General features: G+C 63.7%; 53 protein-coding genes and 3 pseudogenes (2 of these 56 only partly in view). 38 read left to right on the top strand and 18 right to left on the bottom strand.

The genetic code is table 11. The features are described 5' to 3' along the window. The 4 genes in view from ACX36O_RS01635 to ACX36O_RS01620 are tightly spaced (at most 27 nt apart) and all read left to right on the top strand, a layout consistent with a single transcriptional unit that may run on beyond the window. Positions 1-1,013 carry the 3' portion of a polysaccharide biosynthesis protein gene (locus ACX36O_RS01635; RefSeq protein WP_488359971.1) on the top strand. It extends 34 nt beyond the left edge of the window, so 1,013 of the gene's 1,047 nt are visible here — the last part of the coding sequence; its start codon lies off the left edge, out of view; its stop codon occupies positions 1,011-1,013. Positions 1,014-1,017: 4 nt separating this feature from the next. Then, positions 1,018-2,145 (top strand): UDP-2-acetamido-2,6-beta-L-arabino-hexul-4-ose reductase, encoded by a 1,128-nt coding sequence (wbjC, locus tag ACX36O_RS01630; protein WP_488359970.1) that lies wholly within the window; start codon positions 1,018-1,020, stop codon positions 2,143-2,145. 27 nt (positions 2,146-2,172) lie between these two features. After that, the gene (gene wecB, locus ACX36O_RS01625; RefSeq protein ID WP_488359969.1) at positions 2,173-3,309 is read left to right on the top strand and encodes a non-hydrolyzing UDP-N-acetylglucosamine 2-epimerase; all 1,137 of its coding nucleotides are present in this window, start codon (positions 2,173-2,175) and stop codon (positions 3,307-3,309) included. Positions 3,310-3,320: 11 nt separating this feature from the next. Then, positions 3,321-4,511 (top strand): glycosyltransferase family 4 protein, encoded by a 1,191-nt coding sequence (locus ACX36O_RS01620; protein WP_488359968.1) that lies wholly within the window; start codon positions 3,321-3,323, stop codon positions 4,509-4,511. A 144-nt stretch (positions 4,512-4,655) separates the two neighbouring features. On the opposite strand, the gene ACX36O_RS01615 is transcribed toward ACX36O_RS01620, so the two are convergent. Both ACX36O_RS01615 and galU read right to left on the bottom strand, forming a co-directional pair. Next, on the bottom strand, positions 4,656-5,879 hold the full coding sequence (locus tag ACX36O_RS01615; RefSeq protein WP_488359967.1) for a sugar transferase: 1,224 nt from the start codon (positions 5,877-5,879) through the stop codon (positions 4,656-4,658). 39 nt (positions 5,880-5,918) lie between these two features. Then, on the bottom strand, positions 5,919-6,788 hold the full coding sequence (gene galU, locus ACX36O_RS01610) for a UTP--glucose-1-phosphate uridylyltransferase GalU (RefSeq protein ID WP_488359966.1): 870 nt from the start codon (positions 6,786-6,788) through the stop codon (positions 5,919-5,921). Positions 6,789-6,978: 190 nt separating this feature from the next. Between galU and ACX36O_RS01605 the strand changes: the two genes are divergently transcribed. After that, positions 6,979-8,310, top strand: coding sequence for a nucleotide sugar dehydrogenase (locus ACX36O_RS01605; RefSeq protein ID WP_488359965.1), 1,332 nt, complete (start codon positions 6,979-6,981; stop codon positions 8,308-8,310). Here ACX36O_RS01605 and rfbC read toward each other — a convergent pair. The 5 genes from rfbC to argB are packed head-to-tail and all read right to left on the bottom strand — an operon-like array spanning position 8,307 to position 12,683. Next, a complete protein-coding gene (rfbC, locus tag ACX36O_RS01600; protein ID WP_488359964.1) occupies positions 8,307-8,852 on the bottom strand; it encodes a dTDP-4-dehydrorhamnose 3,5-epimerase in 546 nt (181 codons plus the stop codon). The genes ACX36O_RS01605 and rfbC overlap by 4 nt on opposite strands. Then, on the bottom strand, positions 8,849-9,736 hold the full coding sequence (gene rfbA / locus ACX36O_RS01595; protein WP_488359963.1) for a glucose-1-phosphate thymidylyltransferase RfbA: 888 nt from the start codon (positions 9,734-9,736) through the stop codon (positions 8,849-8,851). The genes rfbC and rfbA overlap by 4 nt, the downstream gene beginning before the upstream one ends. Before the next feature lie 11 nt (positions 9,737-9,747). After that, the gene (gene rfbD / locus ACX36O_RS01590) at positions 9,748-10,674 is read right to left on the bottom strand and encodes a dTDP-4-dehydrorhamnose reductase (RefSeq protein WP_488359962.1); all 927 of its coding nucleotides are present in this window, start codon (positions 10,672-10,674) and stop codon (positions 9,748-9,750) included. Continuing rightward, the gene (rfbB, locus tag ACX36O_RS01585; protein WP_488359961.1) at positions 10,671-11,747 is read right to left on the bottom strand and encodes a dTDP-glucose 4,6-dehydratase; all 1,077 of its coding nucleotides are present in this window, start codon (positions 11,745-11,747) and stop codon (positions 10,671-10,673) included. Before rfbB ends, rfbD begins: the two co-directional genes overlap by 4 nt. A gap of 45 nt (positions 11,748-11,792) precedes the next feature. Beyond that, positions 11,793-12,683 carry an acetylglutamate kinase gene (gene argB / locus ACX36O_RS01580; RefSeq protein ID WP_213362537.1) on the bottom strand — a complete coding sequence of 297 codons (891 nt, stop codon included), beginning with the start codon at positions 12,681-12,683 and terminating at the stop codon, positions 11,793-11,795. Between the two features lie 137 nt (positions 12,684-12,820). Between argB and ACX36O_RS01575 the strand changes: the two genes are divergently transcribed. From ACX36O_RS01575 to ACX36O_RS01505, 15 genes are all read left to right on the top strand, one after another. Next, complete coding sequence (locus ACX36O_RS01575; RefSeq protein WP_488359960.1) at positions 12,821-13,777, top strand: Gfo/Idh/MocA family protein; 957 nt, start codon at positions 12,821-12,823, stop codon at positions 13,775-13,777. Positions 13,778-13,911: 134 nt separating this feature from the next. Continuing rightward, a complete protein-coding gene (locus ACX36O_RS01570; RefSeq protein ID WP_488359959.1) occupies positions 13,912-14,976 on the top strand; it encodes a helix-turn-helix domain-containing protein in 1,065 nt (354 codons plus the stop codon). Beyond that, positions 14,960-15,451 carry a PIN domain-containing protein gene (locus ACX36O_RS01565; RefSeq protein ID WP_488359958.1) on the top strand — a complete coding sequence of 164 codons (492 nt, stop codon included), beginning with the start codon at positions 14,960-14,962 and terminating at the stop codon, positions 15,449-15,451. Before ACX36O_RS01570 ends, ACX36O_RS01565 begins: the two co-directional genes overlap by 17 nt. Positions 15,452-15,457: 6 nt before the next feature. Continuing rightward, complete coding sequence (locus ACX36O_RS01560) at positions 15,458-16,051, top strand: acyltransferase (protein WP_488359957.1); 594 nt, start codon at positions 15,458-15,460, stop codon at positions 16,049-16,051. Positions 16,052-16,113: 62 nt separating this feature from the next. Then, positions 16,114-16,314: a hypothetical protein gene (locus ACX36O_RS01555; protein WP_213362531.1), complete on the top strand. Its 201-nt coding sequence runs from the start codon at positions 16,114-16,116 to the stop codon at positions 16,312-16,314. Beyond that, positions 16,311-16,901 (top strand): ATPase, encoded by a 591-nt coding sequence (locus ACX36O_RS01550; RefSeq protein WP_488359956.1) that lies wholly within the window; start codon positions 16,311-16,313, stop codon positions 16,899-16,901. Before ACX36O_RS01555 ends, ACX36O_RS01550 begins: the two co-directional genes overlap by 4 nt. 24 nt (positions 16,902-16,925) lie before the next feature. Then, the gene (locus ACX36O_RS01545; RefSeq protein ID WP_488359955.1) at positions 16,926-18,020 is read left to right on the top strand and encodes a DegT/DnrJ/EryC1/StrS family aminotransferase; all 1,095 of its coding nucleotides are present in this window, start codon (positions 16,926-16,928) and stop codon (positions 18,018-18,020) included. 82 nt (positions 18,021-18,102) lie between these two features. After that, positions 18,103-19,455 (top strand): lipopolysaccharide biosynthesis protein, encoded by a 1,353-nt coding sequence (locus tag ACX36O_RS01540; RefSeq protein ID WP_488359954.1) that lies wholly within the window; start codon positions 18,103-18,105, stop codon positions 19,453-19,455. A 137-nt stretch (positions 19,456-19,592) separates the two neighbouring features. Next, a complete protein-coding gene (locus tag ACX36O_RS01535) occupies positions 19,593-20,216 on the top strand; it encodes an acyltransferase (RefSeq protein ID WP_213362527.1) in 624 nt (207 codons plus the stop codon). 202 nt (positions 20,217-20,418) lie between these two features. Continuing rightward, positions 20,419-21,555, top strand: coding sequence for a glycosyltransferase (locus tag ACX36O_RS01530; RefSeq protein WP_213362526.1), 1,137 nt, complete (start codon positions 20,419-20,421; stop codon positions 21,553-21,555). After that, positions 21,552-22,799 (top strand): glycosyltransferase family 4 protein, encoded by a 1,248-nt coding sequence (locus tag ACX36O_RS01525; protein WP_488359953.1) that lies wholly within the window; start codon positions 21,552-21,554, stop codon positions 22,797-22,799. The genes ACX36O_RS01530 and ACX36O_RS01525 overlap by 4 nt, the downstream gene beginning before the upstream one ends. Positions 22,800-22,896: 97 nt before the next feature. Further along, on the top strand, positions 22,897-24,054 hold the full coding sequence (locus ACX36O_RS01520; RefSeq protein WP_488359952.1) for a DegT/DnrJ/EryC1/StrS family aminotransferase: 1,158 nt from the start codon (positions 22,897-22,899) through the stop codon (positions 24,052-24,054). Positions 24,055-24,083: 29 nt separating this feature from the next. Continuing rightward, the gene (locus ACX36O_RS01515; protein WP_488359951.1) at positions 24,084-24,686 is read left to right on the top strand and encodes a sugar transferase; all 603 of its coding nucleotides are present in this window, start codon (positions 24,084-24,086) and stop codon (positions 24,684-24,686) included. 12 nt (positions 24,687-24,698) lie between these two features. Beyond that, positions 24,699-26,714 carry a polysaccharide biosynthesis protein gene (locus tag ACX36O_RS01510; protein ID WP_488359950.1) on the top strand — a complete coding sequence of 672 codons (2,016 nt, stop codon included), beginning with the start codon at positions 24,699-24,701 and terminating at the stop codon, positions 26,712-26,714. 75 nt (positions 26,715-26,789) lie between these two features. After that, a complete protein-coding gene (locus ACX36O_RS01505) occupies positions 26,790-27,044 on the top strand; it encodes an acyl-CoA-binding protein (RefSeq protein ID WP_213362523.1) in 255 nt (84 codons plus the stop codon). A gap of 67 nt (positions 27,045-27,111) precedes the next feature. Here ACX36O_RS01505 and ACX36O_RS01500 read toward each other — a convergent pair whose 3' ends face one another. Next, positions 27,112-27,663, bottom strand: a complete 552-nt coding sequence (locus tag ACX36O_RS01500) for a low molecular weight protein-tyrosine-phosphatase (RefSeq protein WP_371686334.1) — start codon at positions 27,661-27,663, stop codon at positions 27,112-27,114. 189 nt (positions 27,664-27,852) lie between these two features. Between ACX36O_RS01500 and ACX36O_RS01495 the strand changes: the two genes are divergently transcribed. Next, positions 27,853-29,073: a M20 aminoacylase family protein gene (locus ACX36O_RS01495; RefSeq protein ID WP_488359949.1), complete on the top strand. Its 1,221-nt coding sequence runs from the start codon at positions 27,853-27,855 to the stop codon at positions 29,071-29,073. 4 nt (positions 29,074-29,077) lie between these two features. Here the strand turns inward: ACX36O_RS01495 and ACX36O_RS01490 are convergent, their stop codons facing one another. Beyond that, positions 29,078-29,920 (bottom strand): aldo/keto reductase, encoded by an 843-nt coding sequence (locus ACX36O_RS01490; RefSeq protein ID WP_488359948.1) that lies wholly within the window; start codon positions 29,918-29,920, stop codon positions 29,078-29,080. Positions 29,921-30,214: 294 nt separating this feature from the next. Then, positions 30,215-30,979 (bottom strand): annotated as a pseudogene (locus ACX36O_RS01485) (type III pantothenate kinase); the annotation flags it as partial. 129 nt (positions 30,980-31,108) lie between these two features. On the opposite strand from ACX36O_RS01485, the gene lysM reads away from it, so the two are divergent. The 7 genes from lysM (at position 31,109) to ACX36O_RS01450 (ending at position 37,062) form a co-directional block, all read left to right on the top strand. Beyond that, entirely contained in the window at positions 31,109-31,600 is a 492-nt protein-coding gene (lysM, locus tag ACX36O_RS01480) for a peptidoglycan-binding protein LysM (RefSeq protein WP_213362518.1), read from the top strand. A 280-nt stretch (positions 31,601-31,880) separates the two neighbouring features. Continuing rightward, positions 31,881-33,386, top strand: a complete 1,506-nt coding sequence (locus ACX36O_RS01475) for an AMP nucleosidase (protein ID WP_371686319.1) — start codon at positions 31,881-31,883, stop codon at positions 33,384-33,386. Then, positions 33,383-34,321 (top strand): ATP-binding cassette domain-containing protein, encoded by a 939-nt coding sequence (locus ACX36O_RS01470; RefSeq protein ID WP_488359947.1) that lies wholly within the window; start codon positions 33,383-33,385, stop codon positions 34,319-34,321. Before ACX36O_RS01475 ends, ACX36O_RS01470 begins: the two co-directional genes overlap by 4 nt. A 3-nt stretch (positions 34,322-34,324) precedes the next feature. After that, positions 34,325-35,161: an ABC transporter permease gene (locus ACX36O_RS01465; protein ID WP_213362513.1), complete on the top strand. Its 837-nt coding sequence runs from the start codon at positions 34,325-34,327 to the stop codon at positions 35,159-35,161. Between the two features lie 114 nt (positions 35,162-35,275). Continuing rightward, positions 35,276-35,488, top strand: coding sequence for a hypothetical protein (locus ACX36O_RS01460; protein ID WP_213362512.1), 213 nt, complete (start codon positions 35,276-35,278; stop codon positions 35,486-35,488). Positions 35,489-35,502: 14 nt separating this feature from the next. After that, entirely contained in the window at positions 35,503-36,048 is a 546-nt protein-coding gene (locus ACX36O_RS01455) for a hemerythrin domain-containing protein (protein ID WP_213362511.1), read from the top strand. A gap of 150 nt (positions 36,049-36,198) precedes the next feature. Beyond that, complete coding sequence (locus ACX36O_RS01450; RefSeq protein ID WP_371686317.1) at positions 36,199-37,062, top strand: 3-hydroxybutyryl-CoA dehydrogenase; 864 nt, start codon at positions 36,199-36,201, stop codon at positions 37,060-37,062. Positions 37,063-37,268: 206 nt separating this feature from the next. Here the strand turns inward: ACX36O_RS01450 and ACX36O_RS01445 are convergent, their stop codons facing one another. From ACX36O_RS01445 to htpG, 4 genes are all read right to left on the bottom strand, one after another. Then, complete coding sequence (locus tag ACX36O_RS01445; RefSeq protein ID WP_213362509.1) at positions 37,269-37,712, bottom strand: hypothetical protein; 444 nt, start codon at positions 37,710-37,712, stop codon at positions 37,269-37,271. Between the two features lie 208 nt (positions 37,713-37,920). Continuing rightward, a complete protein-coding gene (ribD, locus tag ACX36O_RS01440) occupies positions 37,921-39,066 on the bottom strand; it encodes a bifunctional diaminohydroxyphosphoribosylaminopyrimidine deaminase/5-amino-6-(5-phosphoribosylamino)uracil reductase RibD (protein WP_250131090.1) in 1,146 nt (381 codons plus the stop codon). After that, entirely contained in the window at positions 39,041-39,655 is a 615-nt protein-coding gene (locus ACX36O_RS01435; protein WP_213362508.1) for an O-methyltransferase, read from the bottom strand. Before ACX36O_RS01435 ends, ribD begins: the two co-directional genes overlap by 26 nt. A gap of 164 nt (positions 39,656-39,819) precedes the next feature. After that, complete coding sequence (gene htpG, locus ACX36O_RS01430; RefSeq protein WP_213362507.1) at positions 39,820-41,880, bottom strand: molecular chaperone HtpG; 2,061 nt, start codon at positions 41,878-41,880, stop codon at positions 39,820-39,822. Positions 41,881-42,110: 230 nt separating this feature from the next. Here htpG and ACX36O_RS01425 point away from each other — a divergent pair, with 230 nt between their 5' ends. Next, on the top strand, positions 42,111-42,932 hold the full coding sequence (locus ACX36O_RS01425; protein WP_250131089.1) for a M48 family metallopeptidase: 822 nt from the start codon (positions 42,111-42,113) through the stop codon (positions 42,930-42,932). Positions 42,933-42,942: 10 nt separating this feature from the next. Here ACX36O_RS01425 and ACX36O_RS01420 read toward each other — a convergent pair whose 3' ends face one another. Then, the gene (locus ACX36O_RS01420) at positions 42,943-43,344 is read right to left on the bottom strand and encodes a type II toxin-antitoxin system MqsA family antitoxin (RefSeq protein ID WP_213362505.1); all 402 of its coding nucleotides are present in this window, start codon (positions 43,342-43,344) and stop codon (positions 42,943-42,945) included. A 2-nt stretch (positions 43,345-43,346) separates the two neighbouring features. Next, on the bottom strand, positions 43,347-43,643 hold the full coding sequence (locus ACX36O_RS01415; protein WP_213362504.1) for a type II toxin-antitoxin system MqsR family toxin: 297 nt from the start codon (positions 43,641-43,643) through the stop codon (positions 43,347-43,349). Between the two features lie 233 nt (positions 43,644-43,876). On the opposite strand from ACX36O_RS01415, the gene recQ reads away from it, so the two are divergent. From recQ to ubiD, 8 genes and pseudogenes are all read left to right on the top strand, one after another. Continuing rightward, positions 43,877-45,733: a DNA helicase RecQ gene (gene recQ, locus ACX36O_RS01410; protein ID WP_488359946.1), complete on the top strand. Its 1,857-nt coding sequence runs from the start codon at positions 43,877-43,879 to the stop codon at positions 45,731-45,733. Positions 45,734-45,932: 199 nt separating this feature from the next. Next, positions 45,933-46,214: a DUF2249 domain-containing protein gene (locus tag ACX36O_RS01405; protein ID WP_213362502.1), complete on the top strand. Its 282-nt coding sequence runs from the start codon at positions 45,933-45,935 to the stop codon at positions 46,212-46,214. 15 nt (positions 46,215-46,229) lie between these two features. Further along, positions 46,230-47,285 (top strand): ubiquinone anaerobic biosynthesis protein UbiU, encoded by a 1,056-nt coding sequence (gene ubiU / locus ACX36O_RS01400; protein ID WP_434087727.1) that lies wholly within the window; start codon positions 46,230-46,232, stop codon positions 47,283-47,285. Positions 47,286-47,358: 73 nt separating this feature from the next. After that, a complete protein-coding gene (gene ubiV / locus ACX36O_RS01395; RefSeq protein WP_488360224.1) occupies positions 47,359-48,255 on the top strand; it encodes a ubiquinone anaerobic biosynthesis protein UbiV in 897 nt (298 codons plus the stop codon). A gap of 28 nt (positions 48,256-48,283) precedes the next feature. Further along, positions 48,284-48,808, top strand: coding sequence for a ubiquinone anaerobic biosynthesis accessory factor UbiT (gene ubiT, locus ACX36O_RS01390; protein WP_213362501.1), 525 nt, complete (start codon positions 48,284-48,286; stop codon positions 48,806-48,808). A gap of 36 nt (positions 48,809-48,844) precedes the next feature. Further along, positions 48,845-49,163, top strand: a pseudogene (locus ACX36O_RS01385) (putative zinc-binding protein); the annotation flags it as partial. Between the two features lie 228 nt (positions 49,164-49,391). Beyond that, positions 49,392-49,961, top strand: a pseudogene (locus tag ACX36O_RS01380) (UbiX family flavin prenyltransferase); the annotation flags it as partial. Positions 49,962-50,150: 189 nt separating this feature from the next. Continuing rightward, positions 50,151-51,635, top strand: a complete 1,485-nt coding sequence (gene ubiD / locus ACX36O_RS01375; protein ID WP_371698682.1) for a 4-hydroxy-3-polyprenylbenzoate decarboxylase — start codon at positions 50,151-50,153, stop codon at positions 51,633-51,635. Between the two features lie 45 nt (positions 51,636-51,680). Here ubiD and ACX36O_RS01370 read toward each other — a convergent pair whose 3' ends face one another. Further along, positions 51,681-52,490, bottom strand: coding sequence for a pseudouridine synthase (locus tag ACX36O_RS01370; RefSeq protein WP_250131088.1), 810 nt, complete (start codon positions 52,488-52,490; stop codon positions 51,681-51,683). Positions 52,491-53,296: 806 nt separating this feature from the next. After that, complete coding sequence (locus tag ACX36O_RS01365) at positions 53,297-54,019, bottom strand: Crp/Fnr family transcriptional regulator (RefSeq protein WP_371686814.1); 723 nt, start codon at positions 54,017-54,019, stop codon at positions 53,297-53,299. A 263-nt stretch (positions 54,020-54,282) separates the two neighbouring features. Between ACX36O_RS01365 and ACX36O_RS01360 the strand changes: the two genes are divergently transcribed. Beyond that, on the top strand, positions 54,283-55,804 hold the 5' portion of the coding sequence (locus ACX36O_RS01360; RefSeq protein WP_371686815.1) for an AMP-dependent synthetase/ligase. 413 nt of this gene lie beyond the right edge of the window; only the first 1,522 of its 1,935 coding nucleotides appear in the window; the start codon lies at positions 54,283-54,285; the stop codon falls past the right edge of the window.

Below are 55,804 nucleotides of genomic sequence, written 5' to 3'. Positions count from 1 at the left end.
GCGGAACTGGTTCGTTCGGCAATGCCGTCCTCAAGAAATTTTTGCCTACAGAGATCAATGAAATTCGTATCTTCAGCCGCGATGAGAAAAAACAAGACGACATGCGCAAGCGCTACAACAGCGCCAAGCTCAAGTTCTACATCGGCGATGTGCGTGACGAACGCAGTGTCCAGGCAGCCATGCGGGGCGTAGACTACGTTTTTCATGCCGCTGCATTGAAGCAAGTACCCTCCTGCGAGTTTCATCCTATGCAGGCGGTTCGCACCAACGTGCTCGGCACCGAAAACGTACTGGAAGCCGCTATTCAGGCCGGCGTAAAACGCGTTGTTTGCCTGAGCACTGACAAGGCCGTCTATCCCATCAACGCCATGGGGATCAGCAAGGCCATGATGGAAAAGGTCATGGTCGCAGCCAGTCGCAACCTGGAAGGCACCGGTACGATCATCTGCGGTACGCGATACGGCAACGTGATGGCCTCGCGCGGCTCAGTTATTCCTCTGTTCGTGGATCAGGTATTCAGCGGCAATCCCATCACAATCACCGATCCCAGCATGACCCGCTTCATGATGACGCTAGCCGATGCGGTAGATCTTGTGCTGTATGCGTTCGAACACGGCAATAATGGCGACATTTTTGTGCAAAAGGCCCCCGCTGCAACAGTAGAAATCTTGGCCAAGGCTATTTTGGACGTCATGAACAAGCCAGATCACCCGGTGAAGGTCATGGGCACACGGCATGGCGAAAAGCTGTATGAAGCACTTCTCAGTCGAGAGGAAATGGCGTGCGCCGTGGACATGGGCGACTACTATCGCGTTCCACCCGACGGGCGCGACCTGAACTACGCCAAGTTCGTCGAGCAAGGCGATCAAAAACTGACGCGCGCCGAGCACGAAGAAGATTACAACTCCCACAACACCCAGCGTCTCGATGTCGAAGGGATGAAGCAGTTGCTGCTCAAGCTCGACTTCATGCAGCGCATTGCGCGCGGTGAGCACGCCGTAGCAGAGGAGTAACCGTATGAAGGTGCTTATCACGGGGGCCAATGGCTTTGTGGGCAAGAACCTCCAACTACACTTGGCCGAACGCAAGGATGTGGAGTTCGTGTGCTTTACCCGCGCGAATGACGCAGCCGAGCTGCCTGCGTTGCTGCAGCAGGTTGATTTCGTGTTTCACTTGGCCGGGGTCAACCGCCCCCAAAATCCGGCCGATTTCACCACTGGAAATGCCGACCTCACGCATGCGCTGGCTCAGGCCATCGCATCTGTAGCTGAAGCAACTGGCAGGAAGATTCCGGTGATCTACACTTCCTCGATCCAGGCCGCCCGCGACAATCCCTATGGCCAAAGCAAACACCAAGCCGAACAGGCATTGCAGGCAGTCGCTAGCAGCCACCGGGTGCCGGTACACATCTTTCGTCTGCCCAACGTCTTTGGCAAGTGGTGCAAGCCCAACTACAACTCTGCAGTGGCTACTTTTTGCCATAACATCGCGCGAGACTTGCCAATTCAGGTCAACGACCCAGCTGCCACTATCACGCTGGTGTATGTGGATGACGTGATCGAGCGCTTTATCCAACTGATGGATGGCGCAGACGGCGCTTTCGATGCAGAAGGCTTTGCTGCCGTGGCGCCGCAATATACCGCTACCGTGGGTGAGCTCGCGCGCTTGATTCAGGCCTTCAAAGACAGCCGTAACACACTGCTCACCGAGCGCGTTGGCACCGGCTTGGTGCGCGCCTTGTATGCCACCTATGTGAGCTATTTGCCGGTGGAGTCTTTCACCTACGCAGTGCCACAACACGGAGATCCCCGAGGTGTGTTTGTAGAAATGCTCAAGACGCAAGACAGCGGGCAATTCTCGTTTTTTACGGCTCACCCTGGCATTACGCGTGGTGGACATTACCACCACACCAAGACCGAAAAATTTCTGGTCATCAAGGGGCAGGCACGTTTCAAGTTCCGCCATATGCAGACTGGTGAAAGACACGAACTATGCACCAGCGGCGACAAGGCCGAAATCGTGGAAACCGTACCGGGCTGGACGCATGACATCACAAACATTGGCTCCGACGAAATGATCGTGATGCTGTGGGCTAACGAGATTTTTGATCGTCAGCGCCCTGATACCTATGCTTGTCCCCTGTAACGTCTAACCTTATAAACACCCTATTCCATGCAAAAACTGAAAGTCATGACTGTGGTCGGTACCCGGCCCGAGATCATTCGTCTTTCCCGCGTCATGGCCGCGCTGGATCAGCACTGCGACCATGTGCTGGTCCATACCGGCCAGAACTACGACTACGAACTCAACCAGGTGTTCTTTGACGACCTGGGAGTACGCAAGCCCGATTTTTTCCTGAACAGCGCGGAAGGCAGTACCGGTGCAGCCAACACGATTGGGAACCTGATCACCGCCGTGGATGCCTTGCTCGCGCAGGTTCAGCCCGAAGCCATGCTGGTGCTAGGGGACACCAACAGCTGTTTGTCGGTGATTCCTGCCAAACGGCGTAAAGTGCCGATTTTCCACATGGAGGCCGGCAACCGCTGTTTTGACCAGCGCGTGCCTGAGGAGACCAACCGCCGCATTGTGGACCACACGGCCGACATCAACCTCACCTACAGCACGATTGCTCGCGACTACCTGCTGCGCGAAGGGCTGCCACCGGATCAGGTAATCAAGACCGGCAGCCCGATGTATGAAGTGCTGCACCACTACATGCCACAAATACAGGCCTCGGATGCGCTTTCTCGCCTGCAGCTCACGGAAGGTGGGTACTTCGTGGTCAGCGCCCACCGCGAGGAAAACATCGAATCCGATCGCAGCTTTTCCAAGCTGGTGGAAGTGCTCAACGCTGTGGCTGAAGACTACGGATTGCCGGTTGTGGTATCCACGCACCCGCGTACACAAAAGCGCGTGGATGCGACTGGTGCCAAGTTTCACCCGCTGGTGCGTCTGCTAAAGCCCCTGGGGTTTCATGACTACGTCAACCTGCAAATGCAGGCAAAAGCGGTGCTGTCTGATAGCGGCACAATCAACGAAGAATCCTCCATCCTCAACTTCCCGGCGCTGAACCTCCGCGAGGCGCACGAACGGCCCGAAGGCATGGAAGAGGCAGCGGTGATGATGGTTGGCTTGGAAGTCGATCGCGTTCGCCAAGGTCTGGCCATTCTGCAAGGCCAATTACGTGGCACGGAACGCAATCTGCGCTTGGTAGCCGATTACTGCATGCCTAATGTAAGCGATAAAGTGGTGCGCATAATTCATAGTTATACCGACTATGTGAAGCGCGTGGTCTGGAAGCAATATTGACGGTACGCCGGATGAAAATTGCACTGATTGCAGACTCTTTTCCGCCGTTGCGCAACTCCGCAGCCGTGCAACTTCGCGATTTGTCACGCGAATTTGCTCGGCAGGGACACTCACTCACCATCATGCTCCCAACCCCAAGCTTGGATAGCCCTTGGCTCTTGGAACACGTCGACGGCGCGCAGGTGTTGCGCCTGCGCGCGCCGCAGACAAAGGACATCGGCTACGTTCGTCGCACAATTGGCGAATTCCTGATGCCTTATTTCATGCGGCGCAATCTGTACAAGAGTCCACTGGCACAGCAAGTATGGGATGGTGTTGTGTGGTATGCACCTTCCATCTTCCATGGCCCATTGGTCAACACCTTAAAGACGGCTAGCCGCTGCAAGACTTACCTCATCATTCGCGATATTTTCCCCGAATGGGCGGTTGACATGGGTTTGATGGGCAGGGGTCTTCCGTATCGCTTTTTTGATGCGGTAGCGCGATACCAATATTCTGTGGCTGACGTAATCGGGGTGCAAACACCTGGCAACTTAGCCTATTTTGATCAATGGAAGCAAGGCGCCGGGCGCACATTGGAAGTACTGCAAAACTGGTTGGACAAGCCTGCGGAAACTCCATGCACCATCAGGGTGGATCAAACGCCTTTGGCAGGACGCAAAGTCTTTGTGTATGCTGGCAATATGGGAGTGGCCCAAGGCATGAGCATCCTGCTCGATCTGGCCGGCAAGCTACAGAAGCGCGAGGACGTGGGCTTTCTTTTCGTGGGGCGCGGCAGTGATGTGCAACGACTACGCGCTGAAGCTCAGTCGCGCAACTTGGACAATGTGGTGTTTTTTGACGAGATCCACCCCGATGAAATCCCCAATCTCTACGCACAGTGTAGTGTCGGCATCGTTGCGCTAGACCCAAGGCACAAATCCCACAACATTCCCGGAAAATTTCTCACGTATATGCAAAGCGGCCTCCCCGTGCTTGCCAACGTCAACACCGGGAACGATTTGGCTCAAATGATACGCAGCGAACAAGTAGGCCAAGTTTGCGAAAGCAACCAAATCGATGAATTGCACACCTTAGCTGAGGTTGCGCTTCGACAAGTAGAAACAGATGCTGAGATTTCTAATCGTTGTCGTCGATTATTTGAGCAACACTTTTCTGCGACGCAAGCTGTAAGACAGATTGCTGCAGGATTGTCAACTTGACTGTTTACCCCCCTGCTGGTTTCATCTCTCGGTTAGGCCAATTCAAGAGTGCTCATAGCTAAAAGCCTCTCCCAAAGAGTGATGCCCTGTTCCAGCCATACATCGCCATTCAAGCCATACGCATCGTTATCGTCTTTCTATTGGCTAACGCGCGCCAAAGCCCGTGAGCATGGTATGAATCGTTTTCAGAACGATTAAAAAATCCAAGCCAAACGAGAAGTTTTTTATATAATAAAAATCGTGCTCGATTTTAACCTGCGTTTCATCCACTCCTGTGGCATACCCATGGGTAACCTGCGCCCACCCTGTGATTCCGGGTTTAACAATGTGCCGATACTGATAAAATGGCACCTTCCCCTCTAGCTCATCTGCGAACTTCTTGAACTCCGCACGGGGACCGATCAAACTCATTTGGCCGCAAATTACGTTCCAGAACTGCGGCAATTCATCAATGCGTAGCTTGCGAATCACCTTTCCCACCGATGTGACACGCGCATCATTCACAGTGGTAGTCTGATGACTATTTGCAGACTTGCACTCAGTCATGCTGCGGAACTTGTACATTTTGAAGGGCTCGCCGCGATAGCCCACGCGCACCTGATTATAAAAAACATCGCCCCCATCGCCCAGCTTGATCAAGAGCGCGGTGATGAGCATGATGGGAATAACAACAGGCAACGAAACGATGATCAGTGCCACTTCAAGCAGATACTTGACCACCATATAGGTGGATGACGGCAACAGCGAACCAAGGTCATTTTCGTACATGTGGCGGATGCGCACACGCCCCGTCAATGACTCTTCCACATGCCGCAAGTTATACACAGGGATATGTTTAAGCGTACACTCCGCAAGAAATTTTTGCCATTCTGTACTTAGTGCAGGCGCATGCAGATCGGCCACCACAGCATCTATCGCTTTGAGAGGTAAAACAGGGTGCTCCAATCGCTCCCATTGGGCATAGGGAATTTTATGCGCATCTTCAGCGCGCCCAATCGGCACGTATGCCAGCGACAGAACTTTTCGGCCCTCGTTGTACCAATAATCCAAATGAACGAATAAAAAGCAAAAAACAAAGCTAACCGTCAAGTAAACCACGGAATAGGGCCAGCGAAACAGCAATACCAGCATGGCAGACATCCCGTACCAGCTCACAACCACCGGCAGCAGGGTCCCCCAGGTTCTGTTCCCCGGAAATCGGGACAGACTACGCACAGAATACAAAACCCCGGCACTACAGAGCAATGCGATTACAGCGCTTACCAGCAACGTGTTTTCTGAAATAGGCACCTGAATGCCAAAAAGCAAAATGGCCGGCAGTATCACACTCGCCAGCCACAACACCAAATAGCGAAAAATTATCTTCATTGTTAACGAGATATCGTCAGTAAATTTTTTGCTACCGGGTCAACGTGCCGTATTCAACCATTCGGTAAATCTATCTCCTACTTCTGCGTGCTGCTGCGCCAAATCTACGGTTGCCTGTAAAAAACCCAGCTTGCTCCCACAGTCGTAGCGCATTCCCTCATATCGAAACGCAAAAATCTTTTCTCTGCGCAGCATCGATGCTATGGCGTCGGTCAGCTGGATTTCCCCTCCCACGCCCTGCTGCTGGTTGGCCAGCTCATCAAAAATTCCAGGAGTGAGAATATAGCGCCCCGCCACAGCCAGCGTACTGGGGGCATCTTCGGGGCTGGGCTTTTCCACAATCCCGCTCACATCCACCAATCTGTCGTTGAGGGCAGTGCCAGACACAATGCCGTAGCGGCGCGTTTCCTCCCGCGGAACATCCTGCACAGCCAAGATGCTCGCGCGCCACTCTTCGTACTGGCGCACCATTTGCGAGGTGATGGATGGCTCTCCCACCATCAAGTCGTCTGCCAGCAGCACGGCAAACGCCTCGTTGCCCACCAGTTCACGCGCACACAGCACCGCGTGCCCCAGCCCCAAAGCCCGGTGCTGACGCACATACACCACCTGCATGTCATCCGGCTTGATGCTGCGCACCACCTGCAGCAGTTCATGCTTGCCGGCCGCCTCCAGCTCCGACTCCAGCTCGTAAGCCGTGTCGAAATGGTCTTCGATCGAACGCTTGGTGCGGCCAGTCACGAAAATCATTTGTCGGATCCCTGCAGCGTATGCTTCTTCTACCGCATACTGAATCAGCGGCTTGTCTACCACTGTCAGCATCTCCTTGGGGCTTGCCTTGGTAGCCGGCAAAAAACGGGTGCCGAGGCCGGCGATCGGGAAAACGGCTTTGCGAATGCTCTGAACCATAGGGGTTGCTTGTTCCTTGCGTGTGCATGCTGCCGGGGGCGCAAACTGGTGGCAACATGCTCTCTATAATTGGGTTATTCTATCTGCGGCACCCCAAGGTCTCGGTTTTATTACTAAAACGTGACAATGTCGTGACTCGGCGTTGCGAGATGCGGGTGGCGTTGCGGCAGATCAACTTTTCTTTCCCCTTATGGAAACTTCTAGCACCCTGCCTCTGGCCGTTGTCGGCCTGGGCTACGTCGGCCTGCCTCTGGCCGTGGAATTTGGCCGCCACCGTCCGGTGCTCGGTTTTGACATCAACACCCGCCGCATCGCCGAACTGCAGGGCGGCCACGATAGCACACTCGAAACCACAGCCGAGCAACTGGCTGCAGCCAGCCAGTTGCGCTACAGCAGCGATGCGGCCGATCTGGCTGCCTGTCGCATCTTTATCGTGACCGTTCCCACTCCGGTCGACGATGCCATGCAGCCCGACCTGACGCCGCTGATCAAGGCCAGCGCCAGCATCGGCCGCGTGCTCAAGCCCGGCGATCTGGTCATCTACGAATCCACCGTGTATCCCGGCGCTACGGAAGAGGTGTGCGTGCCCGAGCTGGAGCGCGCTTCCGGCCTGCGCTATATCCACAGCGGCAACGAAGGCGAAGTGCCTCCCGAGCAGGGTTTTTACTGCGGCTACAGCCCCGAGCGCATCAACCCCGGCGACAAGGTCAACACCCTCACCAAGATCAAAAAGATCACCAGCGGCAGCACGCCTGCCATTGCCAAGGTGGTGGATGAACTCTATGCCAGCATCATCACCGCCGGCACCTACCCTGCCAGCAGCATCAAGGTGGCCGAGGCCGCCAAGGTGATCGAAAATACCCAGCGCGATCTGAACATTGCCTTCGTCAACGAACTCTCCGTGCTGTTCGCCCGCCTCGGCATCGACACCGTCGAAGTGCTGGAAGCGGCCGGCAGCAAGTGGAACTTCCTGCCTTTCCGCCCCGGTCTGGTAGGCGGGCACTGCATCGGCGTGGATCCGTACTACCTTACCCACAAGGCCCAGGCCGTGGGCTACAACCCGCAGGTCATTCTGGCCGGCCGCCGCATCAACGACAACATGGCGCGCTACGTGGCGCGAAATACCATCAAGCTGATGCTGCAGCAGGGCATGGACGCGCCGCGCTGCAAGGTCGGCATTCTCGGCATCACCTTCAAGGAAAACTGCCCCGACATCCGCAACAGCAAGGTGGTGGACATGGTGCGGGAGTTTCAGGGCTGGGGCATGCAGGTGGTGGTGAGCGATCCGGTAGCGGATGCGGATGAGGTGCGGCACGAGTATGGCATCGAGCTGCAGGCCATTGATGCTGCGCACCCGGTGGATGTGCTGGTGGTGGCCGTGGGGCACAGTGCCTACCGCGCCATGACGCCTGCCGAACTGCGCCCCCTGTGCCGGGGAGACAAGCCCATTCTGGCCGATGTGAAGAGCCTGTATGACCGCCATGATGCGGCGGCGCAGGGGTTTGCGGTTTTTCGGCTTTAAACCTCGTGCAAGGCCTTGCCCACCTGGTCCTTGGCCGACAGCGTGGGCTGAGCAATGCCATGTTGCTGCAGCGGCCACGCAATGCCTACAGCGGGGTCGTTCCAGGCCAGGCATGCCTCGTGCTGGGGAGCATAGTAGTCGGTCATCTTGTACAAGAGCTCCGCACCGTCGCTCAGCGTCAGAAAACCATGCGCCATCCCCGGCGGGATCCAGAGCTGGCTGCAGCTTGATTCGCTCAGCGTCAGGCCGTACCACTGCCCGAAAGCAGGGGAATCGCGCCGGATGTCGACCACCACGTCATACACAGCCCCCCGCACGACACGCAACAGCTTGCCCTGGGGTTGTTGCGTCTGGTAGTGCATGCCGCGCAGCACGCCCTTGGCCGAGTGCGTATGGTTGTCCTGCACAAACTGGTAGTGGGTGCCGGTGGCTTCGTTGAAGGCGCGCTGGTTGAAGCTTTCGTAAAGAAAACCACGCTCGTCATGATGCACCGTGGGCTCCAGCAGCATGAGGCCGGGAATAGGCAGATGCACGGCTTTCATATGCGCCCTTCCTGAAGCAGGCGCATGAGATAGCGGCCGTAGCCGCTCTTGCACAGGGGCTCGGCCAGCGCTTGCAGTTGCGCGGCGTCGATCCAGCCGTTGCGCCAGGCTACTTCTTCGGGGCAGGCAATCTTCAGGCCCTGGCGCTGCTCCAGCGTGGCGATAAAGCCGCTGGCATCGAGCAGGCTTTCGTGCGTGCCCGTGTCCAGCCAGGCGTAGCCTCGTTGCATGATGCGCACAGTGAGCGCGCCTTGCTCCAGATAGTGCCGGTTGACGTCGCTGATCTCCAGTTCGCCGCGTGCGCTGGGCCGCAGGCTCTTGGCGATGGCACTGGCGCTGGAGTCATAAAAGTAGAGGCCGGTGATGGCATAGCTTGAAGCAGGCTGCGCCGGCTTTTCTTCGATGCGCACGGCCTGGCCCTGGGGGTTGAAGCTGATGACGCCATAACGCTCCGGGTCGCTGACATGGTAGGCGAAGACGGTGGCGCCCTGCTCCTGTTTGCCGGCTTCTTGCAGCATGGGGGCCAGATCATGGCCATAGAACAGATTGTCGCCAAGGATCAGGGCACACGGTGCTCCGTCCAGAAAGGGCTCGGCAATCAGCAGGGCCTGGGCAATGCCTTCGGGCCGCGCCTGTTCGGCATAGTGCAGGCGGATGCCCCACTGCGCGCCATCGCCCAGCAGTTGCCGGAAGCGCGGCGCGTCTTCCGGCGTGGTGATGATGAGAATGTCGCGCAGGCCCGCCAGCATCAGCGTGGTCAGCGGGTAGTAGATCATCGGCTTGTCGTAAACGGGCAGCAGCTGCTTGCTGATGGCCAGTGTGGCCGGATGCAGGCGCGTGCCGGCGCCGCCGGCCAGGATGATGCCTTTGCGTTGGGTGGTCATGGGCTGTATTGTCAGGCCTGGCTCGTGAGGACTTCCGACAGCATGCGCTCCAGCCCGATGCGCCAGTCGGGCAGGTGGATGCCGAAGGTGTGCTGCAGCCGGGTGGTGTCCAGGCGCGAATTGGCGGGGCGTGCTGCTTTGGAGGGGTAGGCTGAAGCCGGGACGGGGTGCACGGATTGTGGCGCCACTTTGATGGCAGCGCCTGCTGCGCGGGCCGCATCGAGTACATGGCAGGCGTAGCCGTGCCAAGTGGTTTCGCCCGCTGCGGCCAGATGGTACAGGCCTGCACAGGCCGGATCGCGCAGCAGTTGGCGGATGGCGTGCGCCGTGACGTCGGCAATCAGCTCGGCACCTGTGGGGGCGCCGTGCTGGTCATCGATGACGTTCAGTTCCGAGCGCTCCTTGCCGAGTTGCAGCATGGTTTTGGCAAAGTTGCTGCCGCGCGCGTCGTAGACCCAGCTGGTGCGGAAAATCAGATGCCTGGGGCCATGTTGCCGGATTGCCTGCTCGCCTTCCAGCTTGGTCTGGCCATAGACGTTGAGTGGCGCTGGGGCGTCGGTTTCGCGCCAGGGGCGCTCGCCGCTGCCGTCGAAGACGTAATCGGTGGAAAAGTGCACTAGCGCGGCGCCAAGGCGCGCGGCTTCCTGTGCCAGGACTGCCACGGCCGTGGCGTTAACGGTGCGGGCTGCGGCAGTGTCGCTTTCCGCCTGGTCGACTGCGGTAAAGGCTGCGGCATTGACGATCACATCCGGGCGCAGCTGCCGGATGGTTTCTGCCAAAGCGGCGGGGTGCAGGAAGTTGCCTTGCAGGGGCGCACCCTCACAGATCGGATTGCTTTCTGGCTGCCGGCCCAGGGCCACCAGCTCGCCTAGCGGGGCAAGGCTGCGCTGCAGTTCCCAGCCGAGCTGGCCATTCTTGCCAAAGAGCAGGATTTTCATGGCACCGCCTTCGCGGCGGTGTTGGCGGCTGCGATCGTCTGCGCTCGGTACGCCCCGCTCTGGATGTTTGCCACCCAGTGGGGATGCTGCAGATACCATTGCACGGTCCTGGCGATGCCCGTTGCGAAGGTTTCGGCCGGCTGCCAGCCGAGTTCGCGCTCGATCTTGCGGGCATCGATGGCATAGCGGCGGTCGTGGCCGGGGCGGTCCGGCACGAAGGTGATCTGCGTGTCGTAGCTCTTGCCATCTGCGCGGGGGTGCAGCCTATCGAGCTGGTGGCACAGGGTTTGCACGATTTCGAGGTTGGGCTTTTCGTTCCAGCCGCCGATGTTGTAGCTCTGGCCCGGCTGGCCGGCCTCCAGCACGCGGCGCAGGGCGCGGCAGTGGTCCTGCACATACAGCCAGTCGCGGATGTGCATGCCGTCGCCATAGATCGGCAGCGGCTTGCCGGCCAGCGCGTTGACGATCATCAGCGGGATGAGTTTTTCGGGAAACTGCCAGGGGCCGTAGTTGTTGCTGCAGTGGGTGGTGATTACCGGCAAGCCGTAGGTGCGATGCCACGCACGCGCCAGATGATCACTGGCTGCCTTGCTGGCGCTGTAGGGGCTATTGGGGGCGTAGCTGTGCGTTTCGGCGAAGGCCGGTGCGTCGGGTGGGAGGCTGCCGTAGACCTCGTCGGTGGAGATGTGCAGGAAGCGGAAGGCGGCGCGCTCTGCCTGGGGCAGGCTGTTGCAATAGCTGCGAGCGGCTTCGAGCAGGTGGAAGGTGCCGACTATATTGGTCTGGACGAATGCATCCGGGCCCTGGATGGACTGGTCTACATGGCTTTCTGCGGCGAAGTGCAGCACGGCACGGGGGCGGCAGGTGTGCAGCAGCTGTTCGACCAGGGCGCGGTCACCGATGTCGCCCTGGACGAAGGTGTGGCGTGGATCGCCCTGCAGGGGCGCAAGCGTTTCGAGATTGCCGGCGTAGGTAAGCTTGTCGAGGTTGATGACCGGCTCGTCGCACTGCGCCAGCCAGTCGAGAACGAAATTGCCGCCGATGAAGCCGGCTCCGCCTGTGATGAGGATCATGCGTCAATTCTGGTTGCGGAACGGCATCCGCAACCGGCCAATAGCTCACTCCGCCCGAATCATCGTCCCGAACGCCTGATCCGTCAGCACTTCCAGCAGCATGCTGTGCGGCACACGCCCGTCGATGATGTGCACAGCCTTCACGCCGCGCTTGGCTGCATCCAGCGCGCCGGCGATCTTGGGAATCATGCCGCCGGAGATAGTGCCATCGGCGCACAGTGCGTCGATCTGCGCGGCAGACAGCTCGGTGAGCAACTGGCCCTGCTTGTCCAGCACGCCGGCGATGTTGGTCAGCATCAGCAGTTTTTCGGCCTGCAGGTTGGTGGCCAGCGCGGCAGCGACCACGTCGGCGTTGATGTTGTAGCTCTCGTTCTGCGCGCCAAAGCCGATCGGGCTGACCACGGGGATGAACTGGTCATCCTGCAGGGCCTTGACCACGCTGGGGTCGATCACCTCGATGTCGCCCACCTGGCCGACGTCGTGTTCCTTGCTCGGGTCGTCCTGGTCTTTCAGGCGCAGCTTGTGTGCGCGGATCATGGCGCCGTCGCGGCCGGTGAGGCCCACGGCCTTGCCGCCGGCCTGGTTGATCAGGCCGACGATGTCCTGCTGCACTTCGCCGGCCAGCACCCATTCCACCACTTCCATGGTTTCGTCGTCGGTGACGCGCATGCCCTGGATGAAGTGGCCCTGCTTGCCCAGGCGCTTGAGCGCCGATTCGATCTGCGGGCCGCCGCCGTGCACCACCACCGGGTTGATGCCGACCAGCTTGAGCAGCACGATGTCTTCGGCAAAGGCCTTCTGCAGCGCCGGGTCGGTCATGGCATTGCCGCCGTACTTGATGACCATGGTCTTGCCATGGAACTGGCGGATGTAGGGCATGGCCTGGGAGAGGATTTCGGCCTTGGCGCGGGGGTCGAGCTGGGTGAGGTCTGTCATGGCGACGGATGAAAGAAGGTAGTGAGCGCTACCGCAAAGGCAGCGGCGGAAGTCATCGTCAACTATACCGCGACGGCGCGGGCCGGGAAGGCGCACAATAGCGGTTTGCACGTTTTGCCATCATCCCGATTCACACCATGACGAAAAACTTCGCCCTCATCGGCGCCGCCGGCTACATCGCCCCGCGCCACATGCGCGCCATCAAGGACCTCGGCCACAACCTGGCCGTGGGCTATGACATCAACGACTCGGTCGGCATCATCGACAGCATCTCGCCGCAGAGCGCGTTTTTTACCGAATTCGAGCGCTTCTACGATTACGCGCACCGCCTCAAGCGTGACCCGGCCACCGCGCTGGACTATGTGAGCATCTGCACGCCCAACTACCTGCACCATCCGCAGATCACCGCAGGCCTGCGCCTGGGCTGCGACGTGATCTGCGAAAAGCCGCTGGTGCCCACGCCCGAACTGCTGGACGATCTGGCGCTGGTGGAGCGCGAAACCGGCAAGCGCGTGTTCAACATCCTGCAGCTGCGGCATCACGATGCCATTCTGGCGCTGCGCGAGAAGGTCGCCGCTGCCCCGCGGGATACCAAGTTCGATGTGGAGCTGACCTACATCACCAGCCGCGGCAAGTGGTACATGGAGAGCTGGAAAGGCGATCCGCGCAAGTCCTTTGGCGTGGCGACGAATATCGGCGTGCACTTTTACGACATGCTGCACTTCGTGTTCGGCAAGCTGCAGGACAACGTGGTGCACTACAGCGGCGAGCAGAAGGCGGCCGGCTATCTGGAATACGAGCGTGCGCGCGTGCGCTGGTTTCTGTCGATTGACGCCAACGATCTGCCGGATGAGGTCAAGGGCAAGAAGACTACCTACCGCAGCATCGACATCAGCGGCGAGGAGCTGGAGTTTTCCGAAGGGTTTACCGAGCTGCACAAGGTGAGCTACGAAGAGATTCTGGCCGGACGTGGCTACGGGCTGGACGATGCGCGGCACTGCATCGAGACGGTGAATGTGATCCGCTCGGCGCGGGTGGTGGCGCCGAGGGATGGGCAGGGGCATCCGGTGCTGGGGCGGCTGTCGCACAAGTAAGACGAGCCCGCGCGGCAGAGGCCCACGGTGTTGGTAACGCCGCCGCCCATTACCCTCCAGCGTTGCACTCCACTGCTCAAGCGTTTACAATCTTTGGACTATATTGATTTTTTGTAAACCTCGGGAGGCTTGGCATGCTTGGTACACGACTCCAGCGCGCACGCAAGGCCGCCGGACTTTCCTTGCGCGCTTTGGGCGAGCGCATCGGCTTGTCGCACACTGCCATCCAGAAATACGAGGATGGCAACAATGTGCCGGATTCGGCAACGCTGCTGCGTCTGGCTCGCGCGCTGAATGTACGCACGGAATATTTCTTCCGGCAGGAAGAGGTGACACTCGAAACCGTAGAGTACCGCAAGCGAAGCACACTGCCGAAAAAGCGCTTGCAGGCCATCACGCACGAGTTGCTTGACCTGATCGAACGTCGTCTGGAGCTGGAGTCACTGTTCGCGCCCGCCTGCACCCGCGCATTTGAGCCCATCCGAGGCTTGCCTGATCGGATCACGCGATGGGACGAAATTGAGACTGCTGCAGAATCAGTGCGCGGCGCCTGGCAGCTTGGGCTGGATGCCATTCCCTCGCTGGTAGACGTGCTCGAAGCCTGGGGTATTCGCGTTTTCATGGTCGATGGCGATGCCGATCAGAAGTTTGATGGACTGGCTGCGCATGTTCAAGGCAAGCCGGTTGTGGTTGTCGGACGGCACTGGCCAGGCGATCGGCAACGCTTCACGCTGGCCCATGAGCTGGGGCATTTGATGTTGGGTGGCCGGCTCGCCGAAGAACTGGACGAAGAGCGTGCCTGTAACCGTTTTGCCGGCGCTTTTCTGTTTCCGCGGCCCGCAGTTTTCTTCACCTTGGGCACGCGTCGCACATCCATTGAAATGAAGGAACTGTCACTTCTTAAAAGTGAATTTGGCCTGTCAATGGCAGGCATTCTGTACCGTGCGCTGGATCTGGGCATCATCTCGGAGGCATACCGTACCCGGTATGCCCGATTGTTCAGCATGAAAGGATGGCGGCGGGTGGAACCCGGCCCTGCCTACCCTTCTGAAGAAGCGCAGCTGTTCCAGCACTGGGTTTTGCGTGCATTGGCCGAAGATTGCATTGGCGAATCCAAGGCAGCAGAGCTGCTGAGCATGTCCCTGCTTCAGCTGAAGGAGTTCCGCATCGTCAAGGATGAGCATGCTGCTCTTGATTAGTGACGCGAACATCCTGATTGACATGGAGGCTGGTGGACTGTTGCTCCCCATCTTCAGCCTGGACTGCACATTCGCAGTTCCGGATATTCTCTACCATGAAGAGCTGGAGGCAATGCACAGCGATTTGCCTCACTTGGGCCTGGTGATACATACCATGGACGCTGAAGACATCAGCAAGGTGCTATCGCTTGGCAAGGCATATCGTGCCCCTAGTCGCAACGATCTGTTTGCTCTGATTCTGGCACGCAAGCATGGCTGCCCCCTTCTGACCGGCGACAGGGCGTTACGGAAAGCCGCGGAGACAGAGTCAGTCGAGGTAAAGGGAAGTGTTTGGTTGCTGATGGAAATGGTGCATCAACAACGCATTACGGCGCAGGTGGCCCGCGCCGCGCTGCAGAAAATGCGCGACCAGGGCAGACGCTTGCCCTGGGCTGAGTCCGAAAGACAACTGGCAGCTTACGAATCACAATCTTGAGGATCCATGGTGTCCCTATCCTTCTCCATCCATCCCACCGCCATCGTCGACGAAGGCGCCCGCATCGGCGCTGGCACCCGCATCTGGCACTGGGTGCATGTCTGCGCCGGCGCGCGGATTGGCGAGCGCTGCTCGTTGGGGCAGAACGTGTTTGTCGGCAACGATGTGGTGATCGGCAACAACGTCAAGATTCAGAACAACGTGAGCGTGTATGACGCCGTGACGCTGGAGGATGACGTGTTCTGCGGGCCGAGCATGGTGTTTACCAATGTGTACAACCCGCGCTCGGCCGTGACGCGCAAGGACGAATACCGGCGTACGCTGGTGAAACAGGGCGCCACGATTGGCGCCAATGCCACCATCGTGTGTGGCAGCACGGTGGGGCGCTACGCCTTTGTCGGTGCCGGGGCCGTGGTGCAGAAGGACGTGCCGAATTTTGCGCTGGTGGTGGGCGTGCCGGCGCGGCAGATCGGCTGGATGAGCCGGTTTGGGGAGCGGCTGGAGTTGCCGCTGGAAGGCGAAAAAGAGGCGGTTTGCCCGCATACAGGCGAGCGGTATCTGCTGGCCGGGCGCACTGTGACACTACAGGAAAGACCGTAAGCTGGCGGGATGCACCCCTGAGCTTTACAATGCCTTGGCAATTGCAAGAGTCACACGAGTCCATGAAAGCCCATCCAACTTCACCGCAGCATCTGGCTTTGCAAGCTGTTGCACGCGCGCTGCAAACAGCTCAGCGATCAGAGGCGTATTTTGCGGAGTATCGCAAGCATCACTCCATCGTGGAGCCGGATGCGAATGGGCAAATCGTGCGTCACTATCCTGATGGCCGGAGTGTCGTCCTGCGCAAAATGCGCACGCAATGAAACAGCCTCCCCTCGCGGTGTTCTACTCCGGTGCTAACGGCGCCGGCAAATCTACCATGCGGGAGCGGCAGCAGGATACGTATCCAGACATGCTGCATCTCGATCCCGATGCCGTTGCGCGCGAAATTGAGCCCCGGAATCCCCGCTCCGTTGATATCCAGGCTGCAAAAGAGACACTAAGGCGCTTTCGCAAGGTCGTTGCAAGCCGCAAAAGCTTTTCGCTTGAGACCACGCTTTCCGGAATTACCATCCTGCACCGGATCAAGGAAGCCAGGGATGCCGGCTACTGGATCGAATTGCACTACGTTGGGTTGCCTGACCCCCAGTGCAATATTGAACGGGTTCGCGAGCGCGCCGAACGCGGATTGCACTTCATTGATCCAGACGTGGTTTGTCGACGCTACACGGAAAGCCTCAAAAACTTGCCAAAGGTTCTGCCGCTCGTCGACATTGCATTCATCTACGACAACTGGAGCAAGCCCATGCACCCGTATGTCGTGTACGCAGACAGTGCTTTTTCTGAGTTGGATAAGCCGGTGCCTGAATGGATCAGGTCCGCCTTGGATCTCCATGCTTCCGAGGCATGAATGCACCACCCACAATTGATCAAAATGGATTTCATCGACCTCAAGACCCAATACGCCGCGCTGAAAGACCGCATCGCCGAACGCATGCAGCGCGTGCTGGACCATGGCCAGTACATCATGGGGCCCGAAGTGGCCGAACTGGAAGCCGCGCTGGCCGAGCGCACGGGCGCCAGGCATTGCATTACGGTATCCAGCGGCACCGAAGCGCTGCTGATCAGCCTGATGGCGCTCGGCCTGAAGCCGGGCGACGAGGTGATCACCACGCCGTTCACCTTTGCCGCCACGGCCGAGGTGATTCTGCTGTTGGGAGGGATCCCGGTGTGGGTGGATGTGGAGGAAGACACCGGCCTGATCGACGCCACGCAGATCGAGGCCGCCATCACGCCGCGCACGCGCGCCATCATGCCGGTGAGCTTGTACGGGCAGGTGCCTGACATGGACGCCATCAACGCCATCGCGGCGCGCCATGGCAAGCTGCCGGTGATCGAGGATGCAGCGCAGAGTTTCGGCGCCATCTACCGCGATCGCCAGAGCTGCAACCTGAGCACCTTCGGCTGCACCAGCTTTTTCCCGAGCAAGCCGCTGGGCTGCTATGGCGACGGCGGCGCGATTTTTACCAATGATGACGCGCTGGCGCAGGCCTGCCGCGAGATTCGCATCCACGGCCAAAGCAAGCGCTACACGCACACCCGCGTGGGCGTGGGCGGGCGCATGGACACGCTGCAGTGCGCCATCGTGCTGGCCAAGCTGGAGCGCTTTGACTGGGAGCTGCAGGAGCGCCTGGTGCGCGGACAGCTGTACAACGCCGCGTGCGACGCGGCCGGCATTGCGCGCGTGCACCAGCGCGCGGACCGCAACAGCGTGTTCGGGCAGTACACGGTGCGTGTGCCCAACCGCGATCAGATTCAAGAGCGCCTGAAGGCTGCCGGCGTTCCGACGGCCGTGCACTACCCCGTACCGATGAACCGCCAGCCGGCCTACGCCGGCCTGTGCGAGCGCCCCACTCCGGTGACGGACCGCCTTGCCGCGGAAGTGATGAGCCTGCCGATGAGCGCAGACCTGACGCTGGCGCAGCAGGAAGCGGTGATTCAGGCGCTGCGGCAGGCGGCTGCCAAGTGACGGTGGATTGCCCTGCCATGGACCTGAACAACGTCTCGAACGCAAGCAGGTCGTTCGCCGCGGCGCCACCACGCAAAGCCTCATGAGCCTGCTGCGCTCTACCCTCACGCTGCTCGCCGGCGGTGCGCTGGCACAGCTGATCCCCCTGCTGCTGGGGCCCGTCATCACGCGCCTGTTTACGCCGGAAGCGTTCGGCGTGTTTACCAGTTTCAGCACCATCGCCGCGACCGTGGCGGTGGTGGCCTGCGCGCGGTACGAGTTCGCCCTGCCGATGGCGCGGGAGGCGCGTGAGGCGCGTGAGGCGGACAGTCTGCTGGCGCTGAGCCTGCGCATTTTGCTGGCCGTGCTGCTGCTGAGCCTGCCGCTGGCGTGGGCGCTGCATCGCTGGGGGTATCTGCCGCTGCCCGGGCTGCTGCCGCTGGCGGTGGTGGCAGCGGGATTGCTGCAGTTGCTGACGATGTGGAGCAACCGGGCGCAGCGCTTCCGGGCGCTGGCGATCAGCCGGGTGCTGCAGTATGGCGGCACGGCGGTGCTGCAGGTGCTGCTGGGGGCCGCGCTGTGGTGGCAGGCGCGTTCGCCTGCGGGCAGCGCATCGGCCTGGGCGCTGGTGGCCGCTCCGATCGCTGCGGCGATGATCGCCAGCCTGGTGCTGCTGCGCCCTGCTCCTGCGGCTGGGTGGCGTGGCGTGCTGCCGTTGCTGCCCAAAGACAAGCCGGATCTTCCGTTGACGAACGATGCCATACAAGCGGATGACCTCCGCCGTGTTGCGTCCAAATACCGCGATTTCCCTCTGCTGAATACGCCGCACGCCTTTCTCGGTACGCTGCAGGATGCGCTGGCCGTGGCACTGCTGATTGCCTGGTCCGGGGAGGCTGCCGCCGGTTTCTGGGGGCTGGCCTTGCGCTACCTGAAGGCGCCGGCCACGCTGGTGGGCAGTGCCGTGTCGCAGGCGCTGTATCCGCGTCTGGCCAACGCCCGGCCGGCCGATGCGCAGCGCGCCGTGCGGCAGATCATGCTGCTGCTGGGGGCGGTGGCCTTGAGTCTGATGGCCGTGCTGATGATTGCCGGGCCGTGGCTGTTCCACCTGGTGTTTGGCGAGCAGTGGCGCGACGCCGGCGAACTGGCACGCGCGCTGGCACCATATATCGCGGCCCATTTCGTGGCTGCGCCGCTGGCGGTGGTGACCATGGCCTGGAAAGCGCAGCGCTGGGCCTTCCGCTGGGCGCTGGTGGGACAGCTGGCGTTTGTGCTGGCGCTGGCGCTGGGGCTGCGCCTTGGCGGGCTGATCGCCGGAGCCTGGGCCGTGTCTGCGGCGATGGTGCTGTATTTCGGCATCTATTTCTGGCGGCTGGCGTTCTGGCCGGCGATTCCGGAGCCGGAGCCGCAGGATCCGGCCGAGCCCGGGGTGAAGGAATTGGTGAAGGAGATGCCATGAGACGGCACAGAGGGCCGGCCAATTCAACAGGCACGCCTTGACACGCTGCAGAGCAGCGCCGCCGCATCACTGAAAACGACGTGCATCGAGATGCTTCAGTCCAGATGAGCGCTCCAGATCACCGACAATAGCCCCTTATGTCCAGCCCCAGCCCTTCGCTCCGCCTGCGCGCTGCCTTCAACCGGCTGCGCCGCCGTGCGTGGCATGCGCTGTTTTTCCGCATGCTGTTCGGTGAAATGCAGCAGAGCCGTGCGCTGCCGCTGACGCGCATTTCGCCCAGCACCTGCATCGAGCACGAAGACCGGCTGGAACTGGACGATGACGTGTTCATCGGCCATTTCAATTTCATTGAGGCCAGCAACGGCGTGCGCATCGGGCGCGGCACGCAGGTGACAAATTTCATTAGCATCGTCAGCCACAGCACGCATCGCAGCGTGCGGGTGGCGGCGCGGCTGTCCGGCGCACCAGAAGCGGCAGCCGATGGCAGCCAGCCGAGTGATATCCGGGCACCGATTGCGATTGGGGCGCATTGCTTTATCGGTCCGCACAGCGTGATCGAGGCAGGGACGACGCTGGGCAAGGGCTGCCTGGTGGCGGCTGGCAGTCGCGTACGCGGCACGTTCGGGGACTTTGCGGTGCTGGCGGGCAACCCCGCTCAGGTGGTAGGCGACACGCGCTCGCAGGATGCGCGCTGGCTGGCATCACATCCCGAATACCGGGCGGCTTACGAGAGCTGGGCCGGCGCCCTGCCTCGCGACTAAGGCCTCGCATGCCCTACCCCATACGCGCCGTGGCCACTGTTTGGATCTTCCAGGCCTATTGGCCCAATGCCTGCCAGACGCAAGCCCCGCAAGCCCCGCAAGCCCCGCAAGCCCCGCAAGCCCCGCAAGCCCCGCAAGCCCCGCAAGCCCCGCAAGCCCCGCAAGCCATGCTATCCGCTCTGCGCGGTACACTCGCCTCGCCATGACTGAAGGCTCTCTCTCTTCCCTGCCAGCTCCTCCCACTGAACAAGCGCCCCTGCGCTACGCGCTGGTGGGCGACGGCAACAGCCCGCACCTGCTCAAGTGGGCACGTGCACTGGCGCCTCTGGTGGAGCTGTGGGTCTGCTCCAGCCGCGGCTTCGCGCCCGAACTGGAAGCCCTGGTGCCCGCCGGACGCCGCCTGGCCCTGAACACCGATCCGGCGCACGGCGGCGGCAATATCGCGCTGCTGCGCAAGCTGCCCGTCGTGGCGCGCTGGCTGAGCCGCATCGACGCCGACTGGATCAACCCGCACTACCTCACCTCGCACGGAACGCTGGTGCTGCTGGCGCATCGCCTCTGGCATCTGCGCGGGCGCGTGCTGGCCTCGGCTTGGGGCAGCGACATTCTGGTGACGCCGCAGCGCAGCAAGCTGTATCGCCGGCTGACGCAGGCCATTCTGCGCCATGCCACGCTGTGCACCAGCGATTCGCAGCACATGACGGCGGTGATGCAGCAGTTGGGCGCGCGCGAGGTGTTGACTTTTCCGTTCGGGCTGGATGCATTGCCGCCCGCGCCGGGCAGTCTCAAACAGCCTTGGCTGTTTTATGCCAACCGCGGCCTGGAGCCGATCTACCGGCCCTTCCGCGTGCTGGAGCTGTTCCGCAGCATCGCCGCCTGGCAGCCCGAGGCACAACTGATGGTCGCCAATGACGGCAGCGAGCGCGCCGGCATGGAGCGCTGGGTGCAGCAGGAAGGGCTGCAGCAGCGCATCCGCTTCGTCGGCCGACTGAGCGCTGCCGAGCAGGCGCTGCAATACGATCAGGCGCAGTGGTACATCAGCCAGCCGCAGAGCGACTCGGTGGCCGTGTCGGTATTGGAGGCCATGGCGCACGGCTGCGTTCCGCTTCTGAGTGATCTGCCGGCCAACCACGAGCTGGTGCGCGATGGCGACAATGGCTGGATCGTGCCCGAACGCGTCGGCAGTGCCGAGCTGGGCACCCGTAGCGCGGCCATGCTGCCCCTTCTGCTGGAGCGGGCCGACGTCATCGCCGAAAACAACCGCCAGTGGGTGCACGACCACGGCCTGTTCCCCCCTGCAGTGGAGCGTCTGGTGCTGACACTGCAACGCTTGTCATGAACATTCTCTATCTCAACCACTACGCCGGCAGCCCGCTGCACGGCATGGAATACCGCCCCTACTACCTGGCCCGCGAATGGGTGCAAGCGGGGCATCAGGTGCGCATGGTGGCGGCGGATTACAGCCATGTGCGGGCGAAGCAGCCTGTGCGGCCGGGTGCTGCCGGCCCTTGGTCCGAGATCATCGATGGCATCGATTACCACTGGTACCCCTCCCCGCCCTACGCAGGCAACGGCTTGGGCCGCGTCAAGAACATCTGGGCATTTCTGCGCCAGGTCTGGACGGACGCGCCACAGATCGCGCGTACCTTCCAGCCCGACGTGGTCGTCGCCAGCAGCACCTACCCGATGGACATCTGGGTGGCCAAACGCATCGCCCGCCTCACGCGCAAGACGGGCAAGCCCTGCAAGCTGGTATTCGAGGTGCACGATCTGTGGCCGCTGTCGCCGATCGAGCTGGGCGGCATGTCGCCGCGCCATCCCTTCATCATGCTGTGCCAGGCGGCCGAAAACCATGCCTACAAACATGCCGACGTGGTGGTCAGCATGCTGTCCAAGGTGGCCGATCATATGCAGAGTCACGGCCTGGATCTGCGCAAGCTGCACATCGTTCCCAATGGCATCACCCTCGATGAATGGCAGGGCGATGCGCCTGCGCTGCGCGAGGATATCGTTGCGCACATAGTGGCGCAGAAAGCGGCTGGCCGCACGGTAGTCGGCTACGCCGGCTCGCATGGCACCCCGAACGCACTCGATGTGATGCTGCAGGCGGCCGAATTGCTGCGCAATGAACCGTTCAGCTTCGTGCTGGTAGGCGACGGCCACGAAAAGGCCGCGCTGCAACGGCAGGCCACTGCCCTGGGGCTGGACCAGGTGGCGTTCTTCGATCCGATTCCCAAAGCGCAGATCCCCTCCTTCCTGGCCGGGGTAGACATCGCCTACATCGGCTGGCAGCGCGTGCCGATCTACCGCTTCGGTATCGCGCCGAACAAGCTGATGGATTACATGATGGCGCGCTGCGTGGTGCTGCACTCGGTGGAAGCCGGCAACGATCCGGTGGCTGAAGCGGGCTGCGGTATTACCGTACCACCGGCCGATCCGCCGGCCATTGCCGCCGGACTGCGCGAACTGGCCCGGCTGGATGCCGCGACCCGCGAGCGCATGGGCCAGGCGGGACGGCAGTTCGTGCTGGCCAATCACACTTATCCGGTGCTGGCGCAGCGCTTTATCGAGAGTTGCTCCTGATATCGTTCCACATGCTGTTGCGCCCTGCCCACCTCCTGACGCTTGTGCATCCTGCCACGGCTGCGTGACTGCTCCACCTGCGACAATACCCCCTGTCATGAATACTCCCGCCTTCATCCCCTTCGCCCGCCCCGACATCGGCGAGGAAGAAATCGCCGCCGTTGCCCATGCCATGCGTTCCGGCTGGGTCACCACCGGCCCGGAAACGCGCGCCTTCGAACAGGAGTTTGGTGACTACCTGGGCGGCGGCGTGCAGAGCATTGCCGTCAACTCCGCCACGGCCGGCCTGCATCTGGCGCTGGAAGCCATAGGCATCGGCCCCGGTGACGAGGTGATCGCGCCCACGCTGACTTTCACCGCCACCACCGAGGTGATCCGTTACCTGGGCGCCGATCCGGTGCTGGTCGATTGCGATCCGGTCACGCTCAACATCGACCCGTGCAAGATCGAGGCCGCCATCACGCCGCGCACCAGGGCCATCATGCCGGTGCACTATGGCGGTCTGGCCTGTGACATGGACCGGATTTTTGCAATCGCGCAAAAATACCAGCTGCGCGTGCTGGAAGATGCCGCCCACGCCCTGCCCACCACCTGGAAGGGCACGCTGGCGGGCCAACTGCCCAGCGATGCTGCCGTGTTCAGCTTCTACGCCAACAAGACCATGACCACCGGCGAAGGCGGCATGGTGATCACCAAGGACGAGGCGCTGGCCGCGCGCATGAAGGTGATGCGCCTCCACGGCATCAACCGCGATGCCTTCGACCGCTTCACCAGCAAGACACCGGCCTGGTATTACGAGATCGTGGCGCCCGGCTTCAAGTACAACATGACCGACATGGCTGGCGCGCTCGGCCGCGTGCAACTCAAGCGCCTGCCGGCCTTCCTGCAGCGCCGCCAGCAACTGGCGCAGCGCTATCTGGAAGCGTTGAAGGAACTACCGCTGATTCTGCCCGCCGACGCCCCGGCCGGCGATGTGCACTCCTGGCACCTGTTCGTGCTGCGCCTGGCCGAGAACGCCAGACTCACGCGCGACGAAGTGATCCAGCAGCTCAGCGATGCCGGCATCGGCACCAGCGTGCACTATGTGCCGCTGCACCGCCAGCCCTACTGGCGCGACCGCTACCAGCTCACGCCTGAAATGTTCCCGGAAGCGGACAAGGCCTACCAGAGCATGTTCAGCATCCCGCTGTTCACGGCCATGAGCGATGGCGAGCAGGAGCGCATCATCGCGGCGCTGCATGCCATTCTGGGCTGAGCGATCCTCTGCCCGTCGGCACTGACCCCATGCGCTCCCTTCTGCTCAAGCGCCTGTTCGACATCGCCGCCTCCGCGATCGGCCTGCTGCTGCTCGCGCCGGTGCTGCTGGGCATTGCCGTCTGGATCAAGCGCGATTCGCCCGGCCCAGTGTTCTTCCGCCAGGAGCGCATCGGCCGCCACGGCCAGCCCTTTCGCATCTACAAGTTCCGCAGCATGCGCCAGAACAATGCCGGCCTGCAGATCACCGTGGGCGAGGATGCGCGTATTACCCGCAGCGGTCGTTTCATCCGCGCCTACAAGCTCGACGAGCTGCCGCAGCTCATCAACGTGCTGCTGGGCGACATGAGCATCGTGGGCCCGCGCCCCGAAGTGCCGCGCTACGTGGCGCTCTACCCGGCCGAGGTGCGCGCCGAAGTGCTGAGCGTGCGACCCGGCATCACCGACCTGGCCTCCGTACAATACCGCAGCGAAAGCACGCTGCTGGCGCAAAGCAGCAACCCCGAGCAGACCTATGTCGACACCATCCTGCCGGCCAAGCTGGCGCTGTGCCGCCAGTACGTGCGCGAACGCAGCTTCTGGCTGGACCTGCACATCATCGGCATGACGCTGGGCATCCTGCTCAAGCCCTGAATTCCTCTTCCCATGCAATCCCGCATCTTCAACCGCCACACCCTGCCGCGCCAGTTTCTGGCCATGGGGGTGGACGTGCTCTGCGCCTGGCTGGCGCTGTTTCTGGCCATCAGCCTGCGCGAGGACCGCTGGATCCTGCCGCACGTCGACCAGACCGTCACCTACCTGCTGGCGCCGCTGCTGGCGATCCCGATCATGGTCAAGTTCGGGCTGTACCGCGCCATTTTCCGCTACACCGGCTTCTCGGCCATGGTCACCACCATGCAGGCGATTGCGGTGTATGGGGTGATCTTCTGCTGCTATGTGGTGTTCGTGGGCAACCCCACGCATGTGCCGCGCAGCGTGGGCGCGCTGCAGCCCATTCTGTTCCTGCTGCTGATCGGCGGCAACCGTGCCTTCATCCGCGGCCTGTTCATGTACACCGGCAGCCAGGACATGCGCCAGCGCGGCCGGCTGCTGATCTACGGCGCCGGAGAAACCGGCATCCAGACGGCGGCAGCCATCCACAGCACGCGCAACTACACGCTGATCGGCTTCGTCGACAACGACCCGGTCAAGATCGGCCGCAGCATAAATGGCGTGGAGGTGTGGGCGCCGCAGGATCTGCCACAGGTGGTGCGCGACAGCGACGTGAGCGACGTGCTGCTGGCCATTCCACGCCTGACGCGGCCGGAGCGCAATGCCATCATCCAGAGTCTGCAGGGGCTGGCCGTGCACGTGCGCAGCGTGCCCAGCATGGCCGAACTGGCCAGCGGCCAGGCGGCGGTGCAGCAGTTTCAGGAACTGGACGTGGAAGACTTGCTGGGCCGCGACCCGGTGCCGCCGCGGGCCGAACTGATTGCACGCGACATCCAGCAGCGCGTGGTGCTGGTGACCGGCGCAGGCGGCAGCATCGGCAGCGAGCTGTGCCGCCAGATCGTGCAACAGGGCCCGACTACGCTGTTGCTGGTGGAGCACAGCGAGTTTGCCCTCTACCGCATCTACCACGAACTGCATGCGCTGGTGACCACCCTGCCCGGCACCCCGGCACTGGTGCCGCTGCTGGGCGACGTGCGCGACCTGCACCGCATGCGCCAGATCATCGCCACCTGGCACCCGGCCACCATGTATCACGCGGCGGCCTACAAGCATGTGCCCATGGTCGAGCACAACCCGGTGCAGGGCCTGGCCAACAACGTGTTCGGCACCCTCACCGTGGCGCGAGCGGCACTGGAGGCCGGCGTGCCCCAGTTCGTGCTGATCTCGACCGACAAGGCAGTGCGCCCGACCAATGTGATGGGCGCCAGCAAGCGCCTGGCCGAGCTGTGCCTGCAGGCGCTGGCGGACAGCGGCGCGGTGGATTTTGCTGCGCTCGACCAGACGGGCATCTGGGCCGGTGCCTCCGCTGGCGCCGTCAATGGCCAGCCTGGAACGAATGGCGCACCGACGCCCGCCCCGAACACCACCTGCTTCACCATGGTCCGCTTCGGCAACGTGCTGGGCTCGTCGGGCTCCGTAGTACCGCTGTTCCGCCAGCAGATCGCCAACGGCGGCCCGATCACGCTGACGCATGCGGATGTCACACGCTACTTCATGACCATCCCTGAAGCCGCGCAACTGGTGCTGCAGGCCGGCGCCATGGGCCTGGGCGGCGATGTGTTCGTGCTGGACATGGGCGAGCCGGTGCAGATCGCACAACTGGCGCGGCAGATGGTGGCCCTCTCCGGCCTGACCGTGCGCGACGCGCAGAATCCGGCCGGCGACATTGCCATCCAGGTCACCGGCCTGCGCCCCGGCGAGAAGCTCTACGAGGAATTGCTGATCGGCGACAACCCGCAGGCGACCGAGCATCCGCGCATCATGAAGGCGCACGAGCAGCACCTGCCCTGGCCGCAGCTGCAGCAGCGGCTGGTCGAGTTGCAGGGCCTGATGCAGGCCAACGACGTGGACGGCATCACGCGCGTGCTGTTGCAGCTGGTCAGCGGATTCCGCGCCGGCCCCGTCGTCGATCACATCCTGTTGCAACAAAAAAGCACGATCGTTCAATAATCGCTACAATGGGCGCACGCCCCTTCTGCCCAGGCGGGAGGGATGGCTGTTGAACAATTCCCCAGGAGACAAAGCATGACCGACCTGAACGCCACTTTCGAAGCCGCCGTGGCCAACTCCACCAAGCTGAGCGAAAAGCCCGACAACCAGACCCTGCTGAAAATCTACAGCCTGTACAAGCAGGCCACCGAAGGCGACAACAGCGCCGCCAAGCCGGGTTTTGCCGACATCGTGGCACGCGCCAAGTGGGATGCCTGGAACGCCCTCAAGGGCACCAGCACCGACGCCGCCAAGCAGCAGTACATCGACCTGATCAACAGCCTGTCCTGATGCGCTGATGCTGCAGAGGCCTGGCGAGCGACAAGCCGCCAGAGTCCCTGCACGCTGACGCAGCCTGTCAGCCTTCCATGCCGCCTGCGGGCGGCATTTTGCTGTCCGCGCCCTGCTGCAACCGGGCCAGCACGCCCGCGCAGGCGTCCTCCACCAGATCAAGCACATGCTCGAAGCCGTCGGCACCGCCGAAGTAGGGATCGGGCACTTCCAGTACCTGGGGCTGGCTGCCGAATACCGCCAGCCGCCTCACCTTGTCGCGATGTTGCCGCGGGCAGCGCGCCAGCACGTCGCGCTCGTTGGCCTCGTCCATCACCAGGATCAGGTCGAATTCCTCGAAATCCGCATCCGCCAGCTGGCGTGCCCGCTGGCCGGAAATGTCGTAGCCGCGCTTGAGCGCATGCTCCTGCGAACGATGATCGGGCGCGTGGCCGATGTGATAGTCGCCGGTGCCGGCCGAATCCACCTGGATCTGCCCGCGCAGGCCCGCCTCGGCCACCTGCTGCTCCATCACGCCCTGCGCCGTGGGGCTGCGGCAGATATTGCCCAGGCACACCATCAGGATGCGGAATGGCCGCGCACCGTCCGTCGCCGGTTTCTCTGCGCCACTCGGCGGCATGGCACGCGTTTCGGCGTCCGCCTGCGTGGGTATGGATTCAGGATCAAGGGGAATTGGCTGCGACATGGGCTCTCCGGACAAAGGGTTGGCGCCCATTCTGGCATGGAGGCCATACCGGCACGACGCAGTGCGACACGCAAGATCGGATCCCGTCCTGACAAGCGCGTGCCAAGGCGCTAAACTTTGTACATGACTGTTGCCATTGCTTCCCGTCAGTTGCAGGTGTTGCCCGAAGTGGCCGCCGAACTGGACCACCTGATCGCGCTGCGGCGCGATATCCATGCGCATCCCGAGCTGTGCTACGAGGAGGTGCGCACCTCCGATCTGGTGGCACGCAAGCTGCAGGAATGGGGCATCGAAGTGGTACGCGGGTTGGGCGGCACCGGGCTGGTCGGCATCCTGCGCAGCGGCAACTCGCCGCGCGCCATCGGCTTGCGCGCCGACATGGACGCTCTGCCCATGCAGGAGGACAATACCTTCGCGCATGCCAGCCAGCATCCCGGCAAGATGCACGCCTGCGGCCACGACGGCCACACTGCCACGCTGCTGGGCGCCGCGCAGTATCTGGCGAAACACCGCATCTTCAACGGCACCGTGTACTTCATCTTCCAGCCCGCCGAGGAAGGCGGAGCGGGCGCGCGCGCCATGATCGAGGATGGCCTGTTCACGCGCTTTCCGATGGACGCGGTGTTCGGCTTTCACAACTGGCCGGGCCTGCCGGCGGGCGACGTGGCAGCCTCTCCCGGGCCGGTGATGGCCTCAAGCAACGAATTTCACATCACCCTGCGCGGCAAGGGCGGCCATGCGGCGCTGCCGCACACGGCCAACGATCCGGTGCCGGTCGCCTGCCAGCTGGTGCAGGCCTTCCAGACCATTGTCTCGCGCAGCATCTCGCCCATCGACTCGGCCGTGATCTCGGTGACCATGCTGGAGGCCGGGGATGCCACCAACGTGATTCCGGAATCCTGCACGCTGCAGGGCACGGTGCGCACCTTCACGCTGGAAGTGCTGGACCACGTCGAGCAGCGCATGCGCGTGCTGTCAGAGAATCTGGCGCGCGGCTTCGGCATGGAATGCGAATTCGACTTCAAACGCAACTACCCGCCCACCATCAACAGCCGCGACGAGGCGCATTTCATCCATGAAGTAGCCAGCAGCGTGCTGGGCGCGCACCATGTGCACAAGCAGGTGCCGACCATGGCGGCGGAGGATTTCTCCTTCATGCTGCAGCACAAGCCGGGCTGCTACTTCTTCATTGGCAATGGCGACGGCTCGCACCGCATGGCGGACCATGGCGGCGGACCATGCACCCTGCACAACGGCAGCTACGATTTCAACGACGCGCTGCTGCCCGCCGGCGCCACGCTGTGGGTGAAAGTGGTGGAGCGCTGGCTGGCGCCCGTGCTGTAAGCCTTCAGTGCCCGAACACATCCGAATCCAGCATCGCCGGATTCACGCGGTCCAGCGCGCTGATGGCCGCCATCTCCTCGTCTGACAGGGTAAAGCCGAAACTGTCCAGGTTCTGCTGCAGGCGCAGCGGATCGGCGGACTTGGGAATCGGCACATAGCCCTGCTGCGTATGCCAGCGCAGCACCACCTGCGCGGCGGTGCGGCCATGGCGCTCTGCCGCCGCCAGAATGGCCGGCTCCTGCAGCATGGCTCCGGCCCGGCCCAGCGGGCTCCAGGATTCGGTGACGATGCCGCGCTCACGGTGCACCTGCACCACGTCGCTGCGTCCGTGATAGGGGTCCAGATGGATCTGGTTCACATGCGGCGCCAGCCCCAGATCGAACAGACGCTGCAGGTGTGCGGGCTTGAAGTTGGACGTGCCGATGGCGCGCACCTTGCCCGCCTCCAGCAAACGCACCATGCCCTGGAAGGCCTCCACGTAGCGATCCTGGTCGGGATTGGGCCAGTGCACCAGCAGCAGATCCACATAGTCCAGCCCCAGCCGCTGCAGACTGGCGTCGCAGGCCTGCTGCACGCCCTCCACGCTGTGCCACTGCTTGTTGAACTTGGTGGTGACGAACACCTGCTCGCGCGGCACGCCCGAGGCACGCAGGCCTTCGCCCACGCCACGCTCGTTGCGGTAGTTTTCCGCGGTATCGATCAGGCGGTAGCCCATGTCGAGTGCGCGGGCGACCACGCGGGCAGCCTCGGCATCGTCCATCGGCCAGGTACCCAGGCCAAGCCGGGGCATGGCCACGCCATTGCCCAGGGTCACGGTCGGTGCCAGGGAAGAAGGGGTGCTCATCATGGTGTCTCCATCGAAAATACAGGCTGCAGCCGGGCAACGATTTCGTGCAGACGCAGCAAATGCGCACCGCCCAACTCGCCGAGGCGCAGTTGCTCCAGCGTGTGCATGGATTCAGGCTTGCGGCGTGCGGATGGCGCCGTCCTGCATCTGGCAGGGCAAGCCGGCCGAGGACTCTGGCATGGCAGCCGATTGCGGCGGCGATGCTTCGGTGCCGCCGCCCTGCTGCTGTGCCCCCGCCTCGGCCTGGGCCGCCAGCCGGGCCGCCTGGTCGGCACGCTGGCGCGCATGCGCATCGGCCGCCATGGCCAGCAGGCCGTCGAAAATCAGGCTTTCCACCAGCTCGAACGGCGTTTCCATGTAGGGCGCCATTTTCCAGCCGGCGCCGCCGGTCATGATGCACATGGGCTGCATGCCGCAGTGGGCGCGCACATGGCGCACCATGCGCTGCACCGCCCCGGCAATGGCGAAGGTGCCGCCGCTGGTGAGTGCATCGCTGGTGTTGGTGGGAAACTCGGTGACATTGCCCGTGGGCACGTGCAGGCCGGCCGTGCCCGATTCGAGTGCGCGCAGCATGATGCCGTGGCCCGGCAGGATGATGCCGCCGAGGAACCTGCCTTCGGTGTCGATGGCCTCGACCGTCACGGCCGTGCCCACCATCACCACCACCAGCGGGCGCGGTGCCTGGCCCTCGCAGGCGCGCAGCATGCGGTGACGGGCACCGATGATGGCCACCCAGCGGTCCGCCCCCAGGCGGTTGGGCAATTCGTAACCATTGACGACTCCGGCCTGCTCGGAGCGCGACACCACCCAGCGTGGCTCCAGATCGGGCCAGATCTCCATCTGTTCCTCGACGCGGCGCTTGAGCGCATCGCCGGCCACCACGCAGCCCAGCATGCGCGAGGGCGCTGAAGGAAAGGCCTTCCACGGCCCTTCGGCCAGCTTCTCGATGTTCTCGAGAAACTCGGCACCGTGGGCCAGCAGGCGGGCATTCGGAGCGGGCTGGGCATACAGCGCCCACTTCAGGCGCGTGTTGCCGATATCTACTGCAAGGAATGTCATGGGCGCATTATGGGCGCGCATGTGGAATTGTTGACGTTTACTTACCATAATTGCATGGGGCTGTTGCGTACCTGTCATGTTTTGCGGATACGCTGCAACTCTCATCACTCACAACCAAGGAGAGACTACATGGGACTGTTCAGCTTTATCAAGGAAGCCGGCGAAAAACTGTTCGGCCACAAGAAGGTGGAAGAAGCCGCAGCGGCCAATGACACCGCTTCCCTGGCCCAGCTCAACGCCGAGGCCGGCGCTGCCATCAAGAGCTACATTGAGGCACAGAACCTTGGCCTCTCCAACCTGAACGTGATGTTCGACGGCGCCAGCGGCAAGGTCACCTTGACCGGCGACGCTCCCAACAAGGAAGCCGCCGAAAAAGCCACCCTGGCTGCCGGCAACGTGGCTGCCGTGAAGGACGTGGACAACAACATGAACGTGGCCGACGGCGGCGGCTCCGATGCCCAGTACCACGACGTGGTGAGCGGCGACACCCTGTCCGCCATTGCCAAGAAGTACTATGGCGATGCCAATAAGTACATGGTGATCTTCGAGGCCAACAAGCCCATGCTGTCCCACCCGGACAAGATCTACCCCGGCCAGAAACTGCGCATCCCTGCGCTGTAATCCGGCCCGGGACCGACAGGCTGCGCCCCTTTCGCGGGCCGCCTGCATCCCGCACAAGAACGCGCCGCAGTTCGCCTGCCGGCGCGTTTTTTCTTGCCGGCCCAGATGGGGCACAACAGGCAAGCCGTGTTTCCGGGCAGGCGCCCGTCAGGTAGCGCACCCGAGGGGCGTGCTCGCGCGCCATGCGCCGACACGGCATCGTCGCTCGCGCTGCGTACAATGGTTCGCACCTTGCGCCGTGCACGCAGCACGGCGTTGCCCCGCGACAGCCAGGACGTTCATGAAAGCTCCCAGCCCACTGACGCCGCCCTACGTGGCGCCCCAGCCGTTTACCGATGCCGATGCCGCGCTGCAGCAGGTACAGGCGATCTACCGGCAATCCATCGAGCATCTGCGCGAGCAGTTCCGCCGCTTCATCGCCGAAGGCAGCCTGCCGCAGCCGGTGCGTGCCTACTATCCGCTGGTGCGCATCCACACGCACGAGGCCACGCAGCATCCGCGCGGCGAGCAGCGTCACACCTTCGGCTTCGTGGCCCACGCCGGCGTGTTCGAGACCACGCTGACCGATCCCTTCCTGTTCGCCGACTACTACCGCACCCAGTTCGAACTGCTGCTGCGCAACCATCCGTCCGCCCCGCTCGAGGTCGCCACCAGCCACCAGCCGATCGCGCTGCATTTTGCGCTCGATCCGCATGAGGTGGTGGAGGGCACGCTCGGTGTGGAGCAGCGCCAGCGCATGCACGCCACCTTCGACTGGCCCGACCTGGCCAGCATGGACGACGGCATTGCCAACGGCACTTCGCAGCACGTACGCGGCGGCGCCCTGCCGCTGGCCCTGTTCACCGCGCCGCGCGTGGACTATTCGCTGCAGCGCCTGCGCCACTACAGCGGCACCGAGGCCCGCCATTTCCAGAACTTCGTGCTGTTCACCAACTACCAGTTCTACATCGACGAGTTCATCCGCCTCGGCCAGGCCGCCATGCAGGACCCGGACAGCGGCTACACCGCCTTTGTCGAACCCGGCAACGTGGTGATGCACCATGTCTCCCACGGCAGCCCGGACGGCTTCGTGCAGGGCGCGCACCCGCAGCGCCTGCCGCAGATGCCGGCCTACCATCTGGTGCGTCCCGGCCATGCCGGCATCACCATGGTCAACATCGGCGTCGGCCCGGCCAACGCCAAGACCATGACCGACCATGTGGCCGTGCTGCGCCCGCACGCCTGGCTGATGCTGGGCCACTGCGCCGGCCTGCGCAACAGCCAGCTGCTGGGCGACTATGTGCTGGCACACGGCTATGTGCGCGAGGACCATGTGCTGGACGAGGACCTGCCGCTGTGGGTGCCGGTACCGGCGCTGGCCGAGATCCAGCAGGCGCTGCAGCAGGCCGTGGCCGACGTCACGCAGCTGCAGGGCGACGATCTGAAGGCGGTGCTGCGCACCGGCACTGTGGCCACCACCGACAACCGCAACTGGGAGCTGGACGCGCAGAACATTCCGGCGCAGCGCTTCACCCAGAGCCGGGCCATCGCCATCGACATGGAAAGCGCTACCGTGGCCGCCAATGGCTTCCGTTTCCGCGTGCCCTACGGCACCCTGCTGTGCGTGAGCGACAAGCCCATGCACGGCGAAATCAAGCTGCCCGGCATGGCCAACCACTTCTACCGCGAGCGGGTGGACCAGCATCTGCGCATCGGCATCCGCGCACTGGAACTGCTGCGCACCGGCGCCACCGGCCAGTTGCACAGCCGCAAGCTGCGCAGTTTTCTGGAGGTGGCTTTCCAGTGAGCACGCCACCCGCCCCGCCGCTGTTTGCCGTCGAGCACCTGCACAAGCGCTTCGGCGAGTTCACGGCGGTGGACGACGTGTCCTTCCGCATCGCGCCGGGTGAATGCCTGGGCGTGATCGGACCCAATGGCGCGGGCAAGACCACCACGCTGCGCATGTGTCTGGGTCTGACCGCGCCCGACGATGGCGTGATCCGCGCCTTCGACGGCCTGACCATGCCGCGAGATGCCCTCGCCATCAAGCAGCATCTGGGCGTGGTGACGCAATTCGATTCGCTCGATCCGGATTTCACTTGCGCCGAGAACCTGCTGGTGTTCGGCCGCTATTTCGGCCTGCCGGATGAACAAATCCGCGAGCGCATTCCGCAACTGCTGGAATTTGCCGCGCTCACGCACAAGGCCGATGCCAAGCCGGGCGAGCTCTCCGGCGGCATGAAGCGGCGCCTGAGCCTGGCGCGTGCGCTGATCAACGCGCCCAAATTGCTGTTGCTCGACGAGCCCACCACCGGGCTGGACCCGCAGGCGCGCCATCTGATGTGGGAGCGCCTGCAATGGCTGTTGCAGCAGGGCACGGCCATCCTGCTGACCACGCACTTCATGGACGAGGCCGAGCGCCTGTGCCACCGGCTGGTGGTGCTGGACCATGGCCGCATCATGGCCGAAGGCGCGCCGCGCGCGCTGATCGAGGCGCATCTGGAGCCGGATGTGGTGGAGGTATATGGCACCGATGCTCGCGCACTGGCCACGTCCGATCTGGCCCGCCTGGCCGATCGCACCGAGGTGAGCGGCGAAACGGTGTTCTTCTACACGCGCCAGGCCGGCCCGCTGCTGGCCGCGCTGCAGCGCGAGGCGCATGTGCGCACGCTGCACCGCCCCGCCAATCTGGAGGACCTGTTCCTCAAGCTCACCGGCCGCCAGATCCGCGAAGGAGCCTGACCCATGCCCGCCATCCAGCCCCCTGCCACCACCGCGCTGAGCGAGCAGCTCTCGCACTGGGCGCCACCGCAGCTGAGCAAGCGCTGGTGGCCGGTCTTTCTGCGCAACTTCCTGGTCTGGCGCAAGCTCGCCGTACCCAGCCTGATCGGCAACATCGCCGAACCGCTGATGTGGCTGCTGGCCTTCGGCTACGGCCTGGGGGCACTGATCGGGAATGTGACAGTCGATGGCCATACGATGCCTTACCTGCTGTTCATTGCCAGCGGCAGCATCTGCATGAGCACCATGAACGCCGCCAGCTTCGAGGCGCTGTATTCGGCCTTCTCGCGCATGCATGTTCAGAAAACCTGGGACGGCATCCTGAACGCGCCGGTGCAGCTCGACGACATTGTGCTGGCCGAGATGCTGTGGGCCAGCTTCAAGGCGATTTTTTCGGCAACCGCCATCCTGATGGTGATGCTGGCGCTGGGCATCAGCCACGCCACTACGCTGATCGCCGTGCTGCCCGTGCTGCTGCTGGCGGGCATCTGCTTTGCCAGCATGGCGCTGATTTTCAATGCACTGGCCAGCGGCTACGACTTCTTCACCTATTACTTCACGCTGTTCCTGACGCCGACCATGTTCCTGTCGGGCGTGTTCTTTCCGCAATCGCAGCTGCCGCCGCTGGTGCGGCACGTGGCCGAATGGCTGCCGCTGTCGCAGGCGGTGCTGCTGGTGCGACCGCTGTTCCTGGGCGAATGGCCGCAGCAGGCCTGGCTGCATCTGGGGGTTCTGGCAGGGACGGCGGCGCTGTCCTTCTGGGTGGCGCTGGCGCTGACGCGGCGCCGCTTTGCCCGCTGATCCCCGGCAGTGCCTCTCGCCGCCGCACTCCATCCCCCATCCCCCATCCCTCCATCCGCCTCATCCGCCTCATCCGCAATCCCCACCTTCCTCGGCTGCTCCCTTGTCACAGCCATGGCGCAGGCAGCCAGCAACCGGTTCTTTTTCGCTGAAACCGCGTTTGCCGGACAGTTTTGCTGCAAAGCAGCAAAAAGTTCCACCGAGTTGCGCCAGCGCAAGGTCGCTGTCAGGAAATTGCCATCACAATGGACAGCAAGGGCCGGCCTGGCCCGACGCTTTGCGCAGCTGCTGCGGATGGTCCGTGCAGGTGATGCGCAAGCGCCATGACGTAGGAAGTGACCATGACTGACAGCAAAGCCACCGCAGGCAAGGGCAATGCCGCCTTCGCATTCCTGGACCAGACCCACCGAGAGATCGAGGCCAAGCTGCTGCGCCTGAAGGCATTGGCCGATGCCATGCGCGACGATGGCCTGACCGCCGAAGTGCGCGCCGAAACCGCCGAAGTACGCGCCTGGCTCGACACCAACGCCCGCCAGCACCATCTGGACGAAGAGCGCCACATTTTCCCGCCGCTGCTGGCCTCGCACGAAGCGGAACTGGCCCATACCGCGCGCCAGCTGGTGCAGGACCACGGCTGGATCGAGCAGAACTGGCTCGAGATCGAACCCTCGCTGTCGGCCGCCGAATCCGGCAACAGCTGGTTCGACATGGACATGCTGTACCAGCAGATCCAGCTGTTCCTGGAGCTTTACAACGACCACATGGTGCTGGAGGAAAGCATTGCCTATCCGGCCGCCAGCCCCCTCATCAGCGGCCTGGACGGACAGCAGATGCGTGCGGAAATGGAGCAGCGCCGCCAGAAGCGCGAAGCCGCTGCCGCCGAATAAGCTGCAGTGCAGCATTTCTGCCACCCGCTCCCGTGCAATAGGCACGGGGGCGCGTCCCAAATGACGCATACGTCAAGCTCTCTGCACGAATCTGTCACCCCGCGGCGTTAAGATAGCGGGGTTAATTTTGTCCACTCACGGAGCATTCGCATGAGCAACAGCATTCAAACCGTCGGCATCGTTGGCGCCGGCACCATGGGCAACGGTATCGCCCAGGCATGTGCCACCAAGGGCATCAACGTGGTGATGGTCGACATCGCCGAGGCCGCCGTACAGAAGGGCCTGGCCACCATCGCCGGCAGCCTGGACCGTCTGATCAAGAAAGAGAAGATCAGCGAAGCCGACAAGGCAGCCGCTCTGGCCCTGGTCAAGGGCAGCACCAGCTATGACGACCTGAAGGGCTGCCAGCTGGTGATCGAAGCCGCCACCGAAAACCCCGAAATCAAGAACAAGATCCTGAAGCAGCTGGACGAGCTGCTGCCGGCCGAGACCATCATCGCCAGCAACACCTCCTCCATCTCCATCACCGAGCTGGCCGCACAGACCAAGCGCGCCGACAAGTTCATCGGCATGCACTTCTTCAACCCGGTGCCGATGATGGCCCTGGTCGAACTGATCCGCGGCCTGCAGACCAGCGACGCCACGCACGACACCGTCAAGGCCCTGGCCGAGCACCTGGGCAAATCGCCCATCACCGTGAAGAACGCTCCGGGCTTCGTCGTCAACCGCATCCTGGTGCCCATGATCAACGAAGCCTTCTTCGTGCTGGCCGAAGGCCTGGCCACGCCGGAAGACATCGACGCCGGCATGAAGCTGGGCTGCAACCACCCGATCGGCCCGCTGGCCCTGGCCGACATGATCGGTCTGGACGTGTGCCTGGCCGTGATGGAGGTGTATCTGGAGCAGTTCGGCGACAGCAAGTACCGCCCCTGCTACCTGCTGAAGGAACTGGTTGCTGCCGGCCACCTGGGCCGCAAGACCGGCCGCGGCGTGTACGACTACAGCGCCAAGTAAGCCATCACCGGGGGATCAACCCCCTGGATGCGCAGAGCAAAGCCCGCGGGCCGCAGTCAGTGCGGCTGCGCGGGCTTTTTGCTGCCCGTGGAGCGAAGCACGCTCGCCCCGAGGGGCATCACGCGCGGGGTGCGCCAACGCCCGGCACGATGACGCTGCACTCCCCGTCAACATGCGCTGCGAAGGCCCGCTGCCTGGTCGCCGGCTCAGGGAGAAACGCGCTGCACACCCCAGGGCCAGTCGCGGAAGGCGGAACCGGCGGGTGCCTGGTTGACGGTCTGGCTGGTGACAGCCTTGCCGCTCACCGGGGCCCAGTCGGCCGGGGCAGCGCCATCCGTGCGTGCGGGGAGCCGGGCCGGCGGCGGACTGTCGACCGCAGGCTGGTTCAGCACCGTGCTGCCGCCCATGCCGATGCCAATGCCGACACCACCGCCGCCGCTGCCGGCGCCAATGCCGATATTGCCCACCACCGGCCCGCCGGGATTGCCGATGGGTGTGCTGATGGACACGCCGCCACCCACGCGCCCGCCACTGCCGATGCCCAGCCCCACCGAGAGGCCGGGGTGGAAGCTGCCATTGGCGCAGCCGGCCAGCAGCGTGGCGCCCGCCAGTGCGGTGGTGAGGAGGATGCGGTGTGCGGTCGTTTTCATACGGTGTCCTTTAGCGGCGCCGGCATGCAGTCGGCTCGGCGCCCTGATGCTGAAAATACTAGCGCCTGCCCGGCCGTTTGGGTAGCGGTGTTGCACCTGCGTGGCCATACCCGTGAGATAGTGCCGGAACCGGACAAGTTCCCGGCCACGGCGGCAATTTCGCACGGCCTGGCCGGCGGCATCGGTGCCGTGAGGCAAGAGCGGCGGCTCAGGCCGTCTTGCGCTTGCGCAGCTGCAGGCGCAGATCGTCGCCCACCGCTTCCATGCGGTGCAGGCCCCAGCGCGAGGCGTCCGACAGACGCTGCAGCTGCGGCAGTTCGGCCAGTGGCCGCCCCGGACCGAGCAGCATGGGCGCCACATAGGCCAGCAACTCATCCACCAGGCCGGCCTCGAGCAGGGCGCCGTTGAGGATGGCGCCCGCTTCCACATGCACTTCGTTGACCTCGCGCCGGCCCAGTTCGCGCATCAGTTCGCGCAGGTCGCTGCGGCCGTCCATGCCGGCATCCAGCGTGATGATTTCGGCGCCCGCGGCCTCGAGGGCGGCACGGCGCTCGTCGCGGCCGGGGGTGTTGCGGTCGACGGTGACGATCCAGACCTTGCGATCCGGCACGCCGAACAGGCGCGCCGTGGGCGGCGTGCGCAGGCGGCTGTCCACGATCACCAGGTGCGGCTGGCGCGTGGCACCGGGCAGGCGCACATTGAGCAGGGGATCATCGGCCACCACCGTGCCGCTGCCGGTCAGCACGGCGCAGGCACGGGCGCGCCAGTGCTGCACGTCGTCGCGGGCGGTGTCCCCGGTGATCCACTGGCTCTCGCCATTGGCCAGTGCACTCATGCCGTCGAGCGAGGACGCGGTCTTGAGGCGCACCCAGGGCACACCCTGCTCCATGCGCTGCATGAAGCCGATGTTGATTTCGCGCGCCTCGGCCTCCACCTCGGCGGGCGCCATTTCCACGGCAATGCCGGCTGCCTGCAGGCGGGCAATGCCCTGCCCGGCCACCAGCGGGTTGGGATCGCGCAGGGCGATGCACACCTTGCTGACACGGGCGGCGATCAGGGCATCACAGCACGGCGGCGTACGGCCGTGGTGGGCACAGGGTTCAAGCGTGACGTAGACGGTGCTGCCGATCACGTCCTCACCTCGGCTGGCGGCATCGCGCAAGGCCATGATTTCGGCATGCGGGCCACCACGTTGCTGGGTAAAGCCCTCCCCCAGGGTGCGGCCATCCGCGTCCACGACGACGCATCCGACGCGGGGGTTCGGATTGCTCAGGGTCAGCGAATGGGCGGCCAGGGCAAGGGCCTGCTGGAAGTTCGACATGCCGGCATTATGGGCCAGATTGCGTAACTTCATGTTGCAGTGCCGCATCGCCCCTTTTTTGTGCCACCCAGGTCAGGCCGTTTTCCAGACCGGGCAGGCGCTGCCAGCGCGCGGAATCGCTGAGTTCGGCCTTGGCGCGGCGGGCGCCTTGCGGGCCGTTGAGCTCCAGGTTGGCGCAGACCAGCAAGCCGCCGGGGGCGAGCAGCGTATGGAAATGCTGCACCAGCACGAAGGCGGGCATGTTGCCGTCGAAGAACACCAGATCGAGGCTGCCTGGGGCCAGCTCCAGCGCCGGCAGCGTGACCGAGAACGAACCTTCGTGCAGTTGCACGCGTTGCTGCAGGCCCAGTTGCGCAATGTGCTCGCGCGCCAGGCCGGCATGTTGCGCATCGCCTTCCAGTGTCTGCACGATGGCTTCCGGGCTGGCCAGTGCCATCAGGCAGGCGCTGTAGCCCAGCCCCGTGCCCAGCTCCAGCACGCGGCGCGGCTGATGGGCGGCCACCAGTTGCCACAGCCCGGCGCCGTCCTCGAAAGTGTGGGCGTTGCAGCCATGCGCACGCTGGTGGGCGCGCGTGGCCTGCTGCACGGCCAGCAGGGAAGGTGGCAGAAGATCGGCAGACATGAGCAACAGGGAGCAATGGGCGGGCAGCAGCCAGACGACAATCAGAGGCAGATTCCGGGCCGGCGGTGACGGCGGTGACGGCGGTGACGGCGTCGCAGAGCGCCATTATCCGCAGAAAAAAGGGATGGCCCCGCCATCCCTCTCAGTGCATGTGCCGCAGCGCGTTACGCCAGCAGCGCATTCACCCGGCGCACATAGGCCGCCGGATCGGCCGGCATGCCGCCTTCGGCCAGCAGCGCCTGGTCGAACAGCACCTGCGCCAGGTCGGCAAAGCGCGTGACATCGTCCTGCACCTCGGCCAGCTTGCGGATCAGCGCGTGATCGACATTGACCTCCAGCACCGGCTTGATGTCCGGCACCGGCTGGCCGGCCTGCTTGAGCATGCGCGCCAGTTGCACGCTCATGCCGTGTTCCTGCGACACCAGGCAGGCCGGGGAATCGACCAGGCGCGTGGTGGCCCGCACGTCCTGCGCTTCATCCTTGAGCACCTCCTTGATCTTTTCCAGCAACGGCTTGGCGGTTTCCTGCGCAGCCTCGGCAGCCTTCTTCTCCTCCTCGTCCTGCAGCTTGCCAAGGTCGACCGCGCCCTTGGCCACGCTTTGCAGCGGCGTGCCGTCAAACTCGTGCAGGAAGCTCAGTGCCCACTCGTCCACGCGATCCGCCATCAGCAGCACTTCGATGCCCTTCTTGCGGAACAGCTCCAGCTGCGGGCTGTTCTTCGCGGCAGACAGGCTGTCGGCGGTGATGTAGTAGATCGCCTCCTGGCCTTCCTTCATGCGCGCCTTGTAGTCGGCAAAGCTGACGCTGACCGTGTCGGTCGTGGTGCTGGCAAAGCGCAGCAGCTTGGCGATGCGCTCGCGGTTACCGGTGTCTTCACCCAGGCCTTCCTTGAGCACGGCGCCGAATTCGGCGTAGAAGGTGGCGTACTTGCTGGCGCCGGTCTTCTGCTCGGCAAAGGCGGCGGCAGTTTCGGCGGCGGGTGCGGCTTCGCTCTTGTCCACCACGTCGGTCACGCCTTCCTCGGTCTCGACCGGTTCCGGGGCCGGCACGGATTCGCCCGAGCCGACGTCGGTCTTGCCTTCGGCACTTTCCGGCGGCGTGGCCTGCTGCTTGGCCATATCTTCCAGCATGGACAGCACGCGGCGCGTGTTGCCTTCGCGGATGGTCTTGATGTCGCGACTTTCCTGCAGCAGTTCGCGGCTGACGTTCAGCGGCAGGTCGGAGGCATCGACCACACCCTTGACGAAGCGCAGGTACTGCGGCAGCAGGGATTCGGCCTCGTCCATGATGAAGACGCGGCGCACGTAGAGCTTGAGGCCGTGCTTGTGGTCGCGCTGGTACAGGTCGAACGGGGCGCGCGCCGGGATGTACAGCAGTTGCGTGTATTCGGTGTTGCCCTCGACCTTGTTGTGGCTCCAGGCCAGCGGGTCTTCGAAGTCGTGCGCCAGCGTCTGGTAGAAGTTGTTGTACTGCTCGGGCGTGATGTCCTTCTTGGGACGCGTCCACAGGGCGCTGGCCTCGTTGACCTGTTCCCATTCGCCGGTCTGCACCATGTCGCCGGGCTGGCCTTCCTCGCCCTCTTTCCACTCTTCCTTGGGCATCAGGATGGGCAGGCCGATGTGGTCGGAATACTGGCTGATGATGCTCTTGAGCTTGTAGCTGTTGAGGTAGTCCAGCTTGTCTTCGCGCAGGTGCAGCGTGATGCTGGTGCCGCGGCCGGGTTTGGTGATGGTTTCGGTGCTGAAATCGCCGGCACCGCCGCTGACCCAGCGCACGCCTTCTTCGGGCTTGAGGCCGGCACGGCGCGTTTCCACCGTGATTTTGTCTGCCACGATGAAGCCGGAGTAGAAACCGACGCCGAACTGGCCGATCAGCTGCGAATCGGCCTTCTGGTCGCCGGTGAGCTTGCTGACGAAATCCTTGGTGCCGCTCTTGGCGATGGTGCCCAGGTTGTCGATGGCCTCCTGCTCGCTCATGCCGATGCCGTTATCGGCAATGGTGATGGTCTTGGCGGCCTTGTCGATGGAGACGCGCACCTCGAGGTTGGGCTGGTCTTCGTACAGCGCGGGGTTGTTGAGCGCCTCGAATCGCAGCTTGTCGCAGGCGTCGGATGCGTTGCTGATCAGCTCGCGCGCGAAGATGTCGGGGTTGGAATAGAGCGAATGGGTGACCAGGTGCAGCAGTTGTGCGACCTCGGCCTGGAATGCATGGGTATGGGTACTCATGGTGGTTGCCTTGGGTTCGTTCTGTGGTTGGGCCCTCCGGACGAGGGCGAACCCGGCAGATGGGGACGGGGCGAAGTGTTTCAAGCCGGCGTGAACTAGTTCCGCCGATGGGGCATCAAACCGGCTTCAGGTTACAACCCCTTGCCTGCGTCGCGCGGTTTTCGCATACCATGCGCCGAAGGGAGGGGCTGTGGCCCCGGACAAGAAACCTGTTGTGAAAGGATGCCTCCATGACTTCTCTGCGCCCGATGTTCCGCCACGGCCTGCTGGCCGTGACCGCCACCGCCTTGCTGGCGGGCTGTGCCAGTACCACCACCGGCTCCGTGGCCGGCGGCCAGCGTTCGCAACTGATGGTGGTGTCCGAGGCTGAAGTCGTGCAGGCCTCGCAGCAGGCTTTCAACCAGCAGAACGCCAAGGCGCGGGCGCAGGGTGAGCTGGTGACCAGCGGCCCCGAATACAACCGCGTCAGCACGGTAATGCGCCGCCTGATTCCGCATGTGGCGCAGTTCCGTCCCGATGCAGCCCGCTGGCCGTGGGAACTGGTGCTGATCAATACCAATGAACTCAACGCCCACGTGATGCCGGGCGGCAAGGTGACGGTGTACACCGGCCTGCTGCGCCGCATGGGCATGACCGACGATGAACTGGCCGTGGTGATCGGCCACGAGATGGCACACGCCTTCCGCGAGCATTCGCGCGAGCAGATCTCGCAGCAGGCGGTGGGTGATCTGGCGATTTCGCTGGGCGGTGCGCTGATCGGCCTCGGATCGGGCGGCACGCAATTGGCCGGCATCGCCAAGCAGGTGGCGCTGGACATGCCCTACTCGCGCCAGATGGAGAACGAGGCCGACATCTACGGCCTGGAACTGGCCGCGCGCGCCGGCTACAACCCCGCTGCGGCGCTGACGCTGTGGGACAAGATGGCGGCAGCGGGCGCGGGACAGGGGCCGTCCTTCCTGTCGAGCCATCCGTCGGCATCGGACCGCACGGCGCGCATCCGGGCGGCGTTGCCGAAGCTGATGCCGATTTATGAGGCGGCACGCCGGCGCTGATGCTGCTGATTCAAGCTGCCCGGACCTCGGCGAGCAGGTCTGGGTGGCGATCGAGCAGTTTGAGCAGTTTGACCAAGGCCAGTGGCGGCTTGGTTTTGCCTGTTTCGTAACGGGAAAACGCATTCACTCCACCGCCAAAGATCTCGGCGGCCTCGCGCTGATCCAGCTCCAGCTTCTTGCGCACTGCCGCAATGAAATCGGGATCAACCAAAGCCGCATTGATCTCGCGCGAAAAAGCCTGCATGGCATGCATGACGCGATCGGACTCTGCTGCATCCAGGATCGATTCGCCGCAAGCCGGACAAAAGTCCCCCGTCACCGCAGCGATGATGGTTGTTTCACCCTTGTAGGTGTATGGCAGGCCGCGCGTATCCCGGATCAAATCCGCTCCGCCGCAAACAGGACATTTCATGGTCAGAGCTCCTTGAAGGAGACGATCAGGACGTCTTCCATCACTGTCAGTTTCAGATAGATGTCTCCGGCCGACGTGCGTGGGCGGTAGACATCCTGCCATATCGTATGATCGACATGGGTGGTCATGCTCTTGTAAAAATCGCCGGAATCCAGTTCCATCACGACCTGCAGCATGTCGGAAAAACGCAGGCCGAGTTCGTTGGCGCCGATTCGGGCTGCATGTGTCGTACGCACCTTTCCAGCCTGAACCAAGGCCTTCACCACAGCCAATCTGCGGTGCGGCGTCTGCTTTTCCATGATGAACTTTAACCTAGTTGGTTGATTTCGGCAAACCGCTTGGTGCCGGAGGACTGCAGAGCGTGCAAGAAGGCGGACCATTCGCAGGCAATACAACGACACGTTGAAGTCTCTTGTTGCGATGTACAGGGGCACTTCTTTCGAACCGTTGCGCATGCTGCCCTCAGTCTTGAAATTCCACCCGCTCATCTGCAAGAATATAATACAAATATACTAATTTTTGACACAGCGTTATGTCTGAAAGCTCCCCTCTCACCATCTTGCAGCAAGTCTTCGGCTATCCCGCCTTCCGCGGCCAACAGCAGGCCATCATTGATACGGTGGTGGCAGGTGGCGATGCGCTGGTGCTGATGCCAACGGGCGGCGGCAAGTCGCTGTGCTACCAGGTTCCGGCCATTGCGCGGCAGCGGCTGGGACATGGCTGCACCATTGTGGTGTCGCCATTGGTGGCGCTAATGCACGATCAGGTGGGCGCGCTGCATGAGGCGGGCGTTGCAGCGGCGTTTCTCAATTCCACGCTGTCTTCCAGCGAAGCGCAGCAGGTGGAGCAGGATCTGCTCGGCGGGCGGCTGACGCTGCTGTACGTGGCGCCGGAACGGCTGGTCACGCCGCGCTTTCTGGGCCTGATGCAACGCCTGTACGAGCGCGGGCAACTGGCGCTGTTTGCCATCGACGAGGCGCATTGCGTGAGCCAGTGGGGCCATGATTTCCGGCCGGAATACCGTCAGCTCACTCTCCTGCACGAGCAGTTTGCCGGCGTGCCGCGTATTGCCCTGACCGCCACCGCCGACGCCATCACGCGCGAGGACATTGCCGAGCGGCTGGAGCTGCAGCAGGCACAGCAGTTCGTCAGCAGCTTCGATCGGCCCAATATCCGCTACACCATCGTCGAAAAGCGCGATCCGCTGGCGCAGCTCAAGCGCTTCATCGAAAACGAGCATGAAGGCGACGCCGGCGTGGTGTATTGCCAGAGCCGCCGCCGCGTGGAGGAAGTGGCCGAGGCGCTGGTGCGCGAGGGCATCGACGCCATACCCTACCATGCAGGGCTCGATGCCGCCACGCGGCAGGCGAATCAGGACCGCTTTCTGCGCGAGGAAGGCGTGGTGATGGTGGCGACGATCGCCTTCGGCATGGGCATCGACAAACCCGATGTGCGCTTCGTTGCGCATCTGGATCTGCCGCGCAATATCGAGAGCTACTACCAGGAAACAGGCCGGGCCGGGCGCGATGGCCTGCCTTCGCAGGCCTGGATGGCTTACGGCCTGCAGGATGTGGTGAACCAGCGCCGCATGATCGACGACAGCCCGGCCGACGATGCCTTCAAGCGCGTGCAGACCGGCAAGCTCGATGCGCTGCTGGCGCTGGCCGAGGCGACCGATTGCCGGCGTGTGCGCTTGCTGGGCTATTTCGGCGAGACCTCGCAGCCCTGCGGCAACTGCGACAACTGCCTGCACCCGCCCGAGGTGTGGGATGCGACCGAACTGGCGCGCAAGCTGCTCTCCACCGTGTACCGCCTGCACGAAAAAACCGGCATCGGCTTCGGTGCCGGCCATGTGATGGACGTGCTGCGCGGCAAGGACACCGACAAGGTGCGGCAGTTCGGGCACGAGAGCCTCAGCACCTACGGGCTGGCGCCCGACAGCGGCGAGACCGAATTGCGCGGCGTGCTGCGGCAACTGGTAGCGCTGGGGGCGCTGCAGGTGGACAGCGCGCACTTCAACACACTGCGGCTGACGGCGGCGGCGCGACCTATCCTGCGCGGCGAACAGACGCTGCAGTTGCGCCATGTGGTGGCCACGCCGCGCAAGCGCGGGCAGCGCGACGGCAGCGGGCGCAAACGTGCCAGTGCTGCCGCACATCTGGACCAGGCCGGCCAGGCGCGTTTCGAGGCGCTCAAGGCCTGGCGCAGCGAGGTGGCGCGGGCGCACAGCGTGCCGGCCTACGTGATCTTCCATGACAGCGTGCTGGCCGCGATCGCCGAAGAAGATCCGGGCACGCTCAGCGCGCTGCGCGGCACCAGCGGCGTGGGGGATGCCAAACTGGAGCGCTATGGCGAGGAACTGCTGCGCGTGCTGGAGGCGAGTGCCTGAGTTCTCGCCAGCATGGAGCGCCGGTTCTCGAAGGCTGCGCTTGCCTGTTCAGGAGCACTGGCTGTTGAACTGACTTCACAAGCCGTATCTTTTTTCAAGCCGGCTGCGCATCGGCACTTCATTGCTTCACGTCAAGGCCCTGGTGTGCACTTTGGGTGAACACTCCCCATTCCACTTCTTCGAAGCTGAGGAGAGACCCATGCCTACCATTCCGCTGCAGCCCGTCGGCATGCCGCACGACCATTCGCGTGCCGACGCCATCTATGGTTTCGATGCCCGCGGCATCGCCAAGCGTTTCCGCCACGCCGCCATTTTCGGCGCACTCGATGCGCTGCAGGCCGGCGAAACCATGCGTTTCGTGAACGACCACGACCCGATCCCCCTGCTGCACCAGATGGTCGCCCGCTACGGCGAAGGCGTGCAGATCACCTACCGCCAGCGCGACGCGGAGGGGGTGGTAATCGATTTCGTGCGCCAGTAAGCCCTGCCATTCCCGATGACAGCAATGAATCCCGGGCTGGCCACGGACGTGGTACAGCCCCCGATGGAACTGGTCTGCCCCGCCGGCAGCCTGCCCGCACTGAAGCAGGCTGTCGACCATGGCGCAGACTGCGTCTACCTGGGTTTCAGGGACGCGACCAATGCCCGCAACTTCGCGGGCCTGAATTTCGACAACAAGGCCATCGCCGCCGGCATCGCGTATGCCCATGCGCGCGGGCGCAAGGTGCTGCTGGCACTCAATACCTATGCGCGCAGCGATTCGGTGGATGTGTGGCGCAGCGCGGTGGATCGCGCGGCCGACATGGGGATAGACGCCATCATCATGGCCGACCCCGGCCTGATGCAGTACACGGCGCGCCGCCATCCCGGTGTGCGCCTGCATCTGTCGGTGCAGGGCTCGGCCACGCATGCCGCAGCCATCAATTTCTACCATGAGCAGTTCGGCATTTCGCGCGCCGTGCTGCCTCGCGTGCTCTCGCTGACGCAGGTGGAGCAGCTGATCGACAAGACGCCGGTGGAGATCGAGGTGTTCGGTTTCGGCAGCCTGTGCGTGATGGTGGAGGGACGCTGCCAGCTGTCGTCCTATGCCACCGGCGAGGCGCCCAACACGCACGGCGTGTGCTCGCCCGCCAAGGCGGTGCGCTGGCAGGAAACGCCCAAGGGGCTGGAGGCGCGCCTGAACGGCGTGCTGATCGACCGCTACGGCGAAGGCGAAAGCGCCGGCTATCCCACGCTGTGCAAGGGCCGCTTCGACGTGGGCGATGTGCGCAGCGAGGACGGCTACTACGCCATCGAGGAGCCGACCAGCCTGAACACGCTGTCCATCCTGCCGCAGCTCTACCGCATGGGCGTGCGCGCCATCAAGGTGGAAGGGCGCCAGCGCAGCCCGGCCTATGTGGCGCAAGTGACGCGCGTGCTGCGCGAGGCGCTGGACCACTGCCACGAGAACCCGCACCGCTACACGCCGCGCTCGGGCTGGATGACGGCGCTGGCTGACGTGTCCGAAGGCCAGCAGCAGACCCTGGGCGCCTACCACCGGCCCTGGAAATAAGCCATGGACTTCCCTGTCACTCTTTTTCTGGAAATCCGCCATGCCCAGTGATCCGGCACAAGCTTCCCCCTCCATGCAGCTGGCCCTCGGGCCGCTGCTGTATTACTGGCCGCGCGAGACGGTGTTCGAGTTCTACCAGCAGATAGCCGAAACGCCGGTGGATCTGGTTTACCTGGGCGAAGCGGTCTGTTCGCGCCGCCACGAGCTGCGTCTGGCCGACTGGATCGACGTGGCACGCATGCTGCGCGAAGCCGGCAAGCAGGCCATCCTCTCGACCCAGGTGCTGATCGAATCCGGCAGCGACGCCGCCGTGGCGCGCCGCATTGTCGACAACGGCGAATTCCTGGTCGAAGCCAACGATATGGGCGCGGTGCAGATGGTGGCGGGCAAGCTGCCGTTCGTCGCCGGCCCGCATCTGAACCTGTACAACCAGCCTGCCCTGCAGTGGATGGCCGATCTCGGCGCTGTACGCTGGGTGCCGCCTTTGGAGATGGCGCAGACCGAGCTGCAGGTGCTGCAACAGCAGCGCCCCCACGGCCTGCAGACCGAGGTGTTTGCGCTGGGCCGCATGCCGCTGGCATTCTCCGCGCGCTGCTTTACCGCCCGCCACCGCAACCTGCCCAAGGACGACTGCCAGTTCAGCTGCATCGACTACCCCGACGGCCTGTTGCTGCAGACGCGCGAGGGCGAGGGCTTTCTCACACTCAACGGCATCCAGACGCAATCGGCCCATGTCTGCAACCTCGTGCAGGAACTGCCCACATTGCAGGCGATGGGTGTGGAGGTGCTGCGCCTGAGCCCGCAATCGCTGCATATGCGCGAACTGGTGCAGCTGTGGCGCGACGCGCTCGACCAGCGCCTGATGCCGGCCGAAGCCCACGCGCAGATGTTGCCGCTGCTGCCGGACCAGCCCTGCAATGGCTACTGGCATGGCCGCTCGGGCATGGAACAGATCGCTGTACCGGCCTGAGACCCGGACACTTTGGAAGGAAACCCGCATGTCTTCCCGTTTGATCCCCGATGACTTCGTTTTGCCCGGCCCGGTGTCTGGCGTGCTGCAGCACCTGCCCCGCTGGCCCGGGGCCTTGCTGTTTGTGGGCGCGCTGAACCTGACACTGGCGCGCCAGCTGCCGGAGGATGTGGCCCAGGCGCTGGCAGGCCGGCCGCTGCGGCTGGAAATCCGCGATGCCGGCATCCACTGCGATTTCCAGTGGCAGGGCACGCGCTTTGCGCCACTGCACAGCGTGCAGGGGCCGCCGGACCTGACCATTCGCGCCCACGCCAGCGATTTCATCGCGCTGGCACGCCGCTCGCAGGACCCCGACACGCTGTTCTTCAACCGCCGCCTGAGCATGGAAGGCGATACCGAACTCGGCCTGATGGTGAAGAACACACTCGACGCCATGGAGCTGCCGGTGTTCGATCCGCGCCAGTTCCGCCTGCCCGACCTGGGCAAGCTGCCGCGCCCGCCCCACCCGCGCGACGTTCTGCAGCGCCTGCGGGAGCATCTGCCGCACCACTGATTGATTGTTTCGCTCCGTTAGTTCGAAGGAGTCCCCATGTCCAAACCCCGTGACCAGCATCCGCTGGTGTATTCCTGCTCCGGCTGCTCCAGCGCCGCCCAGTTGGCCAACCATGTTGCCCTGCAACTCGATCGCCGCGGCGTGGCCGAGATGTCCTGCATTGCCGGCGTCGGCGGCGATGTGCCCTCGCTGGTCAAGCTGGCGCGCTCTGGCCGGCCCATCATTGCGCTGGATGGCTGCCAGCTGCAATGCGTGAACAACACGCTGGCGCGACATACGATCACGCCGGATCGCCACTTTCAGCTGCAGGAACAGGGCGTGCGCAAGAAGCTGCACCAGGATTTCGATCCGGAACAGGCAGAGGAAGTGATCGGGCATGTGCTGGCAGATCTGCAGGCAGAGCCGCTGCCGCAGCGCAATGCTTCGCTGGTGGGGGCGCATGGCGAGCCGGGGCAAGACGTATCCTCCTCGCCGACTGAAGACGCTTCTGGCTGCTCAAGCATTCCGGCCAGCGCGGGTGGCGACGGGAGCGAGGGCCGGCCGGCATGACACCCCGCGCCCACGCACAGGCGCGGCACGCTTCATGAGCACGCGCCGCATCGTGATCGGTATCTCCGGCGCCAGCGGCGCCGTGCTGGCCGTGCGCCTGCTGCAGGCCCTGCGGGCGCAGCCGGATATCGAAACGCATGTGACGGTCAGCGATGCCGCGTGGCTCACGCTGCGGCACGAACTGGATATGGGGCCGGATGAACTGGCCGCGCTGGCGTATCAGGTGCATGACATCAACGCCGTCGGCGCCACCATTGCCAGCGGCTCGTTCCGCTGCAGCGCCATGGTGGTGGCGCCCTGTTCCATGCGCACGCTGGCGGCCATCGCGCACGGGCTGGGCGACAACCTGCTCACGCGCGCCGCCGATGTGATGCTCAAGGAACGCCGCCGTCTGGTGCTGGTGGCACGCGAGGCGCCGCTGAATCTGGCGCACCTGCGCAATATGACCTCCGTGACCGAGATGGGCGCCATCGTTTATCCGCCTGTGCCGGCGTTCTACCAGCATCCGCAGACGGTGGACGATGTGGTGCGCCATTGCGTGGCGCGGGTACTGGACCTGATCGACGTGCCGCAGGCGCTGTCGGAAGGATGGAGCGGCTTGCCGAATGCCTCTGCTGTGCGCACCAGCACAGTGTGCGCCAACAGGGAATCAGGCGTTCTGGACACAAGCCACCCTCCTGCCACCTCGGCGGCTGACCCGATGGAGCCGCCCGCCCACGCAGGAGATTCCGCCAGCCCGCACTATCGCGAAAACGCCATCCTGCCCCATAGCCATTCCCATTAGACGCCATCCATGTACCGCGACCTGCGCGACTTTATCCAGCAACTGGAAAGCTCCGGCCAGCTGCGCCGCATTGCAGAGCCCGTCTCGCCCCATCTCGAGATGACGGCCGTGTGCGACCACACGCTGCGCCGCGGCGGTCCGGCACTGTTGTTCACCCGGCCGACCGGACACCAGCTTCCGGTACTGGGCAACCTGTTCGGCACGCCACAACGCGTGATGCAGGCCATGGGCGTACAGGAACTGGCGCAGGTGCGCGAGTTGGGCAGCGTACTGGCCGGCATGAAGGAGCCCTCCGCCCCGCAGGGCCTGCGCGAGATGATCGGCATGAGCGGGCTGCTGAAATCGCTCTGGCACATGGCGCCACGCACGGTGTCGCATCCGCCCTGCCAGCAGATCGTGCAGGAAGGCGACGAGGTGGACCTGACGGCGCTGCCGATCCAGCACTGCTGGCCCGGCGACGTGGCGCCGCTGCTCACTTGGGGCCTGACCATCACGCGCGGGCCGCACAAGCCGCGCCAGAATCTGGGCATCTACCGCCAGCAGCTATTGTCTCGCAAGCAACTGATCATGCGCTGGCTGCCGCACCGCGGTGGCGCGCTGGATTTCCGGGAGCATGCGCTGGCGCATCCAGGCACGCCGTTTCCGGTGGCGGTGGCGCTGGGCGCCGATCCCGCCACGTTGCTGGGCGCAGTGGTGCCCGTGCCCGATGCCTTGTCCGAATACCAGTTTGCCGGCTTGCTGCGCGGCAGCAAGACCGAAGTGGCCGCGGCACTGGGCAGCAAGCTGCAGGTGCCGGCACATGCGGAAATCGTGCTCGAAGGCCATATCCAGCCCGACGCCAGCCACCCCAGCGGCTATGCGCATGCACTGGAAGGCCCCTACGGCGACCACACTGGCTACTACAACGAGCGGGCCGAGTTTCCCGTTTTCACCGTCGATCGCATCACCCAACGCCACGACGCCATCTACCACTCCACCTACACCGGCCGCCCGCCGGACGAACCGGCCGTTCTCGGCCAGGTGCTGAACGAACTGTTCGTGCCGCTGCTGCAACGCCATCTGCCGGAAGTGACCGACTTCTACCTGCCCCCGGAAGGCTGCAGCTACCGCATGGCGGTAGTGCAGATCCGCAAGGCCTATCCCGGCCATGCGCGCCGCGTGATGATGGGCATCTGGGGCCATCTGCGCCAGTTCATGTACACCAAGTTCATCATCGTGGTAGACGAGGATGTGGACGTGCGCAACTGGAACGACGTGGTCTGGGCCATGACCACGCGCTGCGACCCCGCGCGCGACACCATGCTGGTGGAGAACACCCCGATCGACTACCTGGACTTTGCCTCGCCCGTGAGCGGACTGGGCAGCAAGATGGGGCTGGATGCCACCAACAAGTGGCCCGGAGAGACGACGCGCGAGTGGGGCAGGCCCATCACCATGCCGCCGGAAGTCCTCCAGCGCGTGCAGGGGGTGCTGGATGCGCTGGATCGTGCATGACACGCCGCATTACCCTGCGCCGCCTGTGAGGCATCTTGCAGTTTTTCAGAATCCTTCTGTCGCTCCCAGATAGCGCCACTCCCCCACCGGCAGATTACCCAGCATCACCCGCCCGATGCGGATGCGCTTGAGGCCGACGACCTTCAGGCCCACGGCTTCGCACATGCGGCGGATCTGGCGCTTCTTGCCTTCGACCAGCACAAAGCGCAGCTGCTCGGGGTTCTGCCAGTCGACCTGGGCCGGCAGCAGCGGCTGGCCGTCCAGGCTCAGGCCATGGCGCAGCAGGGCGAGTTGATCCGGCGGGAACACCGCCTCGACGTTCTCGCTCACCACTCGACCGCCGTCGTCGTATTCCACGCGCACCAGGTATTCCTTGTCCACCGTGCTGGCCTCTCCGATCAGCTGGCGCGCCACGCGGCCGTCCTGCGTCAGCACCAGCAGGCCGGTAGAGTCGATATCCAGCCGGCCGGCCGGCGCCAGCCCGCGCAACTGTTGCGGGCTGAAACGCTGGGGATGCCTGTCTTCACGCCAGCGGCTGCGCGCATTGATCAGGCTGGCTGCACTCTGGTAGCCGTCCTCGGGCTGGCCACTGACGTAGCCGACAGGCTTGTGGATCAGGATGGTGACGCGTTGCGCCTGCTCGCCATGCGCGGCCTGTTCCACGTCGATGTGGTCCTCGGGTCCGACACGCTGGCCGGTTTCGGCCCGCTGGCCGTTCACCAACACCCAGCCCCGGGCAATCCATTCGTCTGCTTCGCGGCGTGAGCACAGCCCCAGTTCGGCCAGACGCTTGTTCAGGCGCATGCCTTCGGCGTGTGCCGCGACGGGTTGCGGCTGCGCTTTGGCGGGCGACATCTGTCCGGGTTGCGTGCGGGTTGCCGGCGGCAAAGGGGCCCGCCGCGGGCGATCATCCTCCCCGAACCGCGATGGACGCTCTGCATCACGGCGTCCATCGCCTTGGAACCGCGGTCGGCGCTCTGCATCGGGAGCTCCCCGATCCGCAAAACGAGGCTTGCGCTCTGCGTCCGGAGGCGCCGCATCCCGGAATCGCGGCCGGCGCTCCGCAGCTTCGCCTCGCTCGCTCCGCATGGGCCGCTCGAAACGGCCTTGTCGCTCCGGCGCTCCATCGTCATCACGCGTGCGCGGTGGCCGCGCCGGACGATCCGGCCAGTCGCCGCGCTGCGGACGATCCCCTTCCGGCCGGCCCGCCCGGGGCCGCTCGGTACGTTGGCCATAAGGGGCACGGGCAGCACGCTCCCCGCGTTCTCCGCGCTCGCCCCGTCCGCCACTGTCCTCGCGCCCGAAACGATCGCCCGGCTGGGCAGCAGGCCTGGGCGGCGCATCGGCACGCCACACATTGCTGCGAACCGAGCGCATCGGCGCACCCGGCTTGCCCGCAGGCGACTGCGACTGGCTGCCCTTGCTGCGCAGCGGTGCGTTGCGGGAGGAGGATGAAGCGGCGCCGGAATCAGGCTGTACCGGCTTGGCCGGACGCGAGAGCGTGCGGCGCGGTTTGGGGGTATCGGAACTCATGGCGCATTATCCCGCGCCCGGCCTGCGGCAGCCAGCGTTAATTGCTGCTGCAGACCACGCCGCACCAGTCGCACCCGCACCAGCCGTGCAACTGTGCAACCGGATGGCCTCGCCCTACCCCTCCACGCTCATTGCCGCTCGAAGGTGCCAGTACGCAGCAACTGCAGGTCGGACACGATCAACCCGCCATAGGCCACGCGGATGGCCCCGTACGACTCCAGCACCGTCAGCGCCTCGTTCACGCGCTGGCGCGAGAGACCGACCAGATACGCCAGTTCCTGCTGCGTGATGCGCAGCACTTCCTCCACCGCCGGAAACAGCACCGGATTGAACAAGGCCGCCAGGCTGCGCGCCACCCGCATGTTCGGGCTGTTCAGCCGCTCGGTCTCACGCGCCGCCACGAACTGGCCCAGGCGCTCGTTGAGCTGGTTCATGATGAAGCGGTTGAAGCCGATCGAATGGTCCAGCACCTCATGGAAGGTGTCGATCGGCAAGGCCGCCACCATGCTGGTGCGCAAGGCCTGGATGTTGTAGCGGTAGGGTTCGCGCTTGAGCAGCGTACCCTCGCCGAACCAGCCGCCCGGTGCCACGCCCGAAAACGTGATGCTCTGGCCGTTGACATTGTCGTTGCTCATCTTGAGCAGGCCTTCGAGCAGGCCGAACCAGTAGGTCGGCGAACGCCCGGTGCGGCACACCAGCTCCCCCGAATGCACCTGGCCAACGAGCACGTCCTCCTTCACGCGGCGCTTGCATTCAGGGTTCAGCACATGCCACCAGGCGATGGCTTCGAGTTCTTCCTGGGTTGCGGCGCGGCGGCGCTCCAGCAGGGTAAGGCTAGGGGTCGGGGTCATTGTTCGGGCTGAAAGTGGCGGTTTGCGCGGGGCAATTGTCGGTGAAACCGCCCCTCAACGGCAAAGTCCATCCACTATGCCAGCCAAAACCCCTCTTCATCCATCAGGGTTAAACCTAAAGAGGGAATGCCCTAGATTGTCGTCATAAAGACACCCAAACAACAAAGTCGCCGCTACCATTCATCGCAGACATTTGACGCGTTGCGGCCTGTTACAAGCGCAACGGGCTTTTACAAACACAACGGAGACAACGAGGCAAGCGCATGAACATGACCTTCCCCCGATTGCTGCTGGAGCATGCACGCCAGCGCCCCAACGAGCACGCCATGCGTGAGAAAGAGTACGGGATCTGGCAGACCTGGACCTGGCAGCGCGCGGCTGACGAAGTGCGCTGGATGGCCTGCGGCCTGGCCAGCCTGGGCTTCAAGGCCGGCAACAACCTGGCCATTGCCGGCAACAACCGCCCGCACCTGTACCTGACCTTCCTGGCCGTGCAGAGCCTGCGCGGCATTCCGGTGCCCATGTACCAGGATGCGGTGGCTTCCGAGATGGCCTTCGTGCTGCAGGATGCCGACATCCACTTCGTGTTCGCCGAAGACCAGGAACAGGTCGACAAGATGCTGGAACTGCGCGAGACCCTGCCCGGCCTCACGCACATCATCTACGACGATCCGCGCGGCATGCGCAACTACGACGAGCCCGGCCTGATCAGCGTGGAGCAGCTGTTCGAGCTGGGCCGCAAGTTCGAGCAGCAGAACAGCGGCTTCTACGCCCAGGCGCTGGAGCAGGTGCAGCCCGACGATGTGGCCGTGATCCTGTACACCTCCGGCACCACCGGAAAGCCCAAGGGCGTGTGCCAGACGCACCGCGCCTTCATTGGCGCAGCACAGGGCAGTAAGGAAGTCGACGGCCTGCTGACCAGCGACAACATGATCTGCTACCTGCCGCCGGCCTGGGTGGGCGACTTCCTGTTCTCCATCGCCCAGTGGCTGGTGGTGGGCTTCACCATCAACTGCCCCGAGTCGGCCGAAACGCTGTCCATCGACATGCGCGAGATCGGCCCGACCTACTACTTCGCGCCGCCCCGCGTCTTCGAAGGCATGCTGACGTCCGTCTCCATCCGCATGGAGGACGCGAGCAAGTTCAAGCAGTGGATGTACAAGTCCGCCATGAACGTGGCCACGCGCGTCGGCTCCGACATCCTGGACGGCCAGAGCGTGGGCTTCGGCGACCGCATCAAATACAAGCTGGGTGACTGGTTCGTGTACGGCCCGCTCAAGAACGTGATGGGCCTGAGCCGCATCCGCGTGGCCTACACCGCCGGCGCCGCCATCGGCCCGGACCTGTTCCGCTTCTTCCGCTCCATTGGCGTCAACCTCAAGCAGCTCTACGGCCAGACCGAGACCTGCGCCTACGTCTGCCTGCAGAAGAACGGCCGCGTCAAGCTCAACACCGTGGGCGAGGCCGCTCCCGGCATCGAGCTGAAGATTGCCGATAACGGCGAGGTGCTGGTGAAGGGTGTGTCGGTGCTCAAGGAGTACTACCAGCGCCCCGACGCCACCGCCGAGGTGATCGACGAGAACGGCTACTTCAAGACAGGTGACGCGGGCGTGATCGACCACGACGGCCAGCTGCGCATCATCGACCGCGCCAAGGACGTGGGCAAGCTCGCCGGCGGCGCCATGTTCGCGCCCAACTACATCGAGAACAAGCTCAAGTTCTTCCCGCAGATCAAGGAAGCCGTGTGCTTCGGCCACGACCGCAACGAGGTGATGGCCTTCATCA

The organism is Brachymonas sp. KE5 (assembly GCF_057773645.1).
Note: the sequence above shows the minus strand (reverse complement) of the source record. Positions and strands in the feature narration are given on the sequence as shown.

Excerpts from the sequence above, each read along its gene's own strand:
- ubiT (WP_213362501.1), top strand. The coding sequence starts at position 48,284 with ATGTCTTCCCGTTTGATCCCCGATGACTTCGTTTTGCCCGGCCCGGTG.
- rfbB (WP_488359961.1), bottom strand. The coding sequence starts at position 11,747 with ATGATCCTCATCACAGGCGGAGCCGGCTTCATCGGCGGCAATTTCGTT.
- ACX36O_RS01560 (WP_488359957.1), top strand. The coding sequence starts at position 15,458 with ATGGTGTCCCTATCCTTCTCCATCCATCCCACCGCCATCGTCGACGAA.
- ACX36O_RS01495 (WP_488359949.1), top strand. The coding sequence starts at position 27,853 with ATGACTGTTGCCATTGCTTCCCGTCAGTTGCAGGTGTTGCCCGAAGTG.
- ACX36O_RS01525 (WP_488359953.1), top strand. The coding sequence starts at position 21,552 with ATGAACATTCTCTATCTCAACCACTACGCCGGCAGCCCGCTGCACGGC.
- ACX36O_RS01365 (WP_371686814.1), bottom strand. The coding sequence starts at position 54,019 with ATGACCCCGACCCCTAGCCTTACCCTGCTGGAGCGCCGCCGCGCCGCA.
- ACX36O_RS01520 (WP_488359952.1), top strand. The coding sequence starts at position 22,897 with ATGAATACTCCCGCCTTCATCCCCTTCGCCCGCCCCGACATCGGCGAG.
- ACX36O_RS01535 (WP_213362527.1), top strand. The coding sequence starts at position 19,593 with ATGTCCAGCCCCAGCCCTTCGCTCCGCCTGCGCGCTGCCTTCAACCGG.
- ACX36O_RS01575 (WP_488359960.1), top strand. The coding sequence starts at position 12,821 with ATGACGAAAAACTTCGCCCTCATCGGCGCCGCCGGCTACATCGCCCCG.
- ACX36O_RS01370 (WP_250131088.1), bottom strand. The coding sequence starts at position 52,490 with ATGTCGCCCGCCAAAGCGCAGCCGCAACCCGTCGCGGCACACGCCGAA.
- ACX36O_RS01510 (WP_488359950.1), top strand. The coding sequence starts at position 24,699 with ATGCAATCCCGCATCTTCAACCGCCACACCCTGCCGCGCCAGTTTCTG.
- galU (WP_488359966.1), bottom strand. The coding sequence starts at position 6,788 with ATGGTTCAGAGCATTCGCAAAGCCGTTTTCCCGATCGCCGGCCTCGGC.
- lysM (WP_213362518.1), top strand. The coding sequence starts at position 31,109 with ATGGGACTGTTCAGCTTTATCAAGGAAGCCGGCGAAAAACTGTTCGGC.
- ubiU (WP_434087727.1), top strand. The coding sequence starts at position 46,230 with ATGACAGCAATGAATCCCGGGCTGGCCACGGACGTGGTACAGCCCCCG.
- wbjC (WP_488359970.1), top strand. The coding sequence starts at position 1,018 with ATGAAGGTGCTTATCACGGGGGCCAATGGCTTTGTGGGCAAGAACCTC.
- rfbC (WP_488359964.1), bottom strand. The coding sequence starts at position 8,852 with ATGAAAGCCGTGCATCTGCCTATTCCCGGCCTCATGCTGCTGGAGCCC.
- argB (WP_213362537.1), bottom strand. The coding sequence starts at position 12,683 with ATGACAGACCTCACCCAGCTCGACCCCCGCGCCAAGGCCGAAATCCTC.
- ACX36O_RS01505 (WP_213362523.1), top strand. The coding sequence starts at position 26,790 with ATGACCGACCTGAACGCCACTTTCGAAGCCGCCGTGGCCAACTCCACC.
- ACX36O_RS01415 (WP_213362504.1), bottom strand. The coding sequence starts at position 43,643 with ATGGAAAAGCAGACGCCGCACCGCAGATTGGCTGTGGTGAAGGCCTTG.
- ACX36O_RS01555 (WP_213362531.1), top strand. The coding sequence starts at position 16,114 with ATGAAAGCCCATCCAACTTCACCGCAGCATCTGGCTTTGCAAGCTGTT.
- ubiV (WP_488360224.1), top strand. The coding sequence starts at position 47,359 with ATGCAGCTGGCCCTCGGGCCGCTGCTGTATTACTGGCCGCGCGAGACG.
- recQ (WP_488359946.1), top strand. The coding sequence starts at position 43,877 with ATGTCTGAAAGCTCCCCTCTCACCATCTTGCAGCAAGTCTTCGGCTAT.
- ACX36O_RS01615 (WP_488359967.1), bottom strand. The coding sequence starts at position 5,879 with ATGAAGATAATTTTTCGCTATTTGGTGTTGTGGCTGGCGAGTGTGATA.
- ACX36O_RS01455 (WP_213362511.1), top strand. The coding sequence starts at position 35,503 with ATGACTGACAGCAAAGCCACCGCAGGCAAGGGCAATGCCGCCTTCGCA.
- ACX36O_RS01515 (WP_488359951.1), top strand. The coding sequence starts at position 24,084 with ATGCGCTCCCTTCTGCTCAAGCGCCTGTTCGACATCGCCGCCTCCGCG.
- ACX36O_RS01545 (WP_488359955.1), top strand. The coding sequence starts at position 16,926 with ATGGATTTCATCGACCTCAAGACCCAATACGCCGCGCTGAAAGACCGC.
- rfbD (WP_488359962.1), bottom strand. The coding sequence starts at position 10,674 with ATGAAAATCCTGCTCTTTGGCAAGAATGGCCAGCTCGGCTGGGAACTG.
- wecB (WP_488359969.1), top strand. The coding sequence starts at position 2,173 with ATGCAAAAACTGAAAGTCATGACTGTGGTCGGTACCCGGCCCGAGATC.
- ubiD (WP_371698682.1), top strand. The coding sequence starts at position 50,151 with ATGTACCGCGACCTGCGCGACTTTATCCAGCAACTGGAAAGCTCCGGC.
- ACX36O_RS01565 (WP_488359958.1), top strand. The coding sequence starts at position 14,960 with ATGCTGCTCTTGATTAGTGACGCGAACATCCTGATTGACATGGAGGCT.
- ACX36O_RS01605 (WP_488359965.1), top strand. The coding sequence starts at position 6,979 with ATGGAAACTTCTAGCACCCTGCCTCTGGCCGTTGTCGGCCTGGGCTAC.
- ACX36O_RS01500 (WP_371686334.1), bottom strand. The coding sequence starts at position 27,663 with ATGCCGCCGAGTGGCGCAGAGAAACCGGCGACGGACGGTGCGCGGCCA.
- ACX36O_RS01450 (WP_371686317.1), top strand. The coding sequence starts at position 36,199 with ATGAGCAACAGCATTCAAACCGTCGGCATCGTTGGCGCCGGCACCATG.
- rfbA (WP_488359963.1), bottom strand. The coding sequence starts at position 9,736 with ATGACCACCCAACGCAAAGGCATCATCCTGGCCGGCGGCGCCGGCACG.
- ribD (WP_250131090.1), bottom strand. The coding sequence starts at position 39,066 with ATGAAGTTACGCAATCTGGCCCATAATGCCGGCATGTCGAACTTCCAG.
- ACX36O_RS01405 (WP_213362502.1), top strand. The coding sequence starts at position 45,933 with ATGCCTACCATTCCGCTGCAGCCCGTCGGCATGCCGCACGACCATTCG.
- ACX36O_RS01445 (WP_213362509.1), bottom strand. The coding sequence starts at position 37,712 with ATGAAAACGACCGCACACCGCATCCTCCTCACCACCGCACTGGCGGGC.
- ACX36O_RS01570 (WP_488359959.1), top strand. The coding sequence starts at position 13,912 with ATGCTTGGTACACGACTCCAGCGCGCACGCAAGGCCGCCGGACTTTCC.
- ACX36O_RS01460 (WP_213362512.1), top strand. The coding sequence starts at position 35,276 with ATGGCGCAGGCAGCCAGCAACCGGTTCTTTTTCGCTGAAACCGCGTTT.
- ACX36O_RS01425 (WP_250131089.1), top strand. The coding sequence starts at position 42,111 with ATGACTTCTCTGCGCCCGATGTTCCGCCACGGCCTGCTGGCCGTGACC.
- ACX36O_RS01465 (WP_213362513.1), top strand. The coding sequence starts at position 34,325 with ATGCCCGCCATCCAGCCCCCTGCCACCACCGCGCTGAGCGAGCAGCTC.
- ACX36O_RS01475 (WP_371686319.1), top strand. The coding sequence starts at position 31,881 with ATGAAAGCTCCCAGCCCACTGACGCCGCCCTACGTGGCGCCCCAGCCG.
- ACX36O_RS01550 (WP_488359956.1), top strand. The coding sequence starts at position 16,311 with ATGAAACAGCCTCCCCTCGCGGTGTTCTACTCCGGTGCTAACGGCGCC.
- ACX36O_RS01620 (WP_488359968.1), top strand. The coding sequence starts at position 3,321 with ATGAAAATTGCACTGATTGCAGACTCTTTTCCGCCGTTGCGCAACTCC.
- ACX36O_RS01435 (WP_213362508.1), bottom strand. The coding sequence starts at position 39,655 with ATGTCTGCCGATCTTCTGCCACCTTCCCTGCTGGCCGTGCAGCAGGCC.
- htpG (WP_213362507.1), bottom strand. The coding sequence starts at position 41,880 with ATGAGTACCCATACCCATGCATTCCAGGCCGAGGTCGCACAACTGCTG.
- ACX36O_RS01530 (WP_213362526.1), top strand. The coding sequence starts at position 20,419 with ATGACTGAAGGCTCTCTCTCTTCCCTGCCAGCTCCTCCCACTGAACAA.
- ACX36O_RS01490 (WP_488359948.1), bottom strand. The coding sequence starts at position 29,920 with ATGATGAGCACCCCTTCTTCCCTGGCACCGACCGTGACCCTGGGCAAT.
- ACX36O_RS01420 (WP_213362505.1), bottom strand. The coding sequence starts at position 43,344 with ATGAAATGTCCTGTTTGCGGCGGAGCGGATTTGATCCGGGATACGCGC.
- ACX36O_RS01540 (WP_488359954.1), top strand. The coding sequence starts at position 18,103 with ATGAGCCTGCTGCGCTCTACCCTCACGCTGCTCGCCGGCGGTGCGCTG.